Source organism: Methylobacterium crusticola, from assembly GCF_003574465.1.
Classification (GTDB): domain Bacteria; phylum Pseudomonadota; class Alphaproteobacteria; order Rhizobiales; family Beijerinckiaceae; genus Methylobacterium; species Methylobacterium crusticola.
On record NZ_QOWC01000040.1, the window covers coordinates 1 to 46245 of the forward strand.

Below are 46245 nucleotides of genomic sequence, written 5' to 3' on the forward strand. Positions count from 1 at the left end.
GCCGCCTCGCCCGCGGCGGCGGCGGCCGCGAACCGCGCGGCGGTCTCCTCGCGCCGCCTGCGAAGGTCGGCGCCGGCGGCGCGGGCGGCCGCCAGCACGGAGGCCGGCGCGGTGTCCGGCGTGCCGCTGTCGAAGGGCGGCTCGGGCGCGTAGGCGATGTCGAGCTGGATGCGCTGGGCGGCCTGCGCGCCGCAGAGTTCGGCCGCGAGCGCGAGGGCGCCGTCGATCCCGGCGGTGACGCCGGCCGCGAAGACGAAGTCGCCGTCGACCACCACGCGGGCGTCCACCGCGGTCGCGCCGTAGAGGGGCAGCAGATCGTGCGAGGCCCAGTGCGTCGTCGCCCGGCGGCCGCGCAGGAGGCCCGCCGCGCCGAGCAGCAGCGCGCCCGTGCAGACCGAGAAGACCTTTCGCGCCCCCGCGGCCTGGGCCCGCAGCCAGCTCAGGACCGCCTCGTCCCGCATCAGGTCCTCCTGTCCCGGGCCCCCGGGCACGTGCAGCACGTCGAGGCGGGGCGCCTCGGCGAGGGTCGCGTCCGGCACGAGGCGCAGACCCATGATGTCGCGCACCGGCTCCATCGTCCGGGCGTAGATCCGGTGCCGCGCGCCCGGCAGCCGGGAGAGCACTTCGAACGGGCCGGTCAGGTCGATCTGATCGAGCCGGTCGATCAGCAGCGATCCGATTTCGATGACGGGGTGCTCGGCCATGCCTGTCGCCTTCCACTCTCGTGAGGATCCTGGGTGCCGCTCAACCGAAGGAGATCGGCCCGACGGCGCCGTACCAGTGCCGGACCTTGCTCGGGTCGCGCTCGTCCATGTGGAAGAAGTGCGTCATGGTCGGGTGCACGGCCGGGCCGCCCGTGTCCGGCACCATCGTCACCGTGCCGCGGAAGACCTTCAGCGCGCCGCCGTCCCAGTACTCCTTCACGTCGTGCCGCGCCGTGAACCCGGTGTCGATGAAGGCTCTCAGGTTCGCGCGGATCGTCTCGCGGCCGTGCCAGTCCGCGACGCCGAGATTGCAGACCGCGTCCTCGGCGAAGCAGTCGAAGCCCGCGCCGAAGGTCTTGTCGTCGATCGACTGCCACAGGGCGAGCAGCCAGTCGGGAGCAGGAACGTTCTCGAAAGTTCGGGCCGTCATGGTCGATCTCCGGGGGCGAGCCGGCAGGGTGCCGCTCGACGGGACCGGGATAGCGGTGCAGGGTATGGCGATGTCGCCAAAGACCCCTCCGATCCCGCCAAACGCACCGCGGCGGGTCGAGATCCTGGCATTCCCGGCGGTGCAGCTCCTCGACGTCGCCGGCCCGCTTCAGGTCTTCACCGCCGCGAACGAGCAGCTCGCGGCGCGGGGAGCGCCGGGCGCCTACGACGTCCACCTCGTCGCGGCGTCCACCGGGATCGTCGCGACGGCGGGTCTGCGCTTCGCCACGGAGGCCCTGCCGCCGGCCGGCACCGGGGTCGACACGCTCGTCGTCGCGGGCGGTCAGGGCGTCCTGCGCGCCGCCGCGGATGCCGGCCTCGCGGAGTGGGTCCGGGACAGGTCCGCGCAGGCGCGGCGCACCGCCTCGGTCTGCACGGGCGCGTTCATGCTCGGGTCCGCCGGCCTCCTCGACGGGCGGCGCGCCGTCACGCACTGGGAGTATTGCGGCGAGCTCCAGCGCCGCTTCCCCCTCGTCGCCGTGGATCCGGATCCCATCTTCGTGCGCGACGGCCCGATCTGGACCTCGGCGGGCGTCACCGCCGGCATCGACCTCGCGTTGGCGCTGGTCGAGGAGGATCTCGGCCGCTCCCTCGCGCTCGCGGTCGCGCGCCACCTCGTGGTGTTCCTCAAGCGCTCGGGCGGACAGACGCAGTTCAGCGCCGTGCTGACGCTCCAGGCGTCGGACGAGCGCTTCGCCGAGCTCCATGCCTGGATCGAGGACCACCTCGCCGACGACCTGTCGCTCGCGCGTCTCGCGGCGCAGGTCGGCATGAGCGAGCGCAGCTTCGGCCGCCGCTACCGCGAGCACACCGGCCTGACGCCCTCCCGTGCGGTCGAGCGGCTGCGCGTGGAGGCCGCCCGGCAGCTCCTCGTCGACACGCAGCTGCCCGTCAAGCGTGTGGCCGCGCGGTGCGGGTTCGGCAGCGAGGAGACGATGCGGCGCGCCTTCGTTCGCGCGCAGAGCGTCGGACCCAAGGAGTTCCGCGACCGGTTCGCGTGAGGCGCCCGGATGCCGGGAGGCGCTCCCGCCCCGAGCGCCGCCGGCCCGATGCGACGAGGCGTCCTGGCGGCCGGGTGCCTTGAAAAACCGCGAGGGCCCCTGCCATGAAGGGCGCGGCCCTCTTCAGGGGAGTTGACCGCATGACCCGACCCATCGCTGCGCGCAGGACCTGGATGTTCGTGGCGGGCGCCGACGAGGCGGCCCTGCGCGCGGCGGCCCGGTCGGGCGCCGACGTGCTCATCCAGGACCTGGAGGACTTCACGCCCGCCCATCTCAAGCGCGAGGGGCGGGGCCTCTGCGGGCCGGTCGCCGAGGCCTGGCGCGCGGCCGGTGCGGTCCCGGCCGTCCGCATCAACCCGCTCGAGCATGTCGGCTACGAGGATCTCGCCGCGGCCATGCAGGCCGGGGCTCGGGCAATCCTCCTCGCCAAGACCGCGAGCCCCGACCAGATCCTCGCCCTCGATCGTCAGATCACGCGGCACGAGCGCGACCATGGCATCCCGATCGGCGCGACCGAGATCGTCCCGAACATCGAGACCGCGGCGGCTCTGATCCGCGTCGTCGCCCTGGCGGAGGCCAGTTCGCGCGTGACGGCGATGCTCATGGCGAGCGAGGACATGGCGGCCGACATCGGTGTCGCGCGCACCCCCGGTTCGGACGAGCTCGCCTACGCGCGCTCCCGGTTCCTCCTGGAATGCGTCGCCGCCCAGGTCCTGGCGATCGATTGCCCCTTCACCTTCTCCCGCCGCGAGGACGCCGAGCGGGACCTGGACTTCGCCGTGGCGCGAGGCTTCAAGGCGAAGGCCCTGGTCGATCCCGGCCAGGTCGACCTCGTCAACGCGCGGCTGACGCCCTCGGCGCAGCAGATCGAGGAGGCCCACCGCCTGATCGAGGTCTTCGAGCGGGCCCGCGCCGCGGGTGCGCGCCAGCCCGAGCTCGACGGCCACCGCATCGAGGTGCCGAGCTACAAGGCGGCTCAGCGCCTCCTGGACCGCGCCAGGCTGCTGGGTCTGGACGTGTCCGGCCCCGCGCCGTAGCCCGCGACGGGCGGGGATGCCGGCCGAGCACCCCGGACGCCGGGAGAATGCGGACCGCCCCCGGCGGCAACGATCGGCCGCTCGGCCTCTGCGGGGCGGGGCCGTCGATCCCCCGAACCCCGCGCCCCCGGGGATCGCCGCGCCGGCGACGCCCGGCGTCTGCGAGATGCGGGCGGCCGCCGAGGAGGCGGACGGCGGGGATGCCGGGACCATGGCGGCGGTCTCCATCGCCATCGAGACCGCGCGGGCGGTCGTGCTGGATTGCCGCAGCGCCGCATCGGGCCGCCCATCGGCCGCGCCCTGAGGCCGTGTCCGGCACCCGCCGCCCCGGATCCCGGCGTCCCGACCAGCGCCCTCCAGGCGGCGCGGCGCTCCACCCAGGGCCGCTCGCCCGCGGCCAGCCGGGGGGAGCGGCCCCACCTGAGGAATCCGCCGGCATCGCCGTCACGGCAGGATCGCGAACCCGCTCGCCTCGGGGTTGGCCTCGCACATGGCGCCGTCCGCCGTCCGACGCGCGCGACAGCGCAACCGGGCGCCGGGCCGGACCCCGCCCAGCAACGCCGACCGCACGGCGACCTGCATCTCCTTACCGAGCTGGTTCGAGATCAGGTCGGCCTTGCCCTCCACCGGCCGCGTCTCCTCGAGGCGCAGCGTCACCATGCCGTAGCCCGGCAGGCTCGGGTGGCTCGCGAGCCCCAGGATGGTGCCCACGATGGTCGTCAGGTTCTCGATGGCCTGGATCATGTCCGCTGAGCCTTCCCACGGGGGAGCGGCGCATCAGCAGCCGGGCGAGGGCGTCGCTGATCGGTGCGCCGGTCTCCTCCTCATAATAGCTGAAGGCCGGCATCGGGTTCGCCTCGAAGCAGACCCAGCCGCCGTCGGGCCTGCGCCTCAGGTCGATGCCGCAGAGCGGCAGCGACAGCGCTTCGGCGAGCGCGACGCAGCGGTCGCGCAGCGCCGGCTCCACCTCCACGGGATGCAGCTTCGCCGCACGCCCGCTGCGTGCCGCGTACCGGTAATCCGTCGCCTGGCTCTCGATCTCCGTGGCGAACACCTCCCGGCCCACGACGTGGACCCGGACGTCGACGCCCGGCACCCGGGCCTGGAACTGGGTGGGCAGGTCGCGGAGATATCCCAGCCGCGGGGCATGCCCGTCACCGAGTTCCTCCACGATGGAGCGCACCCCGCTGGCGGACTTGAACACCACGCGGGCGTGGCGGCGGCGGAAGGCCGCGAGGGCCTCGAGGTCGTCGGTCACGACGGTGTCCGGCGTCGCGAAGCCGGCGCGCGCGATCAGCTGCGCCTGGAACGGCTTCGACGCGTTGGACGCCATCGCCCGGGGCCGGCTGACGACCAGCGCCGGCGTGAGATCGAGCCACTCCATGAAGATCTCCTGGAAGGCCCGGGCCCGCATCGCCGCGCAAGGGTCGCCGGCGGGCGGCAGCCCGAGGATCCGGGCGTAGACGCCGCCGACGGAGCCGAGCGGGATCTCGCGACCTGCCGAGACGAGCAGCCCGTCGAGCCCGCCGGGCCCCAGCGTGGTGACGATGTCCTCGCGGTCGAGGTGGCGGTCGTCGACGAAGGCGTACTCGGCCCCGTGCGATTGCAGCGCCGCGACCACCAGCGCGATGGGCGGATCGTCGCGTCGGCCGAAGACGAGGATCACGGGCCGCCCCCGGCGCCCGCGGCGACGTCGGCCAGCAGCCGCGCCACGGCCTCGACCTCCGCCTCGTCGGCCAGCGCCGGCACCGTGTCGACGTCCGACAGCACCAGGCGGCCGCCGATCCGCGAGAACGCGAACCCGGCCAGCCGGTAGCCGGCGCCCCCGGCCAGATGCCGGCATGCCTCGCCGAAGGCGCCGGCGAGCGAACCGCCCACGAAGTCCCCGGCGATCAGCACCCGCCCCGCCGGTGCGCCGCGGGCGGCCTCGTCGCCGCGACAGGCCGGCAGCGCGTCCGGCAATCCCGGCAGGGCGGCGTTCGTGCGACCGGCCCGGGAGGGCGGACCCGCGTCCGCCGGGAGCAGCCGACCCGCGGTCGCGCGGGCGTCCCGGGGGACCGGGAGGCCGCGGGACGCCGCGTCCAGCATCCAGGCGCGCCGCGGCCGCCGGCCGCCGACCAATGTCCAGGGCCCGGCCGGGTTGATCAGCCGCGGCCCGAAACCCGCCAGCCAGCTCGCCAGCAGGGCGTGGAACTCGGCCGCCGCGTAGTCGCGGTCCTTCGGGTGCGAGCGGGCGAAGCGCGGCAGCGTGGGCGGGGCGAGCATCCGGTCGAGGACGCAGCGCACGTGGGCGCAGTCGAGCGCCGCGCCGTCGGGCCGCCTCAGCCGAGTGCGCGCCGCACCGTCTGGCGCCACGCGGTGCGTCCAGCGGCACCGCGCGAGCTGCCCGGTCGGGAGCTGCGCGACCCGTCCCGCGCCGTGGCGCCTCGTCAGCGCGGCCGCGACCGCGCCGGCGGAGGCGTCGCCCGCCGGGGCGATGACGAGGAAGTCGGGCGTCACGATTGCGGTGCGTCGAGGGTGAGCTTGGCGGTCCGGTCGCCCCGGGCCAGGCCCGACGACGCGCGCTCCTGCATCGCGTAGTCGGCGCCGCCCGGGAGGTCGGGGCGCTGATCCGCGCCGATGAAGGGCTCGGCTCCGCCGGCCACGCCGAGGCCCGCCTCGAGCACCTCGAGCCGCCTCTCGATCGCCAGCAGGGCCGCGAGCAGCGGATCGTCCCCGCCGCCCGGCGCCATGTCCGAGACCGGCGGGACGCCGCGGGCCGAGACCGCACCGTCGCGGGCGTCCTTGCCGTCCTTGACGTCCTTGACGGCCTCCTTGGATTCCTTGGCCGTATCCTTGCGGTCCTTGGCGTCCTTCACGGGGGTCTTGTCGCGGGCGTCCTTGATCTCCTTCACGCCCTCCTTCGCCTCCTTGACCGTGTCCTTGCGGTCCTTGACGTCCTTGACGGGAGTCTTGTCGCGGGCGTCCTTGATCTCCTTGAAGACCTCCTTGTTGTCCTTGATCGTCTCCTTGAGGACGCCCTTGCTGCTGACCCGCACGACCGCGGACATCGTCGGGGCGGAGGCCGAGATGCTCGTCACCGACACCAGCGTCGGCTGGCCCGCGTACGCGTTGGAATTCGGCGTGCTGCTGCCCGTGAAGGCGGTGTTGCTCGCCCCGCCCGGGTAGGGGTCGCCCGCGTCGCCGCGGTTGGAGCTGAGCTCGAGGTGGCGCGCTCCGTCCGCCTGGACCAGGCCGACCTTGTAGTGCGTCTCGTCGGTGTTGCCCGACTGGCTCTCGTCGACGTGCCAGATCAGCAACCCGTCTCCCGGCAGACCCTGGTCGTACCCGGTCCGCTGGCGATTCTCGAGCAGGAAGTACTCCGGGCCGCCGCCGCCGTCCTTCCACAATCGGTGGACGGCGCGGCTGGTCTTCACGTCCGGGATGGTGATCGTGCCGGCAGTCGTGACGTTGGTGGTGGCGGCCCACCCCTGCTGAACCTTGCACCAGGCCGAGGGGTGGGCGGGAATGTCGCCGCCGCCGTTCCAGGACCCGCCGCCCATGAGGCACCAGTTCCCCACCCCCTCGGAGGTGTCGTCGGTGTCGTACAGGTCCGGGAAGCCGAAGAGCAGGTGGCCGAGCTCGTGGGCACACACGCCGATGCGGCAATCCTCCGGGATCGTGAGGTAGGCGAAGATCTGCTTGCCGTCGGCCGCGCGGGCGCTCGGGAGCGTCCACTTGTGGGACCAGATGTCTCCCGGATCGCCCGTCTGCTCGCCCCCGCCACCGGCGTGGACCACCACGAAGGCGTCGACGAACCCGTTGCCGTCGTTGTCGTAGAGGCCGAAGTTCACGGCCCCGTCGGCGGCCGCCGCGGCGTCGTTCGCCATCGTGTTGGCGCGCGCCTGGCCGGTGGGCCGGCCGATGCCGAAGTTGTTGTTCGCGTACCAGGCCAGCGTCTGCGGCAGCCGCAACGGCCCCACCACCTCGCCGGTGAGGTCGACGAGCCCGCCCGTGACCTCGCGGTAGTATTCCTTGACGCTGCCGTGCGGCAGGGACCCGGTCGAGAAGAACAGGTCGCGGAAATGCTCGGCCGACTGGGTCATCGCCCTGTCGGCGTAGTCGACGAGCACGACGATCACGCGGACGGCGCCGCGCAGCGGCGCGCGCTCCATCGCCGCGGCCGCGATCGCACGCTGCGAGGTTCCCAGGGGAAACTGCTCGGGCGGGATGATCACGCCGTCGTTGAACCCGAGCCTGCGCGGCTGGCGGCTGAGGGCGAGGATCGCGGCGAGCGGTGTCCCGCTGGAGCGGAGCTGCACCAGTTCCGACTTGAGGCGGTCCCTCAACTCGGGGCTCGGCGGGACCGCGCAGAAATCGGACCAGACCGCGACGGCGGCCCGGCGCGTGTCGGGCTTGCACCTGCAGAACGTCCTGTGCATCTCGTCCCCTCCGTCTCGGGTTCAGCAAAGCCCGTCCCAGCTCAGGTTCCGACGACGCGATACGGTTGAGCCTTGAGCGAACCCCGGCGGCCCGACGTGGCGGGCGCACGGCCGCGGCACGGTCGGATCAGGGGGGGATCAGGCTACTTGCGCTGGCAGGATTGGCATGTGAGCAAGAAGCCGGTTGACGGGTTTTCGCCGCCTACACGCGGCTCAGCACGCGTTCGATCGTGACGATTGAGATAAAATACCGCGATGACTTGAGTGCCGTACGATTCCCGGCACTCCATCGCCGCCGACGTCGACGTGCTCACCGAGCCTGACCGCACCATCCGGAAGATGCGAACGACGCGTCCCGTCAATTCCCAACACGAACTTGCTCAAATACTGGTTCGAATATACCGCACGATACTGCGATCTGCAATCGTTCCTCGTGCAATCGAGGCTGCGCAGCAGTGATGTTGCGGTTAATTCATAGCATCTACCTCATACAGGGGATGCATCGGGACGGACTCGTCGCACGAAGCGCTGGGCGGCGGGCTCGGGCCATTGGCCGAGGCCCGTCCCGCCAACCCTGGAGCCCGTGCTGACGGGCGGCCACCTGGATGGTCGCGAGAACGTCCTCATCCCGCTCGGCGGCAGCCGGCGCGACGGCATGATCGCGGGCAGGCCGCACGACGAGGTCGGCACCTCGGACGGTCGCGGCGCCAGGGATGGGCGCGACCGGACGGGCCCGGGGGAAGTGCCCGATCCCGGCCGCAGCCGGCGTCCTGGCGCGCGGCGCCCCGAAGGTGCTCATGGGACAGGAAGCCGGGGCGTGGAGGCGATCCGGTCAGGCCGGCGGGGATCTCCCGCGCCGCCGGGCAGACCGCAATTCGCCGAGAGGGGAGGTGGTGGGGGAAGTAGGACTCGAACCTACGAAGGCATAGCCAGCGGATTTACAGTCCGCCCCCTTTGCCGCTCGGGACATTCCCCCGCGCCGCCGCACCCCGGGGGGCTGGCCGCTGCCGCCGGTCGGGCGACGCGGGTCTTATGGTGAGGCGTCCCGCGGGTGTCAAGCTGCGATCGGCCGGGACGTCAGGGCGCCTCGGCGACGTCGCAGAGGCGCAGCTCGACGCGGTCGCCGCCGCGCCAGCGGTCGCGGGCGAGGGAGCCGGCGGCGTGGATGTCGCGGCCGATGCCGGCGAGGAGCATCCGCCCGACCGGGCCCTCGGCGGCCCGGAACGCGATCGCCCCGACGGCGACGCCGTCCCGGCCGCGCAGCTGCGCCTTGACGTGGCCGGTGCCGACCACCCGGGCGTCGGCGACCCGGTGGCGGGCGAGGGCGAAGACGGGCTCGGGCGAGCCTTGGCCGAAGGGCCCGGCGCGCTCCACCGCGTCGGCGAGATCCGCCTGCACGCCGCCGGCCGAGACGAGGCCGTCGACCAGGAGCGCCTCGCCGAGGCGCGCCTGCGCGACGGAGGCGGCGAGTTCGGCGGCGAGGACCTCCCGGAAGCGGTCGAGGTCGGGCGCCGCCAGGGTGACGCCCGCCGCCATGGCGTGGCCGCCGCCCTTGGCGGCGAGGCCCGCCTCGACGGTGCCGCGCACCGCCCGCCCGAGATCGGCCCCGGGGATCGAGCGGCCGGACCCGGTGGCGGTGCCGTCGGCCCGGAGCGCGAACGCGAAGGCCGGGCGGCCGAAGCGCTCCTTCAGCCGGGCCGCGATCAGCCCGACGACGCCCGGGTGCCAGTCCGGGCTCGAGGCGACGAGGACCGGCTGGTCGGGGTCGCGCTCCAGGCGCAGCGCCATGGCGGCCTCGGCCTCGGCCACCGCGGCGGCCTCGATCGCCTGGCGCTCGCGGTTGAGGACGTCGAGCTGCGCGGCGATGCCGGCGGCCTCGATCGGGTCCTCGCACAGGAGGAGCCGGGCCCCCAGCATGGCGTCGCCGATGCGGCCGCCCGCGTTGATGCGCGGCCCGAGCAGGAAGCCGAGATGCCAGGCCTGCGGGGCCTCGGCGAGGCCGGCGGCGTCGAGGAGGGCCGAGAGGCCGAGGCGGCCGCGGCCCCGCATCACCGAGAGGCCCTGGCGCACGAAGGCCCGGTTGAGCCCCCGCAGCGGCACCACGTCCGCCACCGTGGCGAGCGCCACGAGGTCGAGGCCCGCCATCAGGTCGGGGATCCCCGCGCCCGTCCGGCGCAGGCGCCGGTTGAGCGCCACGAGGGTCAGGAACACGACGCCGGCCGCGCAGAGGTGGCCGAGGCCCGAGAGGTCGTCGAGGCGGTTCGGGTTGACGATGGCGTGCGCCGCCGGCAGGGCTTCGGGCGCGCCGTGGTGGTCGAGCACCACCACGTCGAGGCCGAGGCGGGCGGCCTCCGCCAGGGGCTCGTGCCCGGCGGTGCCGCAATCGACGGTGACGAGGAGGCGCGCGCCCTCCCGCGCCAGCATGCGCACCGCCTCGACGTTGGGGCCGTACCCCTCGGTGATGCGGTCGGGAATGTGCAGCCGGTAGGGCACGCCGAGGTCGCGCAGGGCGCCGGCGAGCAGGGCGGCGCTCGCGGCGCCGTCGACGTCGTAGTCGCCGAAGATCGCCACCCGCTCGCGGCGCGCCACCGCGGCCGCGAGGCGCTCGGCCGCCGCCTCCATGTCGACCATCACGGCGGGGTCCGGCAGGAGGTCGCGCAGGCGCGGCTGGAGGAAGCCCGGCACCTCGCCGGGCTCGACGCCGCGCCCGGCGAGCACCCGGGCCAGCACCTCGGGCAGGCCGTGCGCCTGCGCGATCGCCGCCGCGGCCGCCTCCTGCCGGGGCTCGCCGCAGCGCTGACGCCAGGGCCGCCCGAGGGCCGAGCGGTGGACGTCGAGGAGGGGGCGCGGGGGAGCGAGGAGCACGGTCACGGGCGGCACTGTAGCGGGATTCGCCGGGCGGCGCTGCCGCAGCCGGGCGACACCCGGGGCCGGACGACGCCCCCCGGGCGGGGGCCCCCGCCGCAGGGCGGGACAGCGGGGCTGCCGCGAGGCCCCGCGATCCCGGCGTCCGCCAAGGGGCCCCGCCGGCGCGCCGGGGCCCCGCGGGCGCCTCAGAAGTTCTTCACGATCTCGTCGACGACCTTCTTGGCGTCGCCGAACAGCATCATGGTGTTGTCGCGGAAGAACACCTCGTTCTCGACCCCGGCGTAGCCCGAGCCCATGCCGCGCTTGATGAACAGCACGGTCTTGGCCTTCTCCACGTCGAGGATCGGCATGCCGTAGATCGGCGACTGAGGGTCGGTCTTGGCAGCCGGGTTGGTGACGTCGTTGGCGCCGATCACGAAGGCCACGTCGGCCTGCGGGAACTCGCCGTTGATGTCCTCGAGCTCGTGCACCTCGTCGTAGGGCACGTTGGCCTCAGCCAACAGCACGTTCATGTGGCCCGGCATGCGCCCCGCCACCGGGTGGATGGCGTACTTGACGTCGACGCCCGCCTTCTTGAGCTGGTCGGCCATCTCGCGCAGGCTGTGCTGGGCCTGCGCCACCGCCATGCCGTAGCCCGGCACGATGATGATCTTCTCGGCGTTCTTCATGATGAATGCCGCGTCGTCGGCCGAGCCCTGCTTCACCGGCCGGGTCTCGACCTTGCCGCCCCCGGCCGCCGCCGCGGCGTCGCCGCCGAAGCCGCCCAGGATGACCGAGATGAACGAGCGGTTCATCGCGCGGCACATGATGTAGGACAGGATCGCGCCCGAGGAGCCGACGAGCGCCCCGGTGATGATCAGCGCCAGGTTGCCGAGCGTGAAGCCGATACCCGCCGCCGCCCAGCCCGAGTAGGAGTTGAGCATCGAGACCACGACCGGCATGTCGGCGCCGCCGATCGGGATGATCAGGAGCCCGCCCAGCGCGAAGGACAGGAGCACGATCAGCCAGAACACCACCTTGCTCTCGCCGCCGATGAAGGCGGCCAGGAGCGCGAGCAGCACGAGGCCGAGGGCGATGTTGATGGCGTGGCGCTGGGGCAGCATGATCGGCTTGCCCGACATGCGGCCGTCGAGCTTCAGGAAGGCGATCACCGAGCCCGTGAAGGTGACGGCGCCGATGGCGACACCGAGCGCCATCTCGAACAGCGACTGCTTGTGGATGTGGCCGCCCTCGAGGATGCCGAAGGCCTGCGGCGCGTAGAGCGCGCCAGCCGCCACCGCCACCGCGGCCAGGCCGACGAGCGAGTGGAAGGCCGCGACGAGCTGCGGCATCGCCGTCATGGGCACGCGCCGGGCGATCACCGCGCCGGCGCCGCCGCCGATGCCGAGGCCGAGCAGCACCAGGAACCAGGCGCCGATTCCGGCCGGCGGATGGCCGATCAGGGTGGTCAGGATGGCGATACCCATGCCGATCATCCCGTACAGGTTGCCCTGCCGGGAGGTGGTCGGGTGGGACAGGCCCCGCAGCGCCAGGATGAACAGGACGCCGGAGACGAGGTAGAGGAGCGAGGAGACGTTCTCCGACATCGCCTCAGGCCTTCTTCTTGTACATGCTGAGCATGCGCTGGGTGACGAGGAAGCCGCCGAAGATGTTCACGCTGGCGAAGACGAGGCCGATGAAGCCGAAGAACCGGGCCCAGCCGGTGCCCCGCTCCATCAGCGGCACGCCGACGGCGAGGATCGCCCCGACGACGATCACCGACGAGATCGCGTTGGTGACGGACATCAGCGGGGTGTGGAGGGCCGGGGTCACGGACCAGACCACGTAGTAGCCGACGAAGATCGCGAGCACGAAGATCGCCAGACGGAAGACGGTCGGGTCGACGGCGCCGTGGGTCACGGCGGCGACGCCGTGGCCGACGCTGTCGGCGATGATCTGCGCCTGGTCGGCGGCGCGGGCGGCGATGTCGGCGGCGGTGCGGGCCGCGGCGGCGGCGGCCCGCGCCTGGTCGGCCGCCTGGTCTGGGGGAAGCGTGGCCATGGGTCTCCTCCGGCGGTCTCGCGCGCTAGGCCTTGGGCTGGAAGTTCGGGTGGACGACGGCGCCGTCGCGGGTCAGGCAGGTGGCCTTGACGAGCTCGTCGTCCCACTTCACCGCCAGCGTCTTCGCGGCCTTGTCGACCAGGGTCTCGACGAACGCGTAGAGGTTGCGGGCGTAGAGGCTCGAGGCCGTGGCGGCGAGGCGGCCCGGGACGTTGGCGTAGCCGACGATCTTGACGCCGTTCCCGGTCTCCACGACCTCGTCCGCCTTGACGCCCTCGACGTTGCCGCCCCGCTCCACCGCGAGGTCGACCAGCACGGAGCCCGGGCGCATCGCCGCCACCATGTCGCCGGAGACGAGCCGCGGCGCCGGCCGGCCCGGGATCAGCGCGGTGGTGATGACGATGTCCTGCTTGGCGATGTGGGTCGCCACCAGCTCGGCCTGCTTCTTCTTGTACTCGGCCGACATCTCCTTGGCGTAGCCGCCCGCGGTCTCGGCCTGCTTGAACTCGTCGTCCTCGACCGCGACGAACTTGGCGCCGAGGGACTCGACCTGCTCCTTGGCGGCGGGCCGCACGTCGGTGGCGGTCACGACCGCCCCCAGGCGCCGGGCCGTCGCGATGGCCTGGAGGCCGGCGACGCCCGCGCCCATCACGAAGATGCGGGCCGCCGGCACCGTGCCGGCCGCGGTCATCATCATCGGCAGGGCCCGGCCGTAGGTGGCGGCGCCGTCGACCACCGCCCGGTAGCCCGCGAGGTTGGCCTGGCTCGAGAGCACGTCCATCACCTGCGCGCGGGTGATGCGCGGCATCAGCTCCATGGCGAAGGCCGAGACGCCCGCCTCCGCCATGGCCCGCACCTCGGCCTCGTGGCCGTAGGGATCCATGATCGCCACCACGGCGGCGCCGCGCTTGAGCGCCGGCAGTTCCTCGGCCGAGGGGCGGCGGACCTTGAGGACGATGTCGGCGCCGTCGGCCGCGGCCCGCGCGTCGGGCGCGATGGCGGCCCCGGCGGCCTCGTACTCGGCGTCGGGCACGCCCGCCGTCCGGCCGGCGCCGGACTGCACCGTCACGTCGGCCCCGAGAGCCTTGTACTTCTTCACCGTCTCCGGGACCGCCGCGACCCGCGGCTCCGCCGGATCGGTCTCGGTAAGGACCGCGATCCGCATACCCTGTTCCTTCGGCCAGACGAGTGAGGGGGCGGTGCGTGCGCCAGCACCGCTTGGGGAAGACCTGTCGCGACTGTAGGGCCGTTTCCCCCCGCGAGGGAACGGCCCCGGTATCATTTTCTACAATTCGGTCACGGACGGCCGATCGGGCCGGGCGCCCGCGTGCGCCGGCGCCGCGCCGGTCGACGCCCCGTCAGTAGAAGGCGAGCAGCAATCCGAGCAGCACCACCACGGCCGCCGGCGCGCGCCAGCCGATCGCCGGCGAGAGGGCGCCGATGGCGCCGGCGACGGCCGACAGCACCACGCCCACGATGGCGGTGATCCAGGCCTCGCGGACGCCTCCGACCGCCAGCGACAGCACCCAGCAGATCACCACCATGGAGGCGATCTCGACGAAGCGCACGAAGCCCCGGTACGTCGCCTCGTGGGTCGGGCCGTCCATCTCGGGGCTGTAGGCGGCGTCGGACGCGTGATTGATGTCAGCCATGCTGCGGTAGGCCCCGTCTCGTGCTGGTTTCCCCGGGCTTTAGCGCAAGCGCAGGGCCCCCGCAATCAGCCGTGTTCCCGGCTCAAGGGGATGCCGCGCAGGAGCGCCCGCAGCCGGGTCCCCGGGGCGCCGCGAGGGCCCGCCCGGGCGCCCGAACCTCGGGTCCGGGACGAGCGGGAGGCGGGCGCGAGGGCGCGCCTCGCCCGGGTGGGGGGCCGGCGTCAGGCCGGCAGCGGCAGGCCGGCGGCCTCGAGGGCGGCCGTCTGCCGGGCGGCCAGATCGTCGAGGGAGAAGCGGTCGATCTGGGCCTCGAACAGGCGGTGGTAGTTCAGCTCGGAGCGCAGGTGCAGGAACACCGCGCCGAGCCCCACGGCGGCCCGGTCCATAAACACGAACTCCCGCGGCACCGTGACGGGCCCGCGCTCCTTGAGGGCGCGGTGGACCTCGAAGGCCTGCCGGCGGCCGTACTCGCCCGGCTTGACGCCGTCCGCCACCGTGCGGGTGCGGTCCTCCAGGAGCGGGCCGTAGATGAACCGCGCCCAGATGTTCAGGATGTCGATGAGCTCGCGGCTGAGCTTGCGGAAGCCCCAGCTCTCGTAGGCGTGGACGATGCGGGCCTGGTCGTCGTGCAGCAGCCCCTTGTAGAGGTCGACCACCCCGCCGACGAAGCGCGGATGAAAGATGCGGATGCAGCCGTAATCGAGCAGGTTGATGCCCCGGGGCTCGCCGTCCTCGGAGAACACCGTGTAGTTGCCGAGATGCGGGTCGCCGTGGATCACCGCGGCGCGGCTGAAGGGGTGCCACCAGGCCTGGAACATGGCGTGGGCCAGGCGGTTGCGCAGCTCCAGCGGCCCCTGCGTGAAGGCCAGGATCTTCTCGCCCTCGAGCCAGCCCTGGGTGAGGAGCCGCTTCGTCGAGAGGTCGGGAAACACGGTCGGGACGCGCACGTCCGGGACGTCCCGCAGGATGTCGGCGTAGAGGGCGGCGTGCTTGGCCTCGCGGGCGTAGTCGAGCTCCTCGCGCACCCGGTCGCCGATCTCCTTGGCGATCTCCCGGGTGTCGATGGCGACGCTCATCCGCCGGTGCAGCGCGAAGGCGATCTCGAGCTGCTTCAGGTCCGCCTCGACGGCCGATTGCATGTCCGGATATTGCAGCTTGCAGGCGAGCGCCACGCCGTCCTGCGTGGTCGCCCGGTGGACCTGCCCCAGGGAGGCGGCCGCCGAGGGCCTGAGGTCGAACTGGCCGAAGCGGCCCTGCCAGCCGGGGCCGAGCTCCGCGGCCATGCGGCGCTTGACGAAGGCCGCGCCCATGGGGGGCGCCTCGGATTGCAGCTTCTGCAACTCCTGGGCGTATTCGGGCGGCAGCAGGTCCGGCACGGTGGCGAGGAGCTGGGCCACCTTCATGATCGGCCCCTTGAGGCCTCCGAGCGCCTGCGAGAGGGCGGCGGCGTTGGACAGGTCCTCGCCCTTGAGGCCGAAGAGCCGCGCGCCGGCCATCCGGGCCGCGACCCCGCCGACATTGGCGCCGACCCGGGCGTAGCGGGCGGCGCGGGCGGAGAAGCGATTGGCTTCGCGGTCGGAGACGGACATGCGGGAGGACTCGCGCGAGGGAACGCCTGCGGAACAGGTCTGCGCTAGATAAGCCCGCGGAACCGGACCGCCAGGGCGACCGGACAGCGCGGCCCCGGAGCGCCCGCCTCTCAGGTCTGGCGCAGCGCCGCCCGCAGCACGCGGACCATCTCGGCGACCGCGCCGTCGTGGTCCTGGCTGCGCACCGCGTAGTCGACCGAGGCGTCGAGATGGTTGCTGATCAGCTGGAGCGCCGCCTCGCGCACGGCCGCCGTGATGGCATTCATCTGCTGCACCTCGTCGAGGCAGTAGCGGTCCTCCTGCACCATCGCCTGCAGGCCTCGCACCTGTCCCTCGATGCGCTTCAGTCGCTGGAGGATCGGCTTCTTCTCGTCGTCGGTCCGCCGGATCTGAAGACGCCCGTCCGAGTACTGGTAATCCATCGCCTGCTTTCCCGACCGCTGTTCCGGCTCCGGTCGCTCGGGAGGGCGCGGGCGGCCCGGGCGATGTCGGGTGTCGGAGAAACGGTTGCCGTCCTGTCTCTGCGGAACACCAACCGTTCCTATATCGAAGCCTGGCCGGTCAAGAGCAATCTCGCATCGTGGTCGGGCGCGACCGACCGCCGGATGCGCCAGAACTTGGCGTCAGCCGCGCCGGCCCGCGGGTCCTCGCGCGCGAGAGGGAATTCGCGGGTCTCGCGGGAGCCGAGATCCGCTTCGCGCAAGGCGGGGCGGCCTCCGGCAGGCCGAGGGCGTTCACGCCTTGCGGCCGCCGAGGGAGCGGTAGACGCCCAGGCGCGCCTTCACGCGTTCCCGCGCGTCCTGCCCGCCGCGCTCGACGCTGCGCCGGTCCTGCGCCTGCACCGCCTCCGCGGCCTTGAGCGGCACGATCGCCAGCCCGGCGGCCGCGAGGGCATCGCCGTAGGCGTCGATGGCCGCGCGGGCGAGTTCCTCGGCGTCGTGGCCGCCGAGATTGTAGGGGCGGCCGAGGGCGGCATCCCGGGCCTGGATGGCCTCGGCGACGAGCTTGGCGATGACGGTGCTCATTCCCGGCCCGCTCTCAATGCGCTCGCCGCGAGGCGGAGAGCCGATCCCGAAACCGGGCATGGGCTTGCGAGAGGAGCCTGCGCTGGCGCGCGCCGACCCCGTCCCGGCCCGCGCCCGCGAACGACAGGACGCTCCGGTACAGGTCGTCCGCGGCCGCATCGAGGCCGGGGTTGCGCCCGACGAGGTCGCGCACGTCCCGCAGGGACGCGCCGATGTCCCGCAGGAACGCATCGACGTCCAGGGGGGACGCATCGACGTCCAGGGGGCGCGCGCCGGCCTCCGCGTCCCCCGGCTCCGGGCCGGGCCCGGCGATGCGCGCGAGAGCTTGGGCGATCGCGCTCAGCCGGCCTTCGAGCATCTCGTCGAGGAGGGCAGGGGTCATCGATCGGGCTCGCTCATCCAGAGGCGCCGCTCAGGCCCGGGGCGGCGCACCGCACGGCGCCCCGGGCGGCCGGCCGCCCGACCCGCGTCGCGACCGCTTGCATACCCGTTCACTGTGTCTGGAGAATTGCGGCCCCGCCGCGCCTCCCGAACCGGTCACCAACCCCCTCGGATCGTTGAGGAAGGGTGGTGGAGCTGAGGGGATTCGAACCCCTGACCTCCGCAGTGCGATTGCGGCGCTCTCCCATCTGAGCTACAGCCCCGGCGAGGCGGGGGCCTTGTAGGCCGGCCCTCCTCAGCCTGTCAATTCCCTTGGAAGCCCCGACGCCGCGCATGCGACCGCGCGCGGGGGCTCAAGGCTCTCACGGACCGCGCATGCGCTCGATTCTCTGGCTCATCGACAACATCATCACGATCTACGTGTACCTGCTGATCGCCAGCGCGGTCCTGAGCTGGCTCGTGGCCTTCAACGTCGTCAACGTCCGCAACCCGATCGTGTCGCAGATCGGCGACTTCCTGTTCCGGGTGACCGAGCCGGCCCTGCGCCCGATCCGCCGGATCCTGCCGAACCTCGGCGGCATCGACATCTCGCCGATCATCCTGGTCCTCGGCCTGTTCTTCCTGCGCAACCTGATGTTCGAGATCTTCGCCAGCCTTGCCTGAGGACGCCGCGCCCCTGCCGTGGCGGCCCGTCCCGGACGGGATCGAGGTCCGGGTCCGGGCGACGCCGCGGGGCGGGCGCAACGCCATCGACGGGATCGAGACGCGGGCCGACGGCCTCGGCGTCCTGCGGGTCCGCGTGCGGGCCGCCCCGGAGGCGGGGGCCGCGAACGCGGCGCTCCGCGAGGTGCTGCGGCGGGCGCTCGGCCGCCCGGCCGCCGCGGTGACGCTGACGGCGGGCGCCCGCGCCCGCGACAAGCTCTTCCGCATCGCCGGCGACGCCGCCGTCCTGGCCCGCCGGCTCGCCGCCTGCACGGGCGCCTGATTGCCCGTTGTGCGCTGCCGCGAGGCGGGGCTTGACCCCCGGGCGCCCGTGCGCCTCATATCGCGCCGCCCCGGCGGGACCGCCGCCGGCCCCCGGGGCCCACCGTCAGGGACGACGATGAAGACCGATCCAGGCCGCTACTTCGAGGATTTCCGCCTCGGGGAGACCATCCGCCACGCGACCCCCCGCACCGTCACGGGCGGCGACGCGGCGCTCTACACCGCGCTCTACGGGCCGCGCTTCGCGGTGCAGTCCTCCGATGCCTTCGCGGGGGCGTTCGGCTACCCGCGGGCGCCGCTCGACGACCTCCTGGTCTTCCACGTGGTGTTCGGCAAGACGGTGCCCGACGTCTCGCTCAACGCGATCGCGAACCTCGGCTACGCGGAGGGCCGCTTCCTGCGGCCCGTCTATCCCGGCGAGACCCTGTCGTCGGTCTCCGAGGTGATCGGCCTCAAGGAGAGCTCGAACCGCCAGACCGGCGTCGTCTACGTGCGCTCGACCGGGTACGACGCGGCCGGCGGGGCGGTGCTGACCTACTGCCGCTGGGTGCTGGTGCGCAAGCGCGACCCCGCGGGCCCGGTCGGCCCCGAGGTGGTGCCCTCCCTCTCGGGCGCGGTGGCGCCCGCGGACCTGGCGCCCGCCCTCCCGGCCCTGGCCCCCGAGGCCTACGACGCCGGCCTCGCCGGCAGCCCGCACCGCCTCGGCGACTACGCGGCCGGCGAGCGCATCGACCACGTCGACGGCATGACGGTCGAGGAGGCGGAGCACCAGATCGCCACGCGGCTGTTCCAGAACACCGCCAAGGTGCATTTCGACGCCCACGCCGCGACGCAGACCCGCTTCGGCCGGCGCCTGATCTACGGCGGCCACGTGATCTCGCTCGCCCGGGCGCTGAGCTTCAACGGGCTCGCCAACGCCTTCGCGCTCGCGGGCATCAACGCCGGGCGCCACGTCGCGCCGCTGTTTGCCGGGGACACCGTCTACGCCTGGAGCGAGGTCAAGGCCGTGGCCGAGCTTCCCGGACGCCGCGACGTCGGGGCCCTGCGCCTGCGCACGGTGGCGACCAAGAACCAGCCCTGCGGCGCCTTCCCGGACAAGGTCGGCGACGCCTACGACCCGGCCGTGATCCTCGACCTCGACTACTGGGCACTGATGCCGCGCTGAGCCGTCAGGCGTCGGTGCGGGCGGCGGTGAAGCGGCGGAAGGCCTCCAGGGTCTCGCGGCTGACGTGGTGCTCGATGCCCTCCGCGTCGCAGCGGGCGACGTGGGGGCTGACGCCGAGGGCGATGAGGAACGACTCGACGATCCGGTGGCGCTCCCGCGCCTCGGCGGCGAGGGCCCGGCCGGCCTCCGTGAGGAACACCCCCCGGTAGGGCCGCTGCTGCACGAGGCCCTCCTCGGCGAGGCGCTTGAGCATCTTGGCGACCGTGGGCTGGGCGACGCCGAGACGGGCCGCGATGTCGACCTGCCGGGCCTCGCCGCCGTCGCCGATCAGGTCGGCGATCAGCTCGACGTAATCCTCCACGAGCTCGAGCCTGCGCGCCTCGCGCACCTGCCGGAAGCCGGCGGAGTGAGCCTCGGCATCGACGAGGACGGGGTCGGACGGGCTGTCGTGGTCCTGCATGGAGTTCGCTTCGTCCGCCGCGGAAGGGTGCCTGGGCCGTCGAGACTTCTTAGCCGAGGACGTGCCGGGTGGGCAGAGGGCTGCCCCCGCCGGGCGGGCCACCCCCGGCGGGCCGGGCGGCCCCCGGCGGGCCGGGCGGGGGTTCACGCGCCCTGCTCCCGCAGGTGCGCGACGAAGTCCTTGGCGAAGGGGGGCAGGGCGGCGAGGTCGCGCACGCAGATCGTCAGGTCGCGCACCGCCCAGGGATCCTCGAGGGCGACGATCGCGATCGCCATGGTGCGGGCGGCGCGCCGGGCCGTGGTCTCCGGCACGATCCCGAGGCCGGCCCGGCACTCCACGAGGCGGCAGACCGCGTCGAAGCCGCGCAGCTGCACCCGCAGCCGGAGCGGCCGGCCGATGCGGCCGGCCTTGCCGGCGAGGAACCGCGTCAGGGCGCTCGCCCGGTCGAGCCCGACGAGGTCGTGGCCGAGCACCTCGGCGAAGCTGACGGCGGCGCGCGCCGCCAGGGGGTGGTCGCTCGCCACCACCAGCACGAAGCGGTCGCGCCGGAACGGGAAGGTCTGGAGGCTTCCGGTCTCGACGGTGCCGGCGACGAGGCCGAGGTCGGCCGCGCCCTCGGCCACGAGGCCGACGATCTCGTCGGAGAGCCGCTCCTCGATGTCGACGCTGACCCCCGGATGCAGGGTCAGGTAGGCCGAGAGCGCCTCGGGCAGGAACTCGGTCAGCGCGTTGGTGTTCGACAGGACGCGGATCTGCCCGGCGGCGCCCCCCGCGTAGGCCGCGAGGTCCGCCTGAAGGCGCTCCACCCCGGACAGGATCGCGCGGGCATGCGCCAGCAGCGTGCGCCCGGCCGGGGTCGGGGTGACCCCCTGGCGGGCCCGCGTCAGGAGGGCCGCCCCGAGGGAGGCCTCCATGGCGCGGACGCGGTGGCTCGCCGCGGCGAGCGCGAGGTTGGCCCGCCCCGCCCCGTGGGTGATCGATCCCGCCTCGACGACGTGGCGGAAGAGGCTGAGATCGACGAGGTCGAAATGCATGGCCGCGCTCCCGGAAGACTCGGGATGATGCCCGATTCTTTCGCCGAACGCGAAGGCACCGCGCGCCCCGGGCCGAGGGCGCGTCCCGCCGCCGCCCCGGGCGTATCCTTCGCCGGACGCGAAGCCTGGGTCAACGAGAGCCGCATTGCGAACCGGACCAGTTCCAAGGAGGAATGGCGCGCCCGCGCTGCGCCGCCCCGGACGGCCGGTCGCGTTGCGCACCGGTGACGGAGCCGGTACGTGACCTAGTTTAGAGCCGGTACAGCTTCACGGACCCCCGAAGGATCGCAACGATGGCCGACACCGCAAGGCCCCCATCCCCCGGCAGGCCGGTCGTCCGGCCGCTCTCGCCGCACCTCCAGATCTACCGCTGGACCTGGACGATGGCGATGTCGGTGGTGCACCGCATCACGGGCGTCGCGCTCTACGGCGGCACCGCGCTGGTGGCGATCTGGCTCGTGTCCCTGGCGGCGGGCCCCGGCGCCTACGGGCCGGTGGCGTGGTTCTTCGGCTCGATCCTCGGGCGGCTGATCCTGTTCGTCTACACCTGGATCCTGATGCACCACATGCTCGGCGGCATCCGCCACCTGGTCTGGGATTTCGGCCACGGCATGGAGCCCGGCACGCGCATCGCGATGGCGAAGTACACCCTGGTGGGCTCGGCCGCGCTGACCCTGGTGATCTGGGTCGTCGGCCTTCTGGCCCGCTGAGAAGGAGCGTTCGCGATGGTCGACAACCGCCCCGAGATCCGTCCCTCGATCCGCACCCCGCTCGCCCGCACCAAAGGCCTCGGCCCGGCGCACCACGGCACCCGCGAGTGGTGGCTCCACCGCGTCACCGCGGTCTCGAACGTGCCCCTGATCCTCGCCTTCGTGGTGATCGTCGCCCTGATGGCCGGCCGGCCCTACCCGGAGGCGGTGCAACTCCTGTCCCAGCCCTTCGTGGCGATCCTGCTGATCCTCGGCGTGATCTCGGTCACCAACCACATGCGGATGGGCCTTCAGATCGTCATCGAGGACTACGTCCACGACAAGGGACTGAGGATCGCCGCCGTGATCGCCAACAACTTCTACTGCGTCGTCGTCGCGGTTGCCTGCCTGTACGCCATCGTGCGGGTGAGCCTGCGGGCCCTCGCGTGACCCTTCAGCCCTAGGAATCGACGCCATGGCCACCACCGCATCCCCCGCGCCGGCCCGGAACGGCACGGCGTACACCATCATCGACCACACCTTCGACGTGGTGATCGTCGGCGCCGGCGGCGCGGGCCTGCGGGCCACCGTCGGCTGCTCGCAGGCGGGGCTCCGCACCGCCTGCATCACCAAGGTGTTCCCGACCCGCTCGCACACCGTGGCGGCGCAGGGCGGCATCTCGGCCTCCCTCGGCAACATGGGGCCGGACGACTGGCGCTGGCACATGTACGACACCGTGAAGGGGTCGGACTGGCTCGGCGACCAGGACGCGATCGAGTACCTCGTGCGCAACGCCCCGGCGGCGGTCTACGAGCTCGAGCACTGGGGCGTGCCGTTCTCCCGCACCGCCGAGGGCAAGATCTACCAGCGCCCGTTCGGCGGCATGACCACCGAGTACGGCAAGGGCACGGCCCAGCGCACCTGCGCGGCGGCCGACCGCACCGGCCACGCCATGCTGCACACCCTCTACGGCCAGGCCGTGAAGGCGCAGACCAACTTCTTCATCGAGTACTTCGCCCTCGACCTGATCATGGACGAGGACGGCCGCTGCCGCGGCGTCATCGCCCTCGACCAGGCCACCGGCGAGATCCACCGCTTCCGCGCCGCCATGACGGTGCTGGCCACCGGCGGCTACGGCCGGGCCTACTTCTCGGCCACCTCGGCCCACACCTGCACGGGCGACGGCAACGCCATGGTGCTGCGCGCCGGCCTGCCGCTCGAGGACATGGAGTTCGTCCAATTCCACCCGACCGGCATCTACGGCGCCGGCTGCCTCATCACCGAGGGCTCGCGGGGCGAGGGCGGCTACCTGACGAACTCCGAGGGCGAGCGCTTCATGGAGCGCTACGCGCCCTCCGCCAAGGACCTCGCCTCCCGCGACGTGGTCTCGCGCTCCATGACCATGGAGATCCGGGCCGGCCGCGGCGTCGGCAAGAGCAAGGACCACATCTTCCTGCACCTCGACCACCTCGACCCGAAGATCCTGCACGAGCGCCTGCCCGGCATCTCGGAATCCGCCAAGATCTTCGCGGGCGTCGACGTGACCAAGGAGCCGATCCCGGTGATCCCGACCGTCCACTACAACATGGGCGGCATCCCGACGAACTATCACGGCGAGGTGCTGACCCTGAAGGACGGCAACCCCGACCACGTCGTGCCGGGCCTCATGGCCATCGGCGAGGCGGCCTGCGTGTCGGTCCACGGGGCGAACCGCCTCGGCTCGAACTCGCTCATCGACCTCGTGGTGTTCGGCCGGGCCGCCGGCCTGCGCTGCGCCGAGACCGTCGAGGTCAACGGGCGCCAGCCGGAGCTCGCCCGGGACTCGGCCGACAAGGCGCTCGCCCGCCTCGACCGCTTCCGCTACGCCAGCGGCGGCACGCCGACCGCGGAGCTGCGCCTCGAGATGCAGAAGACGATGCAGAACAACTGCGCGGTCTTCCGCACCGGCGAGGTGCTGGAGGAGGGCAAGGGCCTGATCCACAAGGTCTGGGCCGGGACCGAGAACATCCAGGTCACCGACCGCTCGCTCGTCTGGAACTCCGACCTCCTTGAGACGCTGGAGTTCGACAACCTGATCGGACAGGCGGTGGTGACGATGGAGGCGGCCGCCAACCGCACCGAGTCCCGCGGGGCCCATGCCCGCGAGGACTTCCCGGACCGCGACGACAAGCAGTGGATGAAGCACACCCTGACCTGGCTCGACCCGGACGCCCGCAAGGTCGCCATCGACTACCGCCCGGTGCACACCTACACGATGTCGAACGACATCGCGTACATCGAGCCCAAGGCGCGGGTGTACTGAGAGTCGACCAGCCATGCCTCAAGTCGGAACGATCGGCCACAACAGCCGCCGCGGGGGGCGAATGTACGCAATCGTTTTTGATTTCGACACGGAAACGCTCAAGCAACTCTACCCGAGTTCATCCTGGAACAATGCCTACGCAGACGTGAGGAATTATCTCACGTCCCGCGGCTTCGAGTGGAAGCAGGGTAGCGCCTATTTCGGTGACGAAACCGTGGATGCGGTGCGGTGCGTGCGCATCGTGCAGCGGCTGTCGCGTCGATATCCGTGGTTCAAGCCGTCCGTTCGCGACATCCGCATGCTGCGCATCGAAGAAAACAACGACCTCACGATTGCCCTCGATGACGAGGATGAAGATTAGCATGGCCCAGTTCAACCTTCCCAAGAACTCCCAGTACTCCGAGGGCAAGTCCTGGCCGCGTCCGGCCGGGGGCAACCTGCAGGAATTCCGGATCTACCGCTGGAACCAGGACGACGGCGCCAATCCGCGCATCGACACCTACTACGTCGATCGCGACGATTGCGGCCCGATGGTTCTCGACGCGCTGCTGTGGATCAAGAACAAGGTCGATCCGACCCTGACCTTCCGGCGCTCCTGCCGCGAGGGCATCTGCGGCTCCTGCGCCATGAACATCATGGGGCAGAACACCCTGGCCTGCACGCTCGGCATCGACGATTGCAAGTCCGGGCAGATCAAGATCTACCCGCTGCCGCACATGCCGGTGCTGAAGGACCTGGTCCCCGACCTCACGACCTTCTTCGCCCAGCACGCCGCCATCGAGCCCTGGCTCCAGACCGAGACGCCCGCCCCCGAGGCCGAGTGGCGCCAGACCCCGGAGGACCGGGCGCGCCTCGACGGGCTCTACGAGTGCATCCTGTGCGCCTGCTGCACCACGTCGTGCCCGAGCTACTGGTGGAACGGCGACCGCTTCCTCGGGCCGGCGGCCCTGCTCCAGGCCTATCGCTGGCTGATCGACAGCCGCGACGAGAACACCGGCGAGCGGCTCGACACCCTGCACGACCCCTTCCGGCTCTACCGCTGCCACACGATCATGAACTGCGCCAACACCTGCCCGAAGGGCCTCAACCCGGCCAAGGCGATCGCCGAGATCAAGAAGATGATGATCGCCCGCGAGGTGTGAGCGGGACGCATCGCCACCATCGGGTGCGGCCGGCTGAGCTTTGCCGGCCACACCCTGCCGAAAAGGCGCCCTCGGGCGCCTTTGTCGTCCCGGGGACCCTGCCGCCGCCTTCGCGGGATCGTATTTCCCGCCGAGGACGGCCCGCAACGGCCGCTCGGCCCGGCGGGGCGAGCGGCCTCGACGGGCCGCAGATCCCAGGACCCCACGATGTCGCGCCAGCTCCTCCGCAACCTCGCCGCCCTGGCCCTCGCCGCGGGCATCGGCGCCTGCTCGTCCTCGCGCTTAGACACCGGGGGGCTCGGGGCGTCGCGGCCGGTCGGCCGGCAGGCGGCCCGCCAGCTCCCGCCCGAGCCGGAGGCGGATTTCGGCGCGCCCGGCCTGTCCTCGGGTCCCGTCACCTCGGCCCCCCTGGCGCCGCCCCCGGGGCTGAGCGCCGCGCCCCCCGGCCCGGTCGTCGCCGGCCCGGGCCCGATCATGGCCGAGCCGGGCCCGTCCCCGGTGCAGCAGCAGGCCGCGGTGGCCCCGCCCCCGACGCCCGTCGTGGGCGGGGGCGGGCGCTCGGCGGTCGTCGGCGGCTGGACCGCCAAGGACGCCACAGGGGCGAGCTGCCGGGTCAACCTCGCGAGCACGCCGGCCCTCGACCTCTACAAGGCCTCGTCGACCGGCTGCGCCAACAAGGACCTCGCCAAGGTCTCGGCGTGGGATTTCCGCGAGGGCGAGGTCTACCTCTACCAGCCCGGCGGCACCGTCGCGGCGCGGCTGCGCCCGGCCGGCGGCGCCATGGACGGGGCGCTCTCGAAGTCCGGCGCGCCCCTCGCCCTCGTGCGCTGATCCGGCCCGGCGGGGGAGCCGCGCCTCAGGTCCGGGCGGCGAGCCGCAGGGTCGGGTCCCGGCGCGGGGGCGCGGCCTCGCCGGAGAGGCGCCGGCAATCCGCGATCGTCGAGCGGGCGGTCTCGATCGCGATCACCACCGCCGCCATGGTGCGGGTGTCGGTCTCGCGCTCGCGGGTGTAGCGGACCACGTCGGCCGCGAGGGTGTCGACCTCGCCCGTGAGGACGTCGAGGCCGGCCGCGTCCGCCGTGCGGGCCTCGGCCAGGATCTCGAGCAGGCGGTCCATCACCACGTCGATGCGCTCGCGCCGCAGGCGCCGCAGGCGCTGGCGCGCCCAGGCGGTGGCCGAGCCGAGGCCGCCGCCGAGCACCGCGAGCAGGTAGATCCAGTCCCCGTAGCGCTCGAGGAAGCCCTGCTGCTCGCGCTCGTAGTAGTCGATCGCCCCGGGATGGATCGGCATCCGGGCGCTGGTCGCCGCGGCGGTGGTCTCGTAGGCGGGCGCCGCCACGTAGTCGGCCGCGGGCGTGGCGTCGGAGAGGCGCGAGCGCAGCTCGAACAGGTGCTGGGTGACGTCCGCCGCGAGGGTGCGGTTGAGGGACGCCCGCGCCATCAGCCGGTAGGAGGCCCCGATGGTCTTCACCTCCTCGGCCGGCACCTTCGGGCTGCCGCCGAAGAGGCCCGCCGGCACCGTCACGGACTGGAGCCGGGGCAGGCGCTCGATGATGGCGGCCCCGTCCGGCACGTCGACGAAGTCCACCTTGCGCTGCCGGCTCGCCGCCTGGACGATCCCGACGAGGCGCAGCGCCATGGGGGCGGCGGGCGCGATGATGGTCACGAGGGCGTCGATGCGCTTCTGCGCGAAGGCCGCCGGCAGGTCCGCCTCCGCCACCTGCACGAGGCGCACCTGCCCGGCCGGGACCGGCCCGCTGCCCTCGCTCTGGAGCGTGAGCCCGTAATAGCCGACGAGGCTCTTCAGGAGCCAGAAATCGGCGTCGCGGTGGGCCAGGATGCCGAGGCGCTTGCGGGCGAGGGCCGGGAAGGAGGTCAGGCCGGAGGGGGAGGGGGCGGCGATGATCATCGCCTGGTCGCGCAGGATCGCCAGGGTGAGGCCGTTCGACGGCAGGTCGACGTCGGGCCGCACCACCGCGAGGTCGGCCCGGCGCTGCTCCATGGCCTGGGCGCTCTCGCGCACGTCGTCGAAGGGCAGGATCTTGAGGCGGACGCTCCGGCGCGAGGCCGCGAGGGCCTCGGCGTAGGCCTGGATCAGGGCCGGCTCGGTGCCGTCCTTGGGCGCGACCGCGATCGTCAGCACCGTGGCCTGGGCGAAGTAGAGGGCGAGGCCGGCCGCCATCGCCAGCACCAGGGTGGTGACGAGGAAGATGCGCTCGGGCCTGAACGCGGTGCGCGACATGGGCGGCGGCGGCTCCTCCGGAGCCTGCCGCGGCGGCAGGCTCGGATGGAGTGGAACGGGCCGCGGGCGGGTCGGGTTGCATGCCCGATCGTCGCGCCGGGCGCCGGCGGTGGACAGGCGCGCGGTTCGGCGCCAGGGTCGGGCCTCGTCGCGTGCTGAAAGCGCGCCGCACGGGGCCGGAGAGACCGCATGACGACGTTGGCCGAGGAGGTGGCGCTGGCCTACGGCTCGCCCGCCGTGATGATCGACCTCGGGGTCGTGGAGCGCAACGTCGCGCGGGCGCAGGCGGCCTGCGACGCCGCCGGCCTCGGCAACCGGCCCCACATCAAGACCCACAAGAGCCCCGTCCTGGCGCGGCTCCAGCGGGAGGCCGGCGCCCTCGGCCTGACCTGCCAGACCCTCGGCGAGGCCGAGGTGATGCACGCGGCCGGCCTCGACGGCATCCTGATCAGCTACAACCTCCTCGGCCCCGACAAGCGCGGGCGCCTCGCCCGCCTCCTGCGCGAGACCGACCTCACGGTGAGCGCCGACCACCCGGCCGTGGTGGCGGGCTACGCCGAGGCCGCGGGCGCCGCCGGGCGCCCCCTCGACGTGGTGGTGGAGTGCGACACCGGCCGGGGCCGGGCCGGCGTCGCGACGCCGGCCGAGGCCGTGGCGCTCGCCCGCACCATCGCGGAGAGCCCGTCCCTGCGGTTCGCCGGCCTGCTGCTCTATCCCCCCGACGGGGCCGTGGCGCAGGCCCAGACCTTCCTCGACACGGTGCGGGCGGGCCTCGGCGAGGCCGGGCTCGAGGCCCGCATCGTCTCGACCGGCGGCACCCCGAACCTGCGCCACCTCGGGGCGCTCCGGGGCGCGACCGAGCACCGGGCCGGCACCGCGGTCTTCAACGACCGGATGATGATGGCCTGCGGGGCGGCGACCCTGGCGGATTGCGCCCTCGACGTCGTGGCGACGGTGGTGAGCCGGGCGGCGCCGGGCCGGGGCATCCTCGATGCCGGCTCGAAGACGCTGACGGCGGACCCGGGCGGCGGCCTCGACGGCTACGGCCTGATCCGCGAGTTCCCGCGGGCCCGCATCGCGAAGTTCGCCGAGGAGCACGGCTTCCTCGACCTCTCGGGCTGCCCGGAGAGCCCGGAGGTCGGGGCGGTGGTGCGCGTGGTGCCCAACCACGTCTGCGTCGTGGTGAACATGGCCGACCGCCTGGTCGCGACCCGGGACGGGCGCATCGTCGGGGAGATCCCGGTGGCGGCCCGGGGGATGAGCCGCTGAGGGTCCGGCGCGCCCGCCCCCGCGGCGTCCGGGCCGGGCGGCCCCGGGGCCGCCCTCACGGGTTGACCCGCACCCCCACCAGGTAGGTGTCGGAGTGGTAGCTCGACCCGACGGCGTTGCTGCGCAGCATCTCGTGGGCGTAGCTCGCCCGGATTCCGAGCCAGCGGTTGAGGCGGTAGTCGAGCTTGACGCCGGCGATGTAGCCCTCCTCCTTGATGTTCGCGCCCTGGTAGGTGTTGCTGTAGACCGTGCCGGAGAGCGTCAGGCGCAGGTTGCGGCGCAGGTCGTGGGTGACCTCGGCGAGCGCGCTGCGGGTCAGGATGCCGCTGGCGCCCAGCACCACCGTCTCGGTCACGCCGGTCGCGGCGCCGAGCCGCACCGCCGTGAGCGGGGTCACGGCCCAGAGCAGGGCCCCGTCGACCACCGGCCCGGAGAGGTCGCGCAGGCGGGTGTCGGCGTAGGTGCGCTTCAGGTAGCCGCCGGAGATCTCGCCGGTGACGAGCCGGCTCACCTCGAAGGTGGTGCCGCCCCTCGCCGTGATGCCGTCCGAGTCGCGGCGGTAGCCGTTGAAGTCGACCGCGAAGTCGTGGACGCGGGTATCGAGCAGGACGTCGACGAAGGGGGTGAAGCCGGGCCGGATCTCGTAGCCGGTGCGCAGGCGCAGGCCGTACTGGTTGGCGTTGCGGTCGCTCTGGCGCAGGATGGTGCCGTTGGTGAGCTCGGCGTCCTCGAAGGTCTGCCGGTCGACGAGGCCCGCCACCGTGACCTGGAGCCGGTTGAAGGTCTGCGTCGCCCCAACGGTGCCGCCGTAGGCCGCGACCACCGGGCGGTCGCGCACGGCGGCGCTGAGGTCCGGGCTGCCCGCCCGCTGGGTGGTGACGAGGTAGCGGCCCTCGACGTCGACCCGGGTGTCGCGGGCGACGTCGAGGCGCAGGCGCACGGCCCCGTCGCCGTCCGGGCGGTTGGCCGCCTTGTTGTCGGGGTACTCGCTGTAGCCGCCGCGCAGCTCGCCCGAGAGCTGGTGGGACGACCAGTCGCTCTGGAGGCGCAGCTCGCCGTCGGTGCGCAGGGCGAGCGAGGCGCGCCGCAGCGAGGCGCGGTCCGGGTTGGTGTCGTAGCCGATGCCCTGCTGGAGGGCCGGGTAGAGCGTCACGCCGCCGACCCGGATGCCGAGCGGCGAGTAGGGGTCGAGGGGATCGACCGGGCGCCGCCGCAGCAGGATCGGCACGAGGCCGATATCGGGCAGGCCCGAGACCGGGAACTGCACGGTCGGGCGCAGGCGCAGGTCCTCGGGCGGGACCTGGGTGATCTGCCGCACGAGGGCGGTGGTGGGGGGCCGCGAGCGGCGCCGGGGCGGCGTCCGGGGCCGGCTCCCGGCGCTCGCCGGCGCGGCCTGGGCGCGGAAGCCGGCGCCCCGCAGGGCGAAGGTGGCGGGATCCTGGGCGCCCGGCGCCCCGAAGGCCGGGGACGCGCCGCCCCCGAACGCGCCCGTCGCGCCAAAGGGCGCCGCGCCGGAGGGCGCCGCGCCGGACGATGCCGCGCCGGAGGCCCCCCCGCCGAGGGGCGCCGGGCCGGACGCGGTCTGGGCGAGGGCGGGCGGGGCCGCGAGGAGCAGGATCACGAGCGGCAGGGCGGCGCCCGCCGGGCCGGGCCTGCGGCGGCTGTTCCCGGATCTCGGCCGCTCCTGCACCACGGGCGCGCTGCTCCGCTCCTCCCGGAACCTGAGCGGCGCCGGACCATCATGGTTAAGAGCTCTACAACACGCGAGGTTAACCGCCCGTAACCGGGGCGTCGCCCGCGCCTGCCTCCGGCCGAAACGGCCGCGCCGCCAAGGCCTTGCCCGGCCCTGCCAGGACCTGCCCGCGCGCGAGAAGGGCGCGCCGCGCCGGGGCGGCGGGTGCGAGGCCGCGCCGCCCGGGTCAGGGCGCCTCGAGCGCGGCGAGGCCGGGCGCGCCGCGGCCGAAGCGGAGCCAGAGCAGGGCCGAGGCCACCACCACGAGGGCCGCGAGGCCGAGGGAGAGCGCGAGCGCCGCCGCGTCGCCGAGGCGCGCGATCACGACCGCGTAGGCGAGCGGCGCGGCCGCCGAGAGCAGGAAGCTCGGCGCCAGGAGCCGGCCGACCAGGGTGCCGTAGGCGGCGGGCTCGAACAGGACGAGCGGCACCGTGCCCCGCACGATGGTGAGGAGCCCGTTGCCGGCCCCGTACAGGAACGCGAAGGCGAGGCCCGCGGGGGTCGAGACGCCCGCCAGGAAGCCGAGCGCGAAGGCGACCGGCAGGACCAGCGCCGCCAGGAGCCCGAGGGCGAGCGGGCTCATGCGGCGCCCGAACAGGACCTCGCCGAGGCGCGCGCCGGTCTGCCCGACGCCCCGCACGCTGCCGATCCAGACCGCGAGGGCCGGCGCCACGCCGAGGCCGATCAGGATCGGGATCATGTGGGCCGAGAGCGCCGCGTTGAGCACGCTCGCGGCCGCGGCGGCGAGGGCGTAGAGCCGCGCCGCCAGGACCGCGTCGGCGGGCGCCTCGCCGACCGGCCAGAGCACGCTCGAGGCGAGGCCGCCGAACAGGGTGACCTGCGCGACGGGCCGGCGCGCCCCGGCCCCGCCGATCCGCGCCAGGGCCGCGAAGGCCGCCTCGTAGAGGGTCATCCGCATGCCGAGGCCGAGCACGGCCCAGGCGGCGTAGTAGCCGGCCGGGCCCGCCGCGGGCTGAGCCCGGCGAGGCCCGCCGCGAGGCTGAGCCCGGCGAGGCCCGCCGCGGTGACGACGGAGCCGGCGCTCATCACGGCCCGGCCGCCCAGGCGGTCGATCGCCCGCCCGACCGGGGCCGAGGCCAGCCCCATCACCAGGAGGCCGGCCGAGAAGCCCCCGTAGGTGAGCGCCGGCGAGAGGCCGAGATCGGCGCCGATGCGCGGCCCGAACACCCCCGACGAGGTAGTAGCTCACGCCCCACACCACGAGCTGCCCGAGGCCGAGCCGCAGGACGAGGCCGGCGCCAATCACCGCCCCGCCGCCGCGGCGGGCGCATCGGGGGGCGCTTCAAGGGGCGGCTCCGGGGGCGCCTCCGGGGGCTCGTCCGCGCCGGGCCCGAGCGCCCGCTGCATCAGCACCGTGTCGAGCCAGGTGCCGTGCTTCCAGCCGACGGCGCGCAGGACGCCGACGGACGCGAAGCCGAGGGCGGCGTGCAGGCCGATCGAGGCGGTGTTCGCCGAATCCCCGATCACCGCGACCATCTGGCGGAAGCCCGCCTGCGTCGCCGCGGCGACCAGCCCGGCGAGGAGCAGGCGCCCGAGGCCCTGCCCGGCATGGTCGGGATGCACGTAGACCGAGTTCTCGACGGTGGCGCGGTAGGCCGGCCGCGCCCGGTAGGGCCCCGCGTAGGCGTAGCCGAGGACCGCGCCGTCCCGGACCGCCACCAGGTAGGGGTGGCCGCCCGCGACGAGCCCGGCGCGGCGCCGGCGCATCTCGGCCTCGTCGGGCGGCTCGAGCTCGAACGAGGCCCGGCCGGTGCGCACCGCGTGGGCGTAGATCGCCGTCACCGCGGCGATGTCCCCGTCCAGGCATGGCCGCAGGGCCGCCCCGCCGTTCCCCCCGACCGTCATCGCCCCGCGCCCTCCAGCCCAGTCCCCGGCTTCTGGCACGGGACAGCCTCGCCCGCACCTTCTGGCCGCGGCCGCCAGCCCTTATATCCGGGATCATGCAGAGCCCATCCGAGAACCGCGCGGCCGTGCGCCGCCTCGACCCGGTGCTGGTCGACCGCATCGCCGCCGGCGAGGTGGTCGAGCGGCCGGCCTCGGCCGTGAAGGAGCTCGTCGAGAACGCCATCGACGCGGGCGCGGGCAGCGTCGCGGTGACGATCGCGGCCGGCGGGCGGCGGCTGATCCGGGTGGTGGACGACGGCCAGGGCATGAGCGCGGAGGACCTCGCCCTGGCGGTCGAGCGCCACGCCACCTCGAAGCTGCCCGACGGCGACCTCGACCGCATCGACACCCTGGGCTTCCGGGGCGAGGCGCTGCCCTCCATCGGCGCGGTGGCGCGCCTCACCATCACGTCGCGCGTGCCGGGCGCCGAGAGCGGCCACAGCATCGTGGTGGATGCCGGGCACAAGGGCCCGGTGCGCCCGGCCGCCGCGCAGGGCGGCACCCGCATCGAGGTCACGGACCTGTTCTCGGCCACGCCCGCGCGGCTGAAGTTCCTCAAGTCCGACCGGGCCGAGGCCGGAGCGGTGGCGGAGATCCTGCGCCGGCTCGCGGTGGCGCATCCCCAGATCCGCTTCTCCCTCGGCGGGGAGGGCGTCGGCGCCCTGACGTTTCCGGCCGAGACCGGGCCGGGCTCCTGGCTCCGGCGCCTCGTGGCGGTGCTCGGGCCGGAATTCGGCGCGAATTCCGCGCCCCTGAGCCTGGAGCGGGAGGCCTTCGCGCTCGACGGCCATGTCGGCCTGCCGACCTTCCACCGGGCCGCCGCCACCCACGCCCACTTCGTGGTCAACGGCCGCCCGGTGCGCGACCGGCTGCTGCTCTCCGCGGTGCGGGGCGCCTACGCCGACGTGATGGCCTCCGACCGGCACCCGGTTCTGGCGCTCGCCCTCACCTGCGACCCGGCCCTCGTCGACGTCAACGTGCATCCCGCCAAGACGGAGGTGCGCTTCCGCGACCCGGGCCTGGTGCGCGGCCTCATCGTCAGCGCCATCCACGAGGCCCTGCGCCGGGAGGGCGGGCGCAGCGCCGGCACGGTCGCGGCCCGCACCCTCGAGAGCCTGCGCCCGGCGCACGGATCCGCCCGCGCGAGCCTGTTCGCGCCGCGCGAGGCCGGGCCGGCGATCCTGTCCGGGTCCGGCCGCCCGGAGGAGTTCGCGCGCGATTTCGGGCGGCCCGCGCCCGAGCGGCCCGGCGGCCCCGGCCGGCCCGGATCCGGGGCGGACCCGGCCAGTCCCGGGGCGGACCCGGCCGGCGACACGGCGGGCTTCGGCGAGGAGGGCCAGGCCCGCTTCGACGGCGAGTTCGCCCTGCCGAGCGCGGACTTGCGCGCCCCCGCCCCGTCGCCGGCCGCCGAGGAGGCCCATCGCCTCGGCGCCGCCCGGGCGCAGCTGCACGAGACCTACATCGTCGCCCAGACCGCCGACGGGATCGTGATCGTCGACCAGCACGCCGCGCACGAGCGCCTCGTCTACGAGCGGTTGAAGCGCGAGCGGGCGGCGGGGGGCATCGGCCGCCAGCTCCTGCTGATCCCCGAGGTGGTGGAGCTCGATCCCGCCGAGGCCGACCGGCTGGCCGAGGCGGTTGACGCGCTCCGGGATCTCGGCCTCGTGCTCGAGGCCTTCGGCCACGGCGCCGTGCTGGTGCGCGAGGTGCCGGCCGCGCTCGCCGCCGGGGGCGCGCGCGCCCTCGTGACCGACGTGGCGGACGCCCTCGCGGAGGGCGGCGCCGACCCTCTCGCCCGCCGCCTCGACGCGGTCCTGTCGCGGATGAGCTGCCACGGCTCGATCCGGGCCGGGCGCCGCCTGCGGCCCGAGGAGATGAACGCCCTCCTGCGCGAGATGGAGGCGACACCGCTCTCGGGCCAGTGCAACCACGGCCGCCCCACCTACGTCGAGCTGAAGCTCGCGGACGTGGAGCGCCTGTTCGGGCGGCGCTGACGGGTTTCCCTTGTCCACGCGGGTTGAGCGGGCCTCCCGCGGGAGCATCGACTCCCGCCGCGGGGCGTCAGCTCCCGCCGCGGGGCGTCAGCTCCCGCCGGGTTCCCCCCGCCCAGTCCGGGATCCCGGGTCGCCGCCCGCCTCGCCGCGCCCGGCGGCGCGCTCGCGCCTGAGCTCGCGCTCGGCCAGGAGCCAGAACTCGACCTCGAAGCCCTCGGGCCGATGGTTGCGCTCCCAGAGCTCGTAGGCGCGCTCGCGGATCTGCTCGAAGGTGATCTCGACGGCCGGTTTCATCGCGGGATTCCCTCGCGTTGATGCGATCTGGGGTGGGCGCGGCCGCGTCGGCGGGCCGCGCGGGTCGGGTCCGGGCCCGTCCCGGGGCGCGGCTGCGCCGGGCGGTCCCGCGCTCATCGGGGCGCCGCGACGGCCGCACGGGCGGCCTCGATCAGCTCGGCGCCGAGCGCGTCGTCGTTGACCGCCCGCGCCAGGACTACGGCTCCGACCAGGGTCGACAGGGTGGCGCGCGCCCGCACGCGCCGGCGCTCCCGGGCGGCCCGGGGCAGCAGGGCGGCGATGGTCTCGGCGAAGCGCCGCACGCCCGCCGTGAAGGCGTTGCGGACGGGGCTGTCCGGCGCCTCGCGGGCGACGTCGTCGACGCGTGCCGCGAGGGGGCAGCCTCGCCCGGGCCAGCGCAGGTGGTCCCCCGAGAGGTAGAGCGCCACGAGGGCGTCGAGGGCGCCGCCGCGCTCCTGCTCCAGGGCGCAGGCGACGGCCTCGCCCGCCAGGGCGTCCCGGGACGCGAACTGGCCGTAGAAGCCGCCGTGGGTCAGGCCCGCCTGCGCCATGATGTCGGCCACCCCGACGCCGTGCAGGCCGCGCTCGCGGAACAGGGCCGCGGCGGCCTCGACGACCGTCTGCCGGTTCAGCTTCGCCTGCTCCCGGGACACCCTGGGCATCGCGATCCCTTCTCGCCGTCGGGCCGTGGGTCCGGACCATGACCAAGATGGAGGCGGATCGCCCGGCCGCCAGTCGTCGCCGCCGCCCGGGCGTCAGGACCCGGCGGCCGCGTGCCCGGCCGCGCCCGCGCGGGCGGCGTCCGCCGGCAGCGGAGCGCCAGGAGGCCGGGCGCCAGGAGGCCGGGCGCCAGGAGGCCGAGCGCAAGGAAACCGAGGGTCAGGGGGCTCTCAGGTCCATGGGCCGGGTCCTCGCAGGCCGGCACCAGGCGCCGGTTTTTATATGATGATCATCATTTCTTATCGGGGCAGTCGCCCGGGATTGGCGGCGGCGCGGCGGCGGGCCGGGCGTGTGCGGTGCCGCACATGCGGGACGGCGCGGGTGCGGATTCCCGGCGGGCGGGGCCCGGGAGACACTTGCATCATGAAAGTGACTCGCTATACGGAGGGCATGGAACGCAAGAGCTTCGGACCCATGCAGTGCCCCATCGCCCGCAGCCTCGAGCGCGTGGGTGAGTGGTGGAGCATCCTCATCCTGCGCGACGCCCATTACGGGCTGACGCGCTTCGACCAGTTCGCGGCGAGCCTCGGCATCGCGCCGAACATGCTGGCGCGCCGCCTCAAGGCGCTGGTCGAGGCCGGCCTCCTGGAGCGCCGGCGCTACAGCGAGCGCCCCCCGCGCGACGAGTACGTCCTGACCGAGCGCGGGCGCGACTTCCGGCCGGTGCTGCTGAGCCTGCTCGCCTGGGGCAACCGGCACTTCGCGCCCGAGGGCGCGAGCGTCGCCCTCGCCGACCCGGCGACGGGCCGCGCCATCGACCCGGTGCTCGTCGACCGCGAGACCGGCATCCCCCTGAGCCGGAGCGGCGTCCGCGTGGTCGCCGGGCCGGCCGCGAACGAGGCGATGCGCCGGCGCCTGACCGAACGCCCGACGCTCTGACCCGCCGGCACGGCGCAGCGAGGCCCCCGATGAGCAGCCAGGAACCCGAGCCGGATCGCCGCGCCGGGACGGGGGACGGCCCCCGGCCGCCCCGCCGCCGCGGCGCCCGCGCGCTCCTCCTCGCGCTCGCCCTCGCGGCGCTCGCGGGGGGCGGCCAGTACGGCCGGCACTGGTGGACGACCGGCCGCTTCCTCGAGACCACCGACGACGCCTACGTGGGCGGCGACGTGACGGTGATCGCCGCCAAGGTCCCGGGCTACATCGCGGCCCTGGCGGTGAGCGACAACCAGGCCGTCGCCGCGGGCGAGCTCCTGCTGCGGATCGACGACCGCGACTACCGCGCCCGCCTCGCCAAGGCCGAGGCCCAGGTGGCGAGCGCCGAGGCGACCCTCGAGAACCTCGACGCGACGCGGCGCCTGCAGGAGGCGACGATCGCGGGCGCCCGGGCCGAGATCGCCGCGACCGAGGCCGAGACCGCCCGCACCCGCTACGACTTCGTGCGCTACCGCCAGCTCTCCACGAGCCAGTACGCCTCCGAGCAGCGCTTCCAGCAGGCCGAGGCCGACCACCGCAAGGCCGATGCCGGGGAGGCCAAGGCCCGGGCCGCCCTCGAGGCGGCCGAGCGCCGCCTCGCCGTCATCGACACCCAGAAGGCGCAGGGACGCGCCGCCCTCGACCAGGCCCGGGCCGAGCGCGAGGTGGCGCGCCTGAACCTCGCCGACACGGAACTGCGCGCGCCCGTCGCCGGCGTGGTGGGCAACCGCAGCGCCCGCACCGGCGCCTACGCGGCGGCGGGCGCCGGCCTCGTCGCCCTGGTGCCGGCGCGGGGCCTCTGGGTCGACGCGAACTTCAAGGAGAGCCAGCTCGCCCGGATGCGCCCGGGCCAGCGCGCGACGATCGTCGCCGACGTGCTGCCGGACACCACCTTCACGGGCCGGGTCGCCAGCCTCGCGCCCGCCACGGGCGCCCAGTTCAGCGTGCTGCCGCCCGAGAACGCCACCGGCAACTTCACCAAGATCGTGCAGCGCGTGCCCGTGCGCATCCTGCTCGACGGCGACGGCGGGGCGCTCGGGCGCCTGCGCCCGGGCCTCTCGGTCACGGCCGCGATCGACCTGCGCGACCCGGGCGACCCGGGCCGGGACCGGGCCGGCCCGGCGGTGGCCCAGGCCGCGCCGTGAGCGCCGCCGCCCCGGCGGCGCGGCCGCCCCTGTCGGAGGCGCGCAAGGTCTTCGCCTTCGCGGTGATGTGCGTCGGCTTCTTCATCGCGCTCCTCGACATCCAGATCGTCTCGGCCTCGCTCAAGGACATCGGCGGCGGCCTCTCGGCGGGTCCCGACGAGGTCGCCTGGGTCCAGACGAGCTACCTCATCGCCGAGATCATCGTGATCCCGCTCTCGGGCTTCCTCGCCCGGGTGATGTCGACGCGCTGGCTGTTCTGCGCCTCGGCGGCCGGGTTCACGGCCACGAGCCTGCTCTGCGGCTGGGCCTGGGACATCGAGAGCATGATCGCGTTCCGGGCGCTCCAGGGCTTCCTCGGCGGCTCGATGATCCCGACCGTGTTCACCACCGCGTTCGCGTTCTTCCCGGGCAGGAGGATGGTGGTGGCCGCCGCCACCATCGGGGCCCTGTCGTCGCTCGCCCCGACCCTCGGGCCGACGGTCGGCGGCTGGATCACCGACCACTATTCCTGGCACTGGCTGTTCTTCGTCAACCTCGTGCCCGGGCTGTTCGTGGCGGTCGTGGTGCCCCTGATGGTGCGGGTCGACGCGCCCGAGCCGGCGCTCCTGCGGACCACCGACTGGCTCGGCATCGTCCTCATGGCGCTGTTCCTCGGCTGCCTCCAGTACACCCTCGAGGAGGGGCCGCGCTGGAACTGGACCGAGGACGCGACGATCCGGGCCACCGCCTGGATCTCGGGCGTCGCCGGCCTCGGCTTCGTCTGGCGCAGCCTCACCTACGCCCATCCGATCGTCGACCTGACGGCCCTGCGCAGCCGCAACTTCGCGCTCGGCTGCCTGTTCTCGTTCGTCACCGGCATCGGGATCTTCGCCACCATCTACCTGACGCCGCTGTTCCTCGGGCGCGTGCGCGGCTTCAGCGCCCTGCAGATCGGGCTCGCGGTGTTCTCCACCGGCGTGTTCCAGGTCATGGCGATCCCGGTCTACGCGGTCCTGGCGCGCCGGGTCGACCTGCGCTGGCTGATGATGTTCGGGCTCGGCCTGTTCGGCCTCAGCATGTGGTCGTTCACGCCGATCACCCACGAGTGGGGCTGGCGCGAGCTGCTGCTGCCGCAGGCGATGCGGGGCTTTGCCCAGCAATTCGCCGTGGCGCCGACCGTGACCCTGACCCTCGGGGGCCTCGCCCCGGCCCGGCTCAAGCTCGCCTCGGGCCTGTTCAACCTGATGCGCACCCTCGGCGGCGCGATCGGGATCGCGGCCTGCGCGACGATCCTGAACGACCGCACCAACCTGCACTTCCTGCGGCTCGCCGAGCACCTGACGCCGGCCAACGCCGCCATGCAGGCGCTGCTGCGGGGCGCGCAGGCGCGCAACGCCGTCCTGTTCGCCGGCGACCCGGCCCGCGGCGACGCCGCCGGCCTGCGGCAGCTCTGGGCGCTGACCTACCGCGAGGCCCAGACCCTCACCTTCGCGGACGCCTTCGCGGCCATCACGGCCTGCTTCGTCCTCGCGACCGCGCTGGTGCCGCTGATGCGCAAGGTCGCCCCCGCGGGAGCCGCCGCGCCGGATGCCCATTGAGGCGCCGGGCGCGGCGGCTCCCGCGGGCCGGGCACGAGATCGACGCCGTCCCGGTGCCTTCAGCGCAGCGCGACCCCCGCGAGGACGGTCCGGCGGGCACCCATCCGGGCTCCAGGCCGGGTTGCCTGCGCTCATCCCCGCCACATAACTGTTAGATCGTGCGGCATCTTTCCAGCGCACCCGAGAAGGTGTACCGTTACTATCCCAAGTTGAAACATCGCCCATAGTTCGGATCGAGAGGCAGAGCGCTGCTCCCCGCGATCTGTATTAGGCCATTTCCTTCCACACTGCCCGAGCATACGCGTCGGCCCAGACGTCTGTATTTACAATCTATTCTAATGGAATTTGTGAAATAATTCTTTTTCGCAAGATCTATTCAATACAGACCAAGATCTGTAATATCTTATATATTCAAATACACAGAAATTTTTCCAAATATAAGATCGCCAGCATATTGTAAGGTATGGATCGAATTTGGTCCACAGAATTAATTATTCTAGATATTATTCGAAATCTGGAGGAGATACACAATGAAAACCTGTCGCTGCTTAAACTGCATCACACCCCCACACCTGCTCAGAAAGCTGCTCGAGAGCGAGGACAAGGCCACCCGCGACGCCGCGCTCAACACGCTCGTGAGCTCGGCACGCCTGCGCGGCGAGCGCTCCATCCGGTCGACGTTCGGGGTCGGGGTGTCGACGGCTCCGGCGAGCGGTCGCCGCAGCATCTTCGACTGCCGCGGCGGGACGGACCTCGGCCAAGCCACTCTCGTGCGCACGGAACAGGGCGAGACGTCGTCGGATGCATCCGTCAACAAGGCGTTCGACGGCCTCGGCAGGACGCGGGACTTCTACCGGGAGGTCTTCGAGCGCGATTCGATCGACGGCAGGGGTATGCGCCTCGACGGCTACATTCACCGCGGCCGCAACTACAACAACGCGTTCTGGGACGGTCAGGAGATGGTGTTCGGCGACGGCGACGGGATCATCTTCACCGACTTCACGGGATCCCTCGACGTGATCGCCCACGAACTCACACACGGCGTCACCGAGAACACGGCTGCCCTCGAGTATCGCGGGCAGTCCGGGGCTCTGAACGAGTCCATGTCCGACGTGTTCGGCTCCCTGGTCAAGCAATGGTCCGGCAACGAGAGTGCCGAGCAGGCGGATTGGCTCATCGGCGCGGACATCTTCACGCCGGGCATCGGCGCGGACGCGCTGCGGTCGATGAAGGCACCGGGAACGGCCTACGACAACCGTCTCCTCGGCAAGGACCCGCAGCCCGACCACATGAATCGGTTCGCCAACCTTCCGGACAACGGCGAGAACGACTTCGGCGGCGTGCACATCAATTCCGGCATTCCCAACAGGGCCTTCTTCCTGACGGCGATGGAGATAGGCGGTTACGCCTGGGAGGCGCCCGGGCTGATCTGGTACGAGGCGTTGAAGGCCTCGGTCCAGACGACGCAGTTCCAGGATTTCGCCGACACCACGTTCGCCAAGGCCGGCCAGCTCTTCGGAATGGGCAGCCAGGAGCAGCGGGCCGTCCAGGATGCATGGCGCGGGGTCGGGATCCGGGTTAGCGGCGGCACGGCCCGGCGGGGTCGCCACCGGATGATCGAGGCGGGCGGCATGGCCGCACGCGAGGAGAGCGACATCGCCGCCCTGGCGCGCCAGATCGCGGCACTGTCCGGGCAGGTGGCTTCCCTCTCCAGGGACCTGAGCGCGATGAAGCGTGGCGGCAACGGGGCGGCTCCGGAGATCCGCTCGGGACCGGGTGGTCGATCCCCGCGCTCCCAGGCCCCGGCCTGAGAGAAACGCCGGCCTGACGGAGAGGCCGGACGGAGTCAGGATGCGATCAGGCGCGGGCCTTGACGGGGCGGCGGCACCCGCCACTTCCTGACGTGAGAGCGCGAGGATCACCCGATGAAGATCGGCCTGGCGAAGCATGGCGGGCTGCTGGCGGGGTCCCGTCTGGGAAAGCCGCCCAGGATCGTGGACACCGAGACACTGGAGCCCGCTGCCGCCGCCGAACTCGCCCGCTTGGTGGCGGCCGCCAAAGCCGCGCCCGTCCCCGCACCGGCCCGGCCCGCGCCGGACGCCCAGAGCTACACCGTCACGGTAGAGGAGGACGGCCGGAGCACGGTTCTGAGGCAGTCGGATAGCGCTCCGTCCAAAGCCTTTGCGGACCTGCTCGCGTGGCTCGAGGGCCATCTCGGCGGCCCCTGAGGTCTCTGCGGGCCGGGCGGCCTGGCCCGCGCCGCGTCTGGTTCACCCACAGCCGACAAGTCGTGAGTTGGACCGCTTGCCATCGCACGCCTTTGCGGGCCGGAAGCACCCGTCTCGCGGCAACCTCCGTCTTCCACGCCTCGACGGTCCGATCCACCAGCGCCCGGACCTCGGGATCCCGGGCATGGTCCGGCGAATCCCGGCCCATGCGGATCGCGTCTTGGCGGGGGATCATGCCCGCGCAAGAAGTCCTTGCTGGTGGAGCGGACCGCCATCGCGCGGAGGATCCTCGGGCCGCCGATGCAACGCCCGCCCGCTGGACTGCCGCCCCGGCCAGCGCGGAGCGGCGCGGCGGGGAACTGGTGCGGTGCCAGGATCCCGCCGGGGACGTCCCCGGAGGTCAGTCGAAGCGGGCGCTGGCGGTGGCGCCGTCCGGGCCCGTGAGCTGCACGGCGCCTCTCGGCCGGGGGGGCAGGGACAGGGGCGCGGTGCCCGAGAGGCGGTTGCCGCCCGCGGGGACGAGGGCGATGCGGGCGGGCCGGCCGTCGACCACCAGGATCGCGGTCGCCCGGAAGCCGTCCGCCGGCACCGGCGCGACGGCGTCGGCGCCGGTGAGGAACAGCTCGAGGGCCGCCCCGCGCGCCACCAGCTCGACATGGGTGCGGCCGGCCTCGGCGATCCGGCCGCCGTTCGGTCCCGGCGCGGCGTGGCTGGCGTGCGGCGCCCCTCCGGCTTGCGCGAGGGCGGGGAGGGGCAGGGCGAGGAGAAGCAGCGCGAGGGCGGGGCGTTTCGGCACGAGGGGTCTCTCCCGGGGTCTCAGTAGCTGGCCGCGGGCGCCGGCTCGGCGTCCGCCGCTGGCGCCGGCCCGGCGTCCGCCGCGGGGATCGCGCGCAGGCGCTCGAGGGGGATGCCCGCGAAGCGCAGCACGAGGACGGGGGTCAGCACGGCGTCGAGCAGGGTGGCGCTGACGAGGCCGCCGAAGATCGTCACCGCGACCGGGTGCAGGATCTCCTTGCCGGGCGCCCCGGCGTCGAGGAGGAGCGGCACCAGCGCGACGCCGGCCGAGAGCGACGTCATCAGGACGGGCGCGAGCCGCTCCAGGCTGGCGCGGATCACGAGCTCCGGCCCGAACGGCACGCCCTCGTGCAGGCTGAGGTTGAGGATGTGGCTGACCTTGAGGATGCCGTTGCGGGCCGCGATCCCCGTGAGGGTGATGAAGCCGATCATCGAGGCGACGGAGAGCGGCAGGCCGGCGAGCCACAGGGCCGCGACGCTGCCGACGAGGCTCAGGGGCACGTTGCCCATGATGATGAGCGCGAGGACGGCCGAGCGGTAGCGGCTGCACAGGAGCGCGAAGACGAGCCCGAGGGAGAGGAGGCCCAGCGCCGCGACGGTGCGGCCCGCCTCCTCCTGGGCCTGGAAGGTGCCCTCGAGGCGCCAGAACCCGCCGGGCGGCAGCGCCGTGGCGGCGAGCTCCCGCCGGATCGCCCCGGCGAGCGCCGCGCCGTCCCGGCCGGGGGCGGCGTTGGCCTGCACGGCGAGGCGCCGGCGCCCGTTCTCGCGCAGGATCTGGTTGGGCCCGTCGGTCTCGCGGATGTCGGCGACCTGGCGCGCCGGCACCCGGCCGGACGGCGTCTCGATCAGGAGGTCGCCGAGGGCCTCCGGGGTGCGCTGCGCCTCGGGCAGGCGCGAGACCACGTCGAAGCGCCGCGGCCCGTCCGCCAGCACCGAGACCACCCGGCCGCTCGACAGGCGGCCGATCTGGTCGACGAGGGCGGCCGGCGCCACGCCGTAGAGGGCGGCCCGGGCGTAGTCGACCCGGATCTCGAGCTGCGGGATGCGCACCTGGCGCTCGACCTGGAGGTCGGCGAGGCCCGGGATGCGGGCGAGGCGCTCGCGCAGGTCCTCGGCGCTCGCCCGCAGGGCGTCGAGGTCGTCGCCGAAGAGCTTGACGGCGATCTCGGCCCGCACCCCCGACAGCATGTGGTCGAGGCGGTGGGAGATCGGCTGGCCCACGTTGATGCCGACCGGCAGCACCGCGAGGCGCCGGCGCAGGTCGGCCACGAGGGCGTCCTTCGGCCGGCCGCCGGGCCTGAGCCGGATCTCGAGGTCCGAGGAGTGCACGCCCTCGGCGTGCTCGTCGAGCTCGGCCCGGCCGGTGCGGCGCCCGACCGCCTCGACCTCGGGGATCTCGAGCACCAGGCGCTCGGCGATCCGCCCGGCCCGGCTGCTCTCGGCGAGGGAGATCCCGGGCTCGAAGGCGAGCGTGACCGTGAACGAGCCCTCGTTGAAGGCCGGCAGGAAGGCGCGGGGCAGGTGCCAGGCCGCGATGCCCGCCGCCAGCACCGCGCCGGCCGCGAGGCCGGCCATCAGGCGCGGATGCGGCAGGGCGCGCCGCAGCAGGGCGCCGTTGACGGCCTTGAGCCCGCGCAGGAGGCGGCTGTCGGCCTCCGGCCCGGCCCCCCGGCCCGCCAGCAGCAGGGAGGCGAGCGCCGGGGTCAGGGTCAGCGAGACCGCGAGGCTCGCCAGGATGGCGATGACGTAGGCCTGGCCCAGGGGCGCGAACAGCCGGCCCTCGATGCCCGAGAGGGCAAACAGCGGCACGAACACGAGCACGATGATCGCCGTCGCGTAGACGATGCCGGAGCGCACCTCGCTGGAGGCCTGCACCACCACGCGGAAGACCGGGCGCGGGGCGCCCTGCGCCCGGTTCTCGCGCAGGCGGCGGGCGATGTTCTCCACGTCCACCACGGCGTCGTCGACGAGCTCGCCGATCGCGATCGCCAGCCCCCCGAGCGTCATGGTGTTGATCGACAGCCCGGCGAGGTGGAACACGATCGCGGTCGCCAGCACCGAGACCGGGATCGCCGAGAGCGAGATCGCGGTCGTGCGCCAGTTCAGCAGGAAGCAGAACAGCACCACCGCCACCACGGCGACCGCCTCCGCCAGCACCCGGGCGACGTTGGCGACGGCGGTCTCGATGAAGTCGGCCTGGCGGAACACCACCTGGTCGGCCCGGATGCCGTCCGGCAGCCCGGGGGCGATCTCGGCGAGGGCCCGGGCGACCGCCCGGGTGAGCGCCACGGTGTCGGTGTCGGGCTGCTTCTCGACCGAGACGATCACGGCGGGCCGGCCGTTGTAGCCCGCCTCGCCGCGCTTGAACCTGGGGGCGAAGGACACCTCGGCGACCTGGGCGAGGCGCACGGGCGTGCCGTCCTGCGCGCCCACCACGAGGCCGCGCAGGTCCTCGAGGCTCAGGGTGCGGCCGAGGGTGCGGATCAGGATCTCGCGGGCGTCGCGGTCGGTGAAGCCCCCGCCCGCGTTGGTGCCGAACCGCTCCAGGGCCGCGTCGAGCTGGGCATGCGTCACGCCGAGCGCCCGCATCGCCGCCGGGTTCGGCCCGACGCGGAACTGGCGCACCTCGCCGCCGATCGGGATCACCTGGGCGACGCCCGGGATGGTGAGGAGCCGGGGCCGGATCACGAAGTCGGCCGCCTCCCGCAGGGCCATGGGCGAGGCGGCCTCGCTCGTGAGCGCCACCATCAGCACCTGGCCCATGATCGAGGAGACCGGCCCCATCTGCGGGCTCAGGCCCGGCGGGAGCTGCTCGCGCACCAGGGCGAGGCGCTCGGCGACCTGCTGGCGGTTGCGGTAGAGGTCGGTGCCCCAGGCGAACTCGACCGTCACGATCGAGAGGCCGACGCCCGAGACCGACCGCACCCGCTCGACGCCCGGCAGCCCGCTCATCCGGGTCTCGACCGGGTAGCTGACGAGCTGCTCCACCTCCGGGGGGGCGAGCCCCTCGGCCTCGGTCATGACCGTGACGGTCGGCCGGTTGAGGTCGGGGAGGACGTCGACCGGGAGGCGCGTGAGCGTGAAGGCGCCGTAGAGCACCAGCACGGCGGCGGCGGCGAGCACGAGGAGGCGGTTGCGCAGAGCGCCTGAGACGAGGGCGGCGAACATCGGGCGTCAGCATCTTCCGGCGGGGGGAGACGGGGTCGGCGCGAGGGAGCGCGTCGCCGCGGGGGCCCGGAGCGGCACCCGGATGGCGGCGCGATCGGGCGCCGCCCTAGCGGACCTGGGCCAGGAGCTCGGCCCCCTCGGTGACGATGCGCCGGCCCGGCGCGAGGCCGCCGGCGATCAGCACCCGGGAGGCGTCGAGGGGCGCGACCCGCACCGGGCGGGCCACGAAGCGCTCGGCGGCGACGTGCTCGTAGACGACGTCCTGGCCGTTGCCGGCCCGCACCACGCTCGCGCGGGGCAGGGCGAGGCCGGCCGTCTCCTCCCCGGTGGCGGCCAGCACCGTGACGAACTGCCCGATGCGCAGGGTGTCGGGCGCGTCCCGGACCGCGAACTGCACCGGCACCGCCTGGTCGCGGCCGGCGAGGCCCGAGCCCCGGTAGTCGAGGGTGAGGCTGCGCCCGTCGGCGAGGCGCGCCGTCGACGCGGCGCCGGGGGCCGGCGCCTCGACGCTCAGGGCCTCGAAGCTCAGGGCCTCGACCCAGAGGCGGGCCGGGTCGACGATCTGGAACACCATGGTGCCGGGCGCCGCCATCTGGCCCGCGACCGCCGCGCCCGCGGCCACGACCCCGTCGACGGGCGCGACGAGGGCCTCGGGCGCCTGCCGGATCGCGTCGAGGGCGGCGCGGCGGTCGCGCAGGCCCGACAGCTCCGCCCGGGCGTCGTCGAGCTGGATCTGCGCCACGGCTCCGCTCGGGGCGAGCTTGGCGTAGCGCTCGACCCGCCGCGCCACGATGGCGATCTGCTGGTCGAGCTCGCCCTGGCGCTGGCGCATGTCGGAGACGTCGACCGCCTGCACGGGCGGGGTCACGAGGGCCAGGACGTCGCCCCGGCGCACCCGCGTGCCGAGGCGCGGAAACGCGCCCGAGGGCGGCGGCGACAGCCGCCCGCCGACCGAGGATTGCACCACGCCGCTGGCATTCGGGTCCGGGATGATCCGGCCGGGCAGCGCGACGCTGCGGCGGAAGACGCCCTCCTGCGTCACGGCCGTGCGCAGGACGAGCAGGCGCTGCACCGGCTTCGGCACGAAGACGCCGCCGTCCGGCAGGCGCCGCGCGAGGTCGGGGTCCGCCCCCGGGCCGGCGGGCGCCGGGAGGGCCGCGTGGGCCTCCTCGCGGTGGCCCGCGCCGTCCCCCTCGTGGGCGGATGCCCGCGCGAGGGCGCCGGCGCCCAGGAGGAGCGCGGCCGCGACGGCGAGGAGGGCCGCCAGGGAGGCGCCGCCCC

At 73.8% G+C, this 46245-nt stretch carries 46 protein-coding genes and 2 tRNA genes; 19 read left to right on the top strand and 29 right to left on the bottom strand.

Annotated elements, in window-relative coordinates:
- Both DT057_RS16915 and DT057_RS16920 read right to left on the bottom strand, forming a co-directional pair.
- Nucleotides 1–704 (bottom strand): DJ-1/PfpI family protein (locus tag DT057_RS16915; RefSeq protein WP_162501429.1); only part of this gene is annotated, 704 nt, incomplete at its 3' end.
- A gap of 40 nt (nucleotides 705–744) precedes the next feature.
- Entirely contained in the window at nucleotides 745–1134 is a 390-nt protein-coding gene (locus DT057_RS16920) for a nuclear transport factor 2 family protein (protein ID WP_128563279.1), read from the bottom strand.
- Nucleotides 1135–1204: 70 nt separating this feature from the next.
- Between DT057_RS16920 and DT057_RS16925 the strand changes: the two genes are divergently transcribed.
- From DT057_RS16925 to DT057_RS35495, 3 genes are all read left to right on the top strand, one after another.
- Nucleotides 1205–2194 (top strand): GlxA family transcriptional regulator, encoded by a 990-nt coding sequence (locus DT057_RS16925; RefSeq protein WP_128563280.1) that lies wholly within the window; start codon nucleotides 1205–1207, stop codon nucleotides 2192–2194.
- A gap of 140 nt (nucleotides 2195–2334) precedes the next feature.
- Nucleotides 2335–3231 (top strand): HpcH/HpaI aldolase/citrate lyase family protein, encoded by an 897-nt coding sequence (locus tag DT057_RS16930; protein WP_162501430.1) that lies wholly within the window; start codon nucleotides 2335–2337, stop codon nucleotides 3229–3231.
- A gap of 166 nt (nucleotides 3232–3397) precedes the next feature.
- A complete protein-coding gene (locus tag DT057_RS35495; protein ID WP_162501431.1) occupies nucleotides 3398–3535 on the top strand; it encodes a hypothetical protein in 138 nt (45 codons plus the stop codon).
- A gap of 140 nt (nucleotides 3536–3675) precedes the next feature.
- Here the strand turns inward: DT057_RS35495 and DT057_RS35500 are convergent, their stop codons facing one another.
- The 15 genes from DT057_RS35500 to DT057_RS17000 form a co-directional block, all read right to left on the bottom strand.
- On the bottom strand, nucleotides 3676–3858 hold the full coding sequence (locus DT057_RS35500; RefSeq protein ID WP_162501432.1) for a hypothetical protein: 183 nt from the start codon (nucleotides 3856–3858) through the stop codon (nucleotides 3676–3678).
- On the bottom strand, nucleotides 3818–4897 hold the full coding sequence (locus DT057_RS16935; RefSeq protein ID WP_128563282.1) for an ATP-grasp domain-containing protein: 1080 nt from the start codon (nucleotides 4895–4897) through the stop codon (nucleotides 3818–3820). Before DT057_RS16935 ends, DT057_RS35500 begins: the two co-directional genes overlap by 41 nt.
- Nucleotides 4894–5730: a hypothetical protein gene (locus DT057_RS16940; RefSeq protein WP_128563283.1), complete on the bottom strand. Its 837-nt coding sequence runs from the start codon at nucleotides 5728–5730 to the stop codon at nucleotides 4894–4896. The genes DT057_RS16935 and DT057_RS16940 overlap by 4 nt, the downstream gene beginning before the upstream one ends.
- On the bottom strand, nucleotides 5727–7652 hold the full coding sequence (locus DT057_RS16945; RefSeq protein WP_128563284.1) for a M6 family metalloprotease domain-containing protein: 1926 nt from the start codon (nucleotides 7650–7652) through the stop codon (nucleotides 5727–5729). The genes DT057_RS16940 and DT057_RS16945 overlap by 4 nt, the downstream gene beginning before the upstream one ends.
- Before the next feature lie 891 nt (nucleotides 7653–8543).
- Nucleotides 8544–8628, bottom strand: a tRNA-Tyr gene (locus tag DT057_RS16950).
- Between the two features lie 101 nt (nucleotides 8629–8729).
- Nucleotides 8730–10523: a single-stranded-DNA-specific exonuclease RecJ gene (recJ, locus tag DT057_RS16955; protein WP_128563285.1), complete on the bottom strand. Its 1794-nt coding sequence runs from the start codon at nucleotides 10521–10523 to the stop codon at nucleotides 8730–8732.
- A gap of 182 nt (nucleotides 10524–10705) precedes the next feature.
- The gene (locus DT057_RS16960; protein ID WP_128563286.1) at nucleotides 10706–12106 is read right to left on the bottom strand and encodes an NAD(P)(+) transhydrogenase (Re/Si-specific) subunit beta; all 1401 of its coding nucleotides are present in this window, start codon (nucleotides 12104–12106) and stop codon (nucleotides 10706–10708) included.
- Between the two features lie 4 nt (nucleotides 12107–12110).
- On the bottom strand, nucleotides 12111–12560 hold the full coding sequence (locus tag DT057_RS16965) for a proton-translocating transhydrogenase family protein (RefSeq protein WP_128563287.1): 450 nt from the start codon (nucleotides 12558–12560) through the stop codon (nucleotides 12111–12113).
- 25 nt (nucleotides 12561–12585) lie between these two features.
- Complete coding sequence (locus tag DT057_RS16970) at nucleotides 12586–13725, bottom strand: Re/Si-specific NAD(P)(+) transhydrogenase subunit alpha (RefSeq protein ID WP_128563288.1); 1140 nt, start codon at nucleotides 13723–13725, stop codon at nucleotides 12586–12588.
- A gap of 193 nt (nucleotides 13726–13918) precedes the next feature.
- Nucleotides 13919–14212, bottom strand: coding sequence for an aa3-type cytochrome c oxidase subunit IV (locus tag DT057_RS16975; RefSeq protein WP_128563289.1), 294 nt, complete (start codon nucleotides 14210–14212; stop codon nucleotides 13919–13921).
- A 221-nt stretch (nucleotides 14213–14433) separates the two neighbouring features.
- Nucleotides 14434–15801, bottom strand: a complete 1368-nt coding sequence (locus tag DT057_RS16980) for an ABC1 kinase family protein (RefSeq protein WP_128563290.1) — start codon at nucleotides 15799–15801, stop codon at nucleotides 14434–14436.
- A gap of 110 nt (nucleotides 15802–15911) precedes the next feature.
- Nucleotides 15912–16223, bottom strand: coding sequence for a metal-sensitive transcriptional regulator (locus DT057_RS16985; protein WP_128563291.1), 312 nt, complete (start codon nucleotides 16221–16223; stop codon nucleotides 15912–15914).
- A gap of 312 nt (nucleotides 16224–16535) precedes the next feature.
- Nucleotides 16536–16826, bottom strand: coding sequence for a hypothetical protein (locus DT057_RS16990; protein ID WP_128563292.1), 291 nt, complete (start codon nucleotides 16824–16826; stop codon nucleotides 16536–16538).
- Nucleotides 16827–16839: 13 nt separating this feature from the next.
- On the bottom strand, nucleotides 16840–17208 hold the full coding sequence (locus DT057_RS16995) for a hypothetical protein (protein WP_128563293.1): 369 nt from the start codon (nucleotides 17206–17208) through the stop codon (nucleotides 16840–16842).
- A 186-nt stretch (nucleotides 17209–17394) separates the two neighbouring features.
- A tRNA-Ala gene (locus DT057_RS17000) sits at nucleotides 17395–17470 on the bottom strand.
- A 112-nt stretch (nucleotides 17471–17582) separates the two neighbouring features.
- On the opposite strand from DT057_RS17000, the gene DT057_RS17005 reads away from it, so the two are divergent.
- The 3 genes from DT057_RS17005 to DT057_RS17015 all read left to right on the top strand — a co-directional run bounded on the left by DT057_RS17005 (nucleotide 17583) and on the right by DT057_RS17015 (nucleotide 19356).
- Nucleotides 17583–17870 (top strand): YggT family protein, encoded by a 288-nt coding sequence (locus DT057_RS17005; protein ID WP_128563294.1) that lies wholly within the window; start codon nucleotides 17583–17585, stop codon nucleotides 17868–17870.
- 13 nt (nucleotides 17871–17883) lie between these two features.
- The gene (locus tag DT057_RS17010) at nucleotides 17884–18192 is read left to right on the top strand and encodes a DUF167 family protein (protein WP_128563316.1); all 309 of its coding nucleotides are present in this window, start codon (nucleotides 17884–17886) and stop codon (nucleotides 18190–18192) included.
- A gap of 117 nt (nucleotides 18193–18309) precedes the next feature.
- Nucleotides 18310–19356 (top strand): MaoC family dehydratase, encoded by a 1047-nt coding sequence (locus DT057_RS17015; protein ID WP_128563295.1) that lies wholly within the window; start codon nucleotides 18310–18312, stop codon nucleotides 19354–19356.
- Between the two features lie 4 nt (nucleotides 19357–19360).
- Here the strand turns inward: DT057_RS17015 and mntR are convergent, their stop codons facing one another.
- The gene (gene mntR, locus DT057_RS17020; protein ID WP_128563296.1) at nucleotides 19361–19816 is read right to left on the bottom strand and encodes a manganese-binding transcriptional regulator MntR; all 456 of its coding nucleotides are present in this window, start codon (nucleotides 19814–19816) and stop codon (nucleotides 19361–19363) included.
- Between the two features lie 143 nt (nucleotides 19817–19959).
- Nucleotides 19960–20850, bottom strand: coding sequence for a LysR family transcriptional regulator (locus DT057_RS17025; protein ID WP_128563297.1), 891 nt, complete (start codon nucleotides 20848–20850; stop codon nucleotides 19960–19962).
- Between the two features lie 293 nt (nucleotides 20851–21143).
- On the opposite strand from DT057_RS17025, the gene sdhC reads away from it, so the two are divergent.
- The 6 genes from sdhC to DT057_RS17055 all read left to right on the top strand — a co-directional run bounded on the left by sdhC (nucleotide 21144) and on the right by DT057_RS17055 (nucleotide 25814).
- The gene (gene sdhC / locus DT057_RS17030) at nucleotides 21144–21560 is read left to right on the top strand and encodes a succinate dehydrogenase, cytochrome b556 subunit (RefSeq protein ID WP_128563298.1); all 417 of its coding nucleotides are present in this window, start codon (nucleotides 21144–21146) and stop codon (nucleotides 21558–21560) included.
- 15 nt (nucleotides 21561–21575) lie between these two features.
- Nucleotides 21576–21989, top strand: coding sequence for a succinate dehydrogenase, hydrophobic membrane anchor protein (sdhD, locus tag DT057_RS17035; RefSeq protein ID WP_128563299.1), 414 nt, complete (start codon nucleotides 21576–21578; stop codon nucleotides 21987–21989).
- A 25-nt stretch (nucleotides 21990–22014) separates the two neighbouring features.
- A complete protein-coding gene (sdhA, locus tag DT057_RS17040; RefSeq protein WP_128563300.1) occupies nucleotides 22015–23841 on the top strand; it encodes a succinate dehydrogenase flavoprotein subunit in 1827 nt (608 codons plus the stop codon).
- Between the two features lie 13 nt (nucleotides 23842–23854).
- Nucleotides 23855–24202 carry a virulence factor gene (locus DT057_RS17045; protein ID WP_238313868.1) on the top strand — a complete coding sequence of 116 codons (348 nt, stop codon included), beginning with the start codon at nucleotides 23855–23857 and terminating at the stop codon, nucleotides 24200–24202.
- Between the two features lies 1 nt (nucleotide 24203).
- Nucleotides 24204–24983: a succinate dehydrogenase iron-sulfur subunit gene (locus tag DT057_RS17050; RefSeq protein WP_128563301.1), complete on the top strand. Its 780-nt coding sequence runs from the start codon at nucleotides 24204–24206 to the stop codon at nucleotides 24981–24983.
- A gap of 207 nt (nucleotides 24984–25190) precedes the next feature.
- Nucleotides 25191–25814 carry an AprI/Inh family metalloprotease inhibitor gene (locus DT057_RS17055; protein ID WP_128563302.1) on the top strand — a complete coding sequence of 208 codons (624 nt, stop codon included), beginning with the start codon at nucleotides 25191–25193 and terminating at the stop codon, nucleotides 25812–25814.
- A 25-nt stretch (nucleotides 25815–25839) separates the two neighbouring features.
- Here DT057_RS17055 and DT057_RS17060 read toward each other — a convergent pair whose 3' ends face one another.
- Nucleotides 25840–27225 carry a TAXI family TRAP transporter solute-binding subunit gene (locus tag DT057_RS17060; protein ID WP_128563303.1) on the bottom strand — a complete coding sequence of 462 codons (1386 nt, stop codon included), beginning with the start codon at nucleotides 27223–27225 and terminating at the stop codon, nucleotides 25840–25842.
- A gap of 189 nt (nucleotides 27226–27414) precedes the next feature.
- Here DT057_RS17060 and DT057_RS17065 point away from each other — a divergent pair, with 189 nt between their 5' ends.
- Nucleotides 27415–28494 (top strand): alanine racemase, encoded by a 1080-nt coding sequence (locus DT057_RS17065; RefSeq protein WP_128563304.1) that lies wholly within the window; start codon nucleotides 27415–27417, stop codon nucleotides 28492–28494.
- Nucleotides 28495–28549: 55 nt separating this feature from the next.
- Here DT057_RS17065 and DT057_RS17070 read toward each other — a convergent pair whose 3' ends face one another.
- The 4 genes from DT057_RS17070 to DT057_RS17080 form a co-directional block, all read right to left on the bottom strand.
- Nucleotides 28550–30187 carry an outer membrane beta-barrel protein gene (locus tag DT057_RS17070; RefSeq protein WP_128563305.1) on the bottom strand — a complete coding sequence of 546 codons (1638 nt, stop codon included), beginning with the start codon at nucleotides 30185–30187 and terminating at the stop codon, nucleotides 28550–28552.
- Between the two features lie 226 nt (nucleotides 30188–30413).
- Entirely contained in the window at nucleotides 30414–31145 is a 732-nt protein-coding gene (locus tag DT057_RS17075) for an MFS transporter (RefSeq protein WP_238313869.1), read from the bottom strand.
- Nucleotides 31136–31414, bottom strand: a complete 279-nt coding sequence (locus DT057_RS36835; RefSeq protein ID WP_238313871.1) for a hypothetical protein — start codon at nucleotides 31412–31414, stop codon at nucleotides 31136–31138. The genes DT057_RS17075 and DT057_RS36835 overlap by 10 nt, the downstream gene beginning before the upstream one ends.
- A 75-nt stretch (nucleotides 31415–31489) precedes the next feature.
- The gene (locus tag DT057_RS17080; protein WP_128563306.1) at nucleotides 31490–32092 is read right to left on the bottom strand and encodes a GNAT family N-acetyltransferase; all 603 of its coding nucleotides are present in this window, start codon (nucleotides 32090–32092) and stop codon (nucleotides 31490–31492) included.
- A gap of 95 nt (nucleotides 32093–32187) precedes the next feature.
- On the opposite strand from DT057_RS17080, the gene mutL reads away from it, so the two are divergent.
- The gene (gene mutL, locus DT057_RS17085; protein WP_128563307.1) at nucleotides 32188–34125 is read left to right on the top strand and encodes a DNA mismatch repair endonuclease MutL; all 1938 of its coding nucleotides are present in this window, start codon (nucleotides 32188–32190) and stop codon (nucleotides 34123–34125) included.
- 87 nt (nucleotides 34126–34212) lie between these two features.
- Here mutL and DT057_RS17090 read toward each other — a convergent pair whose 3' ends face one another.
- Nucleotides 34213–34419, bottom strand: a complete 207-nt coding sequence (locus tag DT057_RS17090; RefSeq protein WP_128563308.1) for a DUF2934 domain-containing protein — start codon at nucleotides 34417–34419, stop codon at nucleotides 34213–34215.
- 113 nt (nucleotides 34420–34532) lie between these two features.
- Complete coding sequence (locus tag DT057_RS17095; protein ID WP_128563309.1) at nucleotides 34533–35081, bottom strand: TetR/AcrR family transcriptional regulator; 549 nt, start codon at nucleotides 35079–35081, stop codon at nucleotides 34533–34535.
- Nucleotides 35082–35529: 448 nt separating this feature from the next.
- On the opposite strand from DT057_RS17095, the gene DT057_RS17100 reads away from it, so the two are divergent.
- The 5 genes from DT057_RS17100 (at nucleotide 35530) to DT057_RS17120 (ending at nucleotide 41001) form a co-directional block, all read left to right on the top strand.
- Nucleotides 35530–36018 (top strand): winged helix-turn-helix transcriptional regulator, encoded by a 489-nt coding sequence (locus DT057_RS17100; protein ID WP_128563318.1) that lies wholly within the window; start codon nucleotides 35530–35532, stop codon nucleotides 36016–36018.
- Between the two features lie 29 nt (nucleotides 36019–36047).
- Entirely contained in the window at nucleotides 36048–37196 is a 1149-nt protein-coding gene (locus tag DT057_RS17105; protein WP_128563310.1) for an HlyD family secretion protein, read from the top strand.
- On the top strand, nucleotides 37193–38773 hold the full coding sequence (locus DT057_RS17110; protein WP_128563311.1) for a DHA2 family efflux MFS transporter permease subunit: 1581 nt from the start codon (nucleotides 37193–37195) through the stop codon (nucleotides 38771–38773). The genes DT057_RS17105 and DT057_RS17110 overlap by 4 nt, the downstream gene beginning before the upstream one ends.
- A 530-nt stretch (nucleotides 38774–39303) precedes the next feature.
- Nucleotides 39304–40584, top strand: coding sequence for a M4 family metallopeptidase (locus tag DT057_RS17115; RefSeq protein ID WP_128563312.1), 1281 nt, complete (start codon nucleotides 39304–39306; stop codon nucleotides 40582–40584).
- A 114-nt stretch (nucleotides 40585–40698) separates the two neighbouring features.
- The gene (locus tag DT057_RS17120) at nucleotides 40699–41001 is read left to right on the top strand and encodes a protealysin inhibitor emfourin (protein ID WP_128563313.1); all 303 of its coding nucleotides are present in this window, start codon (nucleotides 40699–40701) and stop codon (nucleotides 40999–41001) included.
- A gap of 400 nt (nucleotides 41002–41401) precedes the next feature.
- Here DT057_RS17120 and DT057_RS17125 read toward each other — a convergent pair whose 3' ends face one another.
- The 3 genes from DT057_RS17125 to DT057_RS17135 all read right to left on the bottom strand — a co-directional run.
- Entirely contained in the window at nucleotides 41402–41797 is a 396-nt protein-coding gene (locus DT057_RS17125; RefSeq protein WP_238313872.1) for a hypothetical protein, read from the bottom strand.
- 20 nt (nucleotides 41798–41817) lie between these two features.
- Complete coding sequence (locus DT057_RS17130) at nucleotides 41818–44964, bottom strand: efflux RND transporter permease subunit (RefSeq protein WP_128563314.1); 3147 nt, start codon at nucleotides 44962–44964, stop codon at nucleotides 41818–41820.
- Nucleotides 44965–45070: 106 nt separating this feature from the next.
- Nucleotides 45071–46245, bottom strand: a 1175-nt coding sequence (locus DT057_RS17135; RefSeq protein WP_128563315.1) for an efflux RND transporter periplasmic adaptor subunit, incomplete at its 5' end; no start/stop codon positions are given.

Bases quoted from the DNA above. Each gene is read 5' to 3' on its own strand.
- DT057_RS16920 (WP_128563279.1), bottom strand. From the start codon at position 1,134: ATGACGGCCCGAACTTTCGAGAACGTTCCTGCTCCCGACTGGCTGCTC.
- DT057_RS16925 (WP_128563280.1), top strand. From the start codon at position 1,205: ATGTCGCCAAAGACCCCTCCGATCCCGCCAAACGCACCGCGGCGGGTC.
- DT057_RS16930 (WP_162501430.1), top strand. From the start codon at position 2,335: ATGACCCGACCCATCGCTGCGCGCAGGACCTGGATGTTCGTGGCGGGC.
- DT057_RS35495 (WP_162501431.1), top strand. From the start codon at position 3,398: ATGCGGGCGGCCGCCGAGGAGGCGGACGGCGGGGATGCCGGGACCATG.
- DT057_RS16945 (WP_128563284.1), bottom strand. From the start codon at position 7,652: ATGCACAGGACGTTCTGCAGGTGCAAGCCCGACACGCGCCGGGCCGCC.
- DT057_RS16960 (WP_128563286.1), bottom strand. From the start codon at position 12,106: ATGTCGGAGAACGTCTCCTCGCTCCTCTACCTCGTCTCCGGCGTCCTG.
- DT057_RS16965 (WP_128563287.1), bottom strand. From the start codon at position 12,560: ATGGCCACGCTTCCCCCAGACCAGGCGGCCGACCAGGCGCGGGCCGCC.
- DT057_RS16970 (WP_128563288.1), bottom strand. From the start codon at position 13,725: ATGCGGATCGCGGTCCTTACCGAGACCGATCCGGCGGAGCCGCGGGTC.
- DT057_RS16975 (WP_128563289.1), bottom strand. From the start codon at position 14,212: ATGGCTGACATCAATCACGCGTCCGACGCCGCCTACAGCCCCGAGATG.
- DT057_RS16980 (WP_128563290.1), bottom strand. From the start codon at position 15,801: ATGTCCGTCTCCGACCGCGAAGCCAATCGCTTCTCCGCCCGCGCCGCC.
- DT057_RS16985 (WP_128563291.1), bottom strand. From the start codon at position 16,223: ATGGATTACCAGTACTCGGACGGGCGTCTTCAGATCCGGCGGACCGAC.
- DT057_RS16990 (WP_128563292.1), bottom strand. From the start codon at position 16,826: ATGAGCACCGTCATCGCCAAGCTCGTCGCCGAGGCCATCCAGGCCCGG.
- DT057_RS16995 (WP_128563293.1), bottom strand. From the start codon at position 17,208: ATGACCCCTGCCCTCCTCGACGAGATGCTCGAAGGCCGGCTGAGCGCG.
- DT057_RS17005 (WP_128563294.1), top strand. From the start codon at position 17,583: ATGCGCTCGATTCTCTGGCTCATCGACAACATCATCACGATCTACGTG.
- DT057_RS17015 (WP_128563295.1), top strand. From the start codon at position 18,310: ATGAAGACCGATCCAGGCCGCTACTTCGAGGATTTCCGCCTCGGGGAG.
- mntR (WP_128563296.1), bottom strand. From the start codon at position 19,816: ATGCAGGACCACGACAGCCCGTCCGACCCCGTCCTCGTCGATGCCGAG.
- DT057_RS17025 (WP_128563297.1), bottom strand. From the start codon at position 20,850: ATGCATTTCGACCTCGTCGATCTCAGCCTCTTCCGCCACGTCGTCGAG.
- sdhC (WP_128563298.1), top strand. From the start codon at position 21,144: ATGGCCGACACCGCAAGGCCCCCATCCCCCGGCAGGCCGGTCGTCCGG.
- sdhD (WP_128563299.1), top strand. From the start codon at position 21,576: ATGGTCGACAACCGCCCCGAGATCCGTCCCTCGATCCGCACCCCGCTC.
- sdhA (WP_128563300.1), top strand. From the start codon at position 22,015: ATGGCCACCACCGCATCCCCCGCGCCGGCCCGGAACGGCACGGCGTAC.
- DT057_RS17045 (WP_238313868.1), top strand. From the start codon at position 23,855: ATGCCTCAAGTCGGAACGATCGGCCACAACAGCCGCCGCGGGGGGCGA.
- DT057_RS17050 (WP_128563301.1), top strand. From the start codon at position 24,204: ATGGCCCAGTTCAACCTTCCCAAGAACTCCCAGTACTCCGAGGGCAAG.
- DT057_RS17055 (WP_128563302.1), top strand. From the start codon at position 25,191: ATGTCGCGCCAGCTCCTCCGCAACCTCGCCGCCCTGGCCCTCGCCGCG.
- DT057_RS17060 (WP_128563303.1), bottom strand. From the start codon at position 27,225: ATGTCGCGCACCGCGTTCAGGCCCGAGCGCATCTTCCTCGTCACCACC.
- DT057_RS17065 (WP_128563304.1), top strand. From the start codon at position 27,415: ATGACGACGTTGGCCGAGGAGGTGGCGCTGGCCTACGGCTCGCCCGCC.
- DT057_RS17075 (WP_238313869.1), bottom strand. From the start codon at position 31,145: ATGCGGATGACCCTCTACGAGGCGGCCTTCGCGGCCCTGGCGCGGATC.
- DT057_RS17080 (WP_128563306.1), bottom strand. From the start codon at position 32,092: ATGACGGTCGGGGGGAACGGCGGGGCGGCCCTGCGGCCATGCCTGGAC.
- mutL (WP_128563307.1), top strand. From the start codon at position 32,188: ATGCAGAGCCCATCCGAGAACCGCGCGGCCGTGCGCCGCCTCGACCCG.
- DT057_RS17090 (WP_128563308.1), bottom strand. From the start codon at position 34,419: ATGAAACCGGCCGTCGAGATCACCTTCGAGCAGATCCGCGAGCGCGCC.
- DT057_RS17095 (WP_128563309.1), bottom strand. From the start codon at position 35,081: ATGCCCAGGGTGTCCCGGGAGCAGGCGAAGCTGAACCGGCAGACGGTC.
- DT057_RS17100 (WP_128563318.1), top strand. From the start codon at position 35,530: ATGGAACGCAAGAGCTTCGGACCCATGCAGTGCCCCATCGCCCGCAGC.
- DT057_RS17105 (WP_128563310.1), top strand. From the start codon at position 36,048: ATGAGCAGCCAGGAACCCGAGCCGGATCGCCGCGCCGGGACGGGGGAC.
- DT057_RS17115 (WP_128563312.1), top strand. From the start codon at position 39,304: ATGAAAACCTGTCGCTGCTTAAACTGCATCACACCCCCACACCTGCTC.
- DT057_RS17120 (WP_128563313.1), top strand. From the start codon at position 40,699: ATGAAGATCGGCCTGGCGAAGCATGGCGGGCTGCTGGCGGGGTCCCGT.
- DT057_RS17130 (WP_128563314.1), bottom strand. From the start codon at position 44,964: ATGTTCGCCGCCCTCGTCTCAGGCGCTCTGCGCAACCGCCTCCTCGTG.